The sequence below is a fragment of the Planctomycetota bacterium genome, assembly GCA_016207825.1.
Taxonomy (GTDB): domain Bacteria; phylum Planctomycetota; class MHYJ01; order JACQXL01; family JACQZI01; genus JACQZI01.
The window spans coordinates 173014-230684 of record JACQZI010000010.1 but is presented as its reverse complement, the minus strand read 5'-3'; the positions used below and the strand labels follow the sequence as shown (position 1 = coordinate 230684).

Here is a 57671-nt window from a genome sequence, read left to right as displayed (position 1 = left end):
GCTGATACAGAAATGCGCGATTCCATTGCTAAACCCAGAACGGATGCTGATAAAGACCATCCGAAACCTGGCAAATAAAATAGAGTAGCAATATGGACAGTGATTTAATACAACTTGCGGCGTATGTGGTGATTTTTATCGTTATTGGATTGGCCTCGGTAATAAAGAAAGCTTACGAGGCTAAGAAAAGACGGCAGGAGGAGGAGAAAAAATCCGGGCCGAGTATGGCCCAGCCGGAAAAATCACAGGGCTTGCGCATGGAGGAAGAAACCGAAACACAAGTTCCGGGGCCAACGGAATCTGAGACCCCTTCAGAAACAGAGCCACCCGTAATAAATTTGGAGGATGTGTTGAAGAAGGCTTTTGGCTTTCCGGGCACCACAGAAAGCAGGGAAAAACCTCCTCGAATAAAACCACAAAAGGTGTGGCAGGTTAAAGAGGGAATTAACCCCACGGCTGCTATGGAACCGGAACAGCCGGTTTTAGCCGATGGCGCGGAGGAAAATAAAAATATCTCGGTTACGACCATATGCGGCTGGGATGATTTTACACAGCATTTGAATGAAAACGGTTCTTCTGAATTGGCAAAGGCAATAATATTAACAGAAATCATCGCCCCTCCCATTGCTTTAAGAAGAACCAGAGGATTGTCTAAAAGAATAGCGTAAAAAAGCCGAAGTGGCGGAATTGGCAGACCTGCCTGCAGCAGGCAGGCGCGTTAGCCTTGTTGGATTTTATTTATGTATTATGTTTATGCGCTTAATAGTTTAACCCGTAAATATATTTACGTTGGGCTTACTAATAATTTGGACAGAAGAATAAATCAACATAATAAAGGTCAGGAAAGAACTACTCAGCCTTATCGCCCTTTATTCTCGCGCCTTTAAAACAAGAATGGAAGCACGGCAACACGAAAAGTACTTAAAATCAACAAGTGGTAAAAGGAAATTAAAAGCCGAAGTGGCGGAATTGGCAGACGCGTTAGACTCAAAATCTAATGTCCTTTACGGACATGAGGGTTCAACTCCCTCCTTCGGCATATAACGAATTATGACAACCACAAAACCAAAACCGATTCCTTTAGCGATGATTATTTGTGATTCTGTAATTGAAGACCGCATCACGGGCAAAAAAAGCCTTATCGGTATTTTTAATAATATCGCGGTTGCCCAATTTCCCTGTCAGCATCCTTCAATCAACGTTTTCTTTACACTTACCGAAGGAATCGGCGAGTACCAGGGATGCCTAAGATGCGTCAAGCTGGATACCAATGAAATCATCATAAACATAAACGGTCCTATTCCATTTCCGAACAGACTTGCTACCGTGGAGTTTAACTTCGAACTGAAAAACATAAGATTCCCCACCGAAGGGCAATATGTCTTTGAATTACTTTGCGATGACCAGCCTGTCATCAGCCGCAAGTTTAACGTTTCTAAAATTAAAACCCCGGAAAAAAAGCCTTAACTTTTTATAAGCCAAACATCTTTATCGCCAGCCCTGATACGGCAATGGAACCGCCTGCCAGAAAATGAACATAACGTTCTATCCATTTCGATGTTATAAGTTTTACTCCCTGGTAGCCTAACCAGGCGATTATGGTCATTGTTAATATAGTAGTGATCGAAAATATCAAGGCGACATTCAGTATGTTTACCCATCCGTAAGCCGCGGCTGGGAACATCAAAAGCGGGATTAATGGCTCGCAAGGGCCTAAAACAAATATGATAAAAACAGCCCAAAAAGTTGTTTGCTTTTCAACTGCGTGAGCATGTTCGTGGTTATGCAGATGTTCATGCTCGTTTTCCCCTGTAGGTATATGTCCATGCGAATGCGAATGGTAATGTCCTTGTAACCCGCGCAATAATCCCCAGATTGCGTAAACGACTCCGAATCCTATCAATAGATAGCTTGCGATTTCTCCTCTGATTGATTCCGAATGTTCAAGTTTGCTCACGCCTATGCCTGCTAGGATGCCGACTATTCCCAGTATAACAGATGATAGAACATGCCCGATTCCGCATAAGACAGCGACAAGGACAACCTTTTTACCCGGCCAATTGTTTGCCCTTCCCAGCATTATAAAAGGGAGATAATGATCTGGGCCTATTACCGTATGTATAAACGCGATGAAAAGCGCTGTTCCGTATAAAATCCATAGTGAATTATCCATATCATATCTCCTCTTTTCTTGTTAAAATATAAATAAAAAAAGCCACGAAAGCTATTCCGTTTCTCGCGGAATTGAAAGCCTTCGTGGCTTTGTTGTTTTTAGACTATTAGTCTTTTAGAGTTTTTCTATTATTATCTTATGGTCAACCAAGCTGATTTCCGCAATCTTCGCCTTCATTATTTTCTGTTCCCCAAAAATGCTTTTCATAAACAGCCCGTCTTCCTGCGGCCTGACAATATCAGCTTCCTTTAGGATAAGTTCTTCTTTCCCTTTTTCCCTTAAATAAACATTTGCTTCACACATCTTGGACCTATCCTATCATACAGATTTATGATTGTCAAATAATCTTTGCGACCTTATCTATTAATTTATCAATCAAATGGGGCAAAGGCTCACGGCTTACCCCGACCATCTCTGTCCTTTCCGAACTAAGCGGCAGTAAAAGCTTTTCCGCCGGAGACCCTTTAATTGCCTCAGCCATTTTGGGCGTAAGTTCTCCCATCAGGGCATTATCCGTAATAATTCCTATTGTGCCCATTATATAGTCTGTTTTATCCAGGCGAGAAACATTTACGACGATTGCGTTTTCACCTGACGCTCCTTTATTGGCGCCGGATTTCATCATTGCCGCTGTTGCCAGCGCATTTGTGCCCAAGGCGATTATTTCAATATTATCAGGAACCGCCTTTCTGAGTTTTTTTACGATGTGTGCTCCAATTCCTCCTCCCTGTCCGTCAATTACCACTATTTTCATAGCTAAAATTATATCAATTATTCCTAATCAGGTCAATATTGCACTAATGTCCCCTTACGGCGCGCATAAGAAAGCGATGCCTTAATTGCTATCGAGGCAATCGGAATCAATGCCAAAGATATGCATAACAATATCAAAACATCCTGCCATAATATTGCAAGCGCTGCCCCCTGATAAACTGCCTTTTCCAATGACCTAATCGAATAGGTAATCGGGAATATATAAGAAAAAATCCGTACCCATTCCGGGAGAACCGTAATCGGGAAGAATACGCCGCCCAAAACCTCCATCCCGATATTCATAAGGTAAGAAACCGGGTCGCCCCGTTTAAAGGCAATGATAAAACTTGCCGAAAGCATTCCCAATGCGTTAAACGATATTATGGAAATAAGCAGAATAACTGCGGTTGAAACCAGGTTAATATTGCCGAAATCCACTCCGAATATGAAAATGCCGGCAATGACGTAAATGAATATATTAAATATGGATAGGATAAAATTCCACGACATCATAGCAATCATGATTGTGTAGATGCCGGTTGGTGTGCTTATAAGCGCCTCAAAGGTGCCCATCATTTGTTCGTCATTCAGCTGGGCGGCAAGGGCGCTGATAGTCCCTCCTAAAAAACCGCCTGCCATAATGCCTACCAGGACGTAGGAAAAATAATTTATTCCAAATGGGGCCAGGTGCGGCGCTATTTGGGAACCGAAAAGCTTGTCTATGAAAAAGAATATGACGACTGAAATAATCGGTGCGAAAATGCTCAAGGCAAACGCAAAACGATAACTGACCAGGTTCAATGCTGATTTCTTTATGTATGCTCTTATCTTGCGCATAAGCTGTTTTTTTATGGTATAGGGCTATAGTCCTAACCACTGAAAATCGTATTAAAGTTTATAGCAGAGCGATTTTCTTATCTCATCCGGCTTGCCAATTGTCACAAGCTTGCCTTCTTTAATTACTCCGATTCTGTCGCAGATATCTTCAGCCTCTTTCAAATTATGCGTAACCATGAGAACGGTTTTGCCCTGCTTTTTAACCAGTTCTTTCCGGATAAAACTCCTGAGTTCTTCTGCTGAGTAATAATCAAGGCTTCTGGTCGGTTCATCCATCAGCAAGACCGGCGGATTATGTAACAATGCGCGGGCGAACTTAAGCCGTTGTTGCATCCCTGTGGAATACTCGCCGGCCCTTTTATTTAAATAGGAAAGATGCAACAAATCGGAAAGCTCATTGATACGTGGAACAAGCGACTTTTTATCCAATCCGTAAAATGTGCCGTAGAATACCAGGTTTTGTTGTCCGGTTAAGCGCCAGTAAAAACTACGCTCTCCTGCCAGGATTAAGCCGATAGACCTTTTTACATCTATTTGATTCTTTGAGGGGTCATAATTATTTATCAAGGCATTGCCCTTATCAGGCGATATTAAACCGGCAAGGATTTTGATTAGGGTGGTCTTGCCCGCGCCGTTGGGGCCGATAAGCCCAAATACCTCGCCTTTTTTAATATTCAAGTTTAATTCGTCTATTACGGTAAAGAAAGTCTTTTCCCTGAATATATTGTGGAAAGAAAGGGCGGGCGAAAAATACTTAGTTAAATCGGTTATTTCTATCATTGTTTCCCATTATAACTTTTTTCAACAAAGTATTCAAGGCAAAAGAACCTATACTTAAGTATACGGTTTAAGTGTGCTAATCCTATATTCTATTTTTTGCACTTGGTGTAGGGTAAGGCTATCAAGGTTGAGTAGTAAGGTTATCGAGGTGGAGTAGTATGGCTATGAAGGTGGAGCAGTATGGCTATCAAGTAAGAGTAGTAAGGTTATCAGGGTAGGGCGGTAAGGCTATCAGGGCGGAGCAGTAGAGCTATAAAGGGGGATGAGTAGAGCTATGGAGGTGGAGGGGTAGTCCCAGTAGTGTCCGCAAGATTTAATCATATAATTGTACAGTTAATCTTCTTTCCTGACAGGTATGGTAATAATTTAAAATTAGGCTGATTTAGAGATAAAGAATCTCATGGTATCATTATTTACCGTTTTGTTTAGGGGTGAGGTATTCGATAAACCGCTCTATTTCCAGTTTCTTTTCTGCAGGGGCGAGGAGTAATGCGTTTCGGGCTAATGTTATTGCTGTATCAACCTTGCCTTGTTTGCCCTGATACCGTGCCAGTCCGTAATAGCCCAAATAATATCCCGTGTCAAGGGCTATTGCTTGTTGATGGGAACGGACATAGAGGATATCCTGGTTTGGGTTTAGGAAAAACAAGTCTGAGGTCTGGTATTCTTCCACTGCCTCTTTATAATATTTGGTGGCCGTTTCTTTATTGCCCATTGTCAAATAGACATCACCCAGATGAGCAAGCGTTTCGGAAAAATGCCTGTCTATCTTGAGTGATTGTTCATAATAACTAATAGCCTTATTATAATCTTGGATTTCATTATAAAACTCGCCCACTTCATTAAAAAGCTGTGGGTTGGTCGGGCATAAATCAAGGCTGATTTTATAATAATTTTCTGCCTCAGTTATATAAGAGTGCCGTTCTTTGGGCTCTTGAGTAAAAGCTAATCTAAAACGATATAACCGCGCCAGGTTGGCATTGCGATACCAGCTTGATGGTTCATACTTGGCAGATTCCAAGGCGTTTTCCAGCGATTTATTAATATAGCCTGATCTTTTGGATACATCTTTTTCCGCTTCTGCCATCAAGCGGTAGGTTTCAGACAGGTCTGCATAGATAAAAGTGGGGTCTGGGGTCAGCCTTTTAGCTTCTTCGTAGCGGCGGATTGCCTCGTTCCAGTGTTCGGCTCCGGCATCGCGGAAGACACGGGCGCTGTTGGCAACATTATTAGACCGTATCAGGTTAATATCCATAAACCAGATAATTGATATTCCGATAATTACAAGAACCAGAGAGCCGATTAATCCGCTTATCCCTAAAAATCGAGCGCCAGATTCAGGATGGTAAATAGATAAAGCCAATAGGAACATTATAATAAACAGCCAGATATATAAATTAATGATAGCATTGATTATTCCGGATTGTAGGTATATGAAAAAGGAATGGCTGATTAAAAAGAGTGCGGTGGTTGAGACGATAATAATAAAATACCATTGTAAAATCCACCCCAAGCTTTTTTTGGATTCGCCCTGCTTTAGTAGCATGGAGAGAAATATTCCCAATCCTACCGTAAATAGGGCATACAATAATAGAAGCCATTTGTCGGGCGAGTCCAATAAGCGTGTATTAAAGGAATGTATGAATGAATCCAAGAGCGTATCGGCTGTTCTGGGGATTTTATCTGAATAGGGATGGATAAAATTAACCATGGTGAAGATAAGGACTATCAAAGCAGTGATAACCGTGAATGAATAGAAAAAGATATTAGGTTGTATTAGTTTTGCATCAGTTGCCGTTTCATTTGCCTCACCGGAATACGAAACATAAGCCGTAAACAAGCCTAAAAAGAGCCATCCGTAGAAAGCGGATGAATTAACATTAATCCCGAATTCTAATTCAGCAAAATGTGCGATTAATGCCGAACCGATGGCAATTAAGGTAAGTCTTGAGTTAAGATTCAAGCTGATATCTGGTGAAACTGTTTGGTTAGCCGTCTGGGTTTCATTTTCTTTCTTTTCCTCCCATGATACCAGATATATTAAGATATACACTATGCCTGAAGCAATAAGCCCGAAGGTAATACCAAGTCCTATATAAATAAGCGAATGGGTTATAAGGTAAGGCAGGAAAATACCGGTTAAAACGGAAATGCCGGTTATCCCGATAAATATATTCCGTTGCTTGGTGTTTTTGATAAGAGCCGTATATTTGAGAAGGGAAAATAGTATTAGGAAAATAATTGCCAGGTAGATAATTACCCCGATAAACCCGTTGGTGGCGAGTATATCATAAAAATCGCTGTGTGCACGGTCAGGGAAGGCCACGCGCCTTTCAAAGGTAACCAGTTCGTTGGGGGAGTGTTTGTAATACAAGACTTTCATCATTTCCGGTCCATAACCGATAGCCGCACGGGAAGGCTCGGCTTTGACCATGTTAAGCATGCCTTCCCAGATGAGCAATCTTACCTTGCCTGGGCCGCCTTCAGTCTCGAATATTTGTCCCAGCCTGCCGACATACGGGACTTTTTTAAGCTGCTCCAGAGGGCCGCCCGGAATGTTAAAGATAATGAGCACAATCAATCCGAATAGGGCAATTCCGTAAAGCGCGAGCGTTAATTTACGTTGGTGTTTTATAATAAACCAGAGAATAAGAAAAATGCCAAGCCCGACCCCTAATCCGACCAAAGGTCCGCGGCTTTGGGTGAAGATAAGGCAGAAGCCTTGGAATAATATCAGGAATCCGTAGCATATGATGAAAAACAGGCGGTATTTTTGCTCATAGTTGAATGATTGAATAAACCGTAAGAGGGTAAGCGGAATGACCATGACAAGATACGAGCCGAAGAATATCGGGTTGCCCAGAGTGGCATCAATACGGACGCTCCAGATAGGGCTGAATTGTAAGAGCTGGTATGAACCGTAGATGCAGACCGGGATACTGGTGATTATTATGCCGTTGATTATCCGTTCAATCTGTTCTTTCCTGCGGATGGTCAAAGTCATTATGATGAAGATGATAATATAAGCAAGTATGGTATAAGCGCCTTGGAACCGGGCGCCCAGATGCCCCCACCAGCTGGTATGCGGCGTGACGGAGAATACGGTGGAAATAATGTAACTTGCTAGCATTAATAAGACGGCAATGAATATGGGTTGCCGCGAGACTGAAGATTTAGATGCAGGTGATTCTTCCTTAGAGGATTTATTTTCCATCCTGTTGATGATAAAAGCAAGGAGTATAATAACTGCAATCGAACGAACGAGTGTGCCTTTGGGCATATCATATCCGTTTTCGCCGTAGCGGTTAATTAAAAGCGGCGAAACAACCAATGCGATGATAATACAGGCTTCTATGATGCTTTCGCAGAATAGGCCTAATTTGGTTCGGCTTCGTTCTTCTTGCATGGTTTTCTTCGGCTGTTCTATCCGGGTTTTATTCTTCATTGTTCTAATCTTTTAATAAGACCGTTTACTATTTCTTTATCAGATTGAGGTGCTAAGTTCAGGGCGACTTTTGCTTCACCCAACGCTTCTTTCTTTTTTTTCAGTGCTTCGTAGGCTTGTGCAGCATAAAAGTGATGCTGGTAATTTGCGGAATCCATATTAATCAAAATGGTGTTTAGCTTAAGGAATTCTTCGTATCTTTTATTGGTGAAATAATTGCCGCACAGTATTGCTGCCTGTCTTGTGTTCAAAGAGCCTCCTAACTGCCATGCTTTTTCATAATAAGAAACGGCATTATTTTCATCGTTAAAGGCGGTTTTATAAAGATCGCCCATTACCAAGTATTCCGATGGAGAAGAAGGAGATAAATCTATTGCCTTTTGGTATATTTTACGGGCTTCTTCATAATCTTGTTTGAACTTAAGCATGTCGCCCCATTCCCTGAAATAAACAGGGTTGGTAAGGCTATATTTAGTCGTAAGTAGTTGGTAATATTGTATCGCCTTTTTATACCGCTGGTCCTGGTCATGCCCTGCTGGTGTAGCAAAAAACCAGTTGCGGTAAAAGGTGGTTAATTTGCGCACGATCCGCGGATTATAGGAGCTCGTTTTACGGAGCGTTTCCAGGGTTTCTATGCTTTTGGCATAATTGCCCTTGGCAAAATAGGCATCGCTTAAATCTTCGTAATAATAGTCTGTCTGTGGCGACATCTGGATACTTTTCTGGTAATACTCAACGGATTTATCCATGTTAGATGCCTGGACAAGTTTTGCATATTTGTATTGTACTTCCGCATATAATTCCTTTAGATTTGTATTGTACATAAAAATAAAGGTGATTACGGTTATGACGACATAGACAATTATTTGGGGAATACTACCCGCCAATTTACGCGCCAGTCCGGATGGCATAAAGAAAATAATAATCAGCGCGTTTAAAATAATCCAGATGCATAATAACGTGATGTAATTCCCTAAATCGGAGCGTTCGGTTAGCATGGAATATTTTATCCCGACGAATAAGCCGCTCCACAAGGAGGACAAAATGATATATAAACCGTATGATAAGGTCATGTTAACTGTTTTTGAAGAAGCATTTATCCACGGCAGGACGATAATTCCTCCGAAAACCAATGTTATTATCCAGAATAAGCCCATATATGGTAAGAATGTAATATCAGTTGTGTTTGGGACGAGGCGGACTAAGGAAAATGCCATTACGGCAATAATCAATCCGCTGATAACGGACCAAAGTATAATTTTGTTGAATGGATTGGATGCAATTTCTTTTTCCTTCTTTTCAGGCTTAGATTCATTAGTAGGTACTTGCAAGCCCCCGACAATCAGTCCGATAAATCCCCATAAATATAGGCGTGTGGTGGTCAATCCCATGCCGAATTGTATCTCGATAAAATGCGCGATGATGCCGCATAATAAACCGATTAACAGTAACTCTGATGAAGTAAGTGATGTTCTTGTTTCTGCAGAAATACTGAATATATAAACCAATAAATATACTCCAAGCCCTAAAATCACGCCGCCGGGTATTCCTAATCCGAAAAGAATAATTCCTTCTGCCAGTATTTTAGTAAGCACGAGGGCAATAATTAACCCGCTGATAATACAGCCATAGAACTTAAGCTGGTGGCTCTTATTTGGAATCAAGCCCAGGTATTTGAAAACATAGTATGCAGCCAAGATAATGATTGTCATAAAAATCAATAAACCGCTAATGCCGCCCGTTACCAGGAGGTCAAAGGTGTCATTATGTGAATGGTCGGGTGCATTATCCGCCTGTTCGTACCGGGCAATATCCGGATTGTTGTACTTGAAATACAATGGATAAATGGATTCAAAGCCATAGCCGGTTAAAAGCCTAGTGGGTTGTGCTTTCAACGCCGTTTCGGCTGATTTCCAGATGGCAAACCGGACTTTGATGGTATTCGATGCTTCTTCCGACTGCAAGGCAAATCTTCCGAGATACGGTTTAAGGGAAGATAAAGGCGAACTGGGTATCAATAAAATAGTTAGAATTATCATTATCGCGATAATTGAGATGAACACCCATTTTATCCTGCGCCGTGCGGTGATTATCAGGATAAATAAGGTGATGGCGGCCACAAATCCCACAGCCGGACCACGGCTTTTGGTGAAATAGAGTGCCGATAGCTGTAACAATAAAATAACTCCATAGCAAATATTCAAAGGAATCCGCCGTATGTTTTCGATAAGCCTGGATAAAACCAGCGGGATAACCATGATTAAATACGCGCCCATAAAGATGGGTCCGCCGAAGGTTCCGGTTACACGGTCGCTGATTTTATCCTTCCAGATAGGGTCTATCCCGAAATGCTGTAATATTCCGTAAAATGTTATGGGGATGCTCGATAAAACCAAACCCGTGATTAATAAATCCAGCTGTTGCTGTTTTTTTGTGGTCTGTATTATCAGGAAGAAAATAATAATATAGGAGAAGAAGGTGTAAAAACCTTCATCGCGCAGATAAAATCCCTTTAATGTTACCGGGAAATAAGGAGAGATAAAGCTGTTTATAAAATAGAAAGTAGCCAGAATTGCCGTTAATATCGCCAGTGGGTGGTGATTTTTCCAGCTTTTAATACCTGATTTCCAATTGCCCGTTTCTAGTTTTTGTACCACCCACGCCAGTATCATTACAAGGGTTATTGAACGCAGTATAAAAACACGGCTGCCTTCAAAAGTCCTGCCCGGCTGTTCGGCATATGGATTAAATAAAAGCGGAATGATGATAAGGCTTAATAAACAGCCGGTTTCAATTACCTTATTACAGAAATTGCCTAAGCGTGTATTCATAGCCGAATAATATAACATTACCGTGAAATATGGTCAAGGCATTATTGACACTTAACTTTTTATTTGATAGTCTATATCTTAACTTATGATAGACATCATTTACGAAGACGATTACTTAATGGTAGTAAACAAACCGGCAAATATGTTGGTTATTTCAGCCCCTGGCAAACACGAACGCGTTTTAACTGATATCCTGAATGACTTACTTCGTAAAAGAGGCCTAGATGTCAAAGCGCACCCATGCCACCGGCTTGATTACGAAACATCAGGAGTAATCATCTATGCCAAAGGCAAAAAAATACAACAGGAAGTAATGAAGCAATTCCATAATCAAGCAATTAAGAAAAAGTATATTGCTTTTGTCCAGGGTGTTCTGAAACGGGATAGTGCGGAGCTTATGAACCAGATAGAAGGAAAACCGGCCGAGACGCGCTACCGGGTAATCGAACGCCACAGGGGTTTTACGGTGGTGGAAGCGGAGCCGGTCACCGGCAGGACCAACCAGATCAGAATCCAGTTTGTAAAGCTTGGGTATCCCTTGGTGGGGGAGCGCAGGTTTGCTTTTGCCAGGGATTATAAACTGAAGTTTAGGAGAACTGCTTTACATTCAAGTGAGATAAACTTTACGCATCCAGTCAGTCAAAAACCCCTCCATTTTTCTGTCCCGCTTCCTGATGATATGAATTCTTTGCTCAACAGGTTTCCCTTGGATTAATCTTATCGGTCAGCAGTTTGTCCAATATATTATAATGAGCTTGCTCTTCTTTAATAATCTTATCAATATCGTTTCCCCCCATATCAGAGCTGGTAAATTTTCTTAGCTGGGCATAGAAGGCAATAGATTCATTCTCTATCTTTAACGCGAAACGGATGGTTTCCTGATCGGTCTTTATTTTAGATGCGATTTCCTTGGCAGAAAGGTTTCTGGTAAATACATTGGCATCAGCCATTTTTTTAAGGTGTTTAGCATCATCTTCAGGAAATTCTTTTACAGATACCGAAGCTGGCTTTTTAGACATAGTTTTTTTAAGCATTTCCTCAAAAACCTTTTGGTGCTTTTTCTCATCATCCCGTAATCTGGCACATATTTTCTTTATGTCGTTATCTTTCGTTTCATCAATGAGCAAGCGATAAAACTGTTCTCCGTTTTTCTCGATAAGAATGGCTACTTCCATAATTTCTTCTGCATTGAAAAAATAGGGCATATTTGCTCCTTTCTAACTATTGGCTATACTGGTTAGTTTTTCCTGATATTTTCATCCACGCCGCGTTGCTGGCGGAGATTCTTTAACTCCTGCACGAGTTTTTCTTCTTTAATCGTAAGCTTTTCAGGGATAACTATTCTTATTTTAACAAACAAATCACCTCTTGTCTTACTGCCGGATTGTGGTAATCCCTGTCCGCGCAGGCGTAAAACTGTTCCTGATTGTGTTCCTGCCGGAATCTTTAAGTCGACTTTTCCTTCCAGGGTGGATATTTGAATCTTCGTTCCCGTAATTGCATCGTAATCAAGGACAGGAATTTCACAGCGTAGGTTATACCCGTCTAATTCAAACAAATGGTGCCGTAATATTTTTATGATAAGATATAAATCACCGGGGTTTCCGCCGGCAATGCCCGGTCCGCCTTGCCCGGCTAATCTTATTTTAGACCCTTCGGTTACGCCTTTAGGGATTTTTACCTCGATACGCTTTGAGCCTTGGCTGGTTTGTAGCTGCAAAAGTCGTTTGGTTCCATGGAATGCTTCTTCAAGGGTAATTTCCAGTTTTTCCTCTATATTCTGCCCCGATTGAGAAGCGTTATAGCCTCTGGGTTGGCGTGAACTCGTTCGGAATCTAGTACCACCCATGCCGCCAAGCGCGGAAAGTATGTCTTCTTCCCCGAAGAATGATGCGAAGAAATCGCTGAAATCGCCACCTCCGCCGAATTTGACTTCCTCCCATTGGGGGGAAGTCCGGGCGCGGCTGTAATACTGTCTGGCATAATCCTGGTCGCGTGAAACTCTTTCCCAATCAGATCCTAATTGGTTGTATTTATTCCGTTTTTCAGAATCTGATAATACTTCATTCGCCTCGTTTATTTCTTTAAAATGTCGTTCAGCTTCTTTATTACCCGGGTTTACATCGGGATGATACTTGCGGGCAAGTTTGCGATATGCAGATTTTATCTCATCCGTAGAAGCATTTTTGGATACGCCCAGGATTTTATAATAATCTTTGTATTCCATTAAAGGAAGATTATAACTATAGCTTAGGCTTTGGTCAAGAGTTATTTATATACGCTGAAATAAAAAGGGGCGGCTTTTAAGTCCGCCCCTTTAAAACAGGTCTATTTAACAGTTAGTCGTTAAAACCCTGGATTTTCTTTCCCAGCTCTTGCTGTAATGTGTTTTGCTTGTCCAGTGTTTCTTTCATCAAGCTTTTTAAGGTGTCAACACGTTCGACAGCCTTATCGAGTTTGTCAACCCACTTTTCCCTGAGTTCGCGTTCTTTGGGATTATTGATATTCAGGACATTTAAGTTTTGCCTGTATTCATTTTGTTCTCTTGACAAACGGTCAAGCTCGGTTTGATATTCGCTATAGACTCTTTTCTGCTCGGAAACCTGTCCCATTAAAACCGTCAACTCTTCCAAAAACTTCTTAGCGCTGGAAGAAAGCGGTGATTGGCTTAAATAGAACCTGATTTGGTCAGTGGAAATATTTTGCAGGTATATCTGCGATGCGGTTTCGGTTTGTTCGGTAACCGTGAAATCAATGCTCTTGCCGGCCGCCAAATCAAATTTGAAACGGTAGTAGCTTGGAATTTCCTCATCAGCTTTTTTGGGTTCAATCAAAGTATAACCGCCGGTGCGGGGATGATCTAAATAAACTACCTGATCGCGGCCTGTTTTATTAGCAAGCTTATAAGCCGTTTCGTTCATGGAATAACTGTTCATTACCAGCATCCCGTTGGTTATCTTGCATTTATGGACAGGCTTTGATGTATATTTATTGGTTACTTCAATCGTGCATCCGGTCTCTATAGCGTAAGGGAGTATTTCTTTCATCCCCGCCTGCAGAGATTCTTTTAATAAGCCTTCGCCGATGGATGTAGAGCCTTCAAATATGGTCATCGGTCCTGTTTCCAGTGTTAATTTAGTGGAATTGGTCATATAAAAGGCATTCATGAGTCTTGGAGAAACCTGCGCGCGGTAATAGAGAATCTTATTGCCTTCTACCGTATCGGTAATAATCGGGACCATCGCTGCCTGACGGCGGCTGATAGAGACGGGTGTCTTTGCGTTATAGGCAAAAAGTTCCCCTACCTGCATGCCGCTTGTCAGTGCGTTTACGGAATTCTGCAATAACATGGACATATTTGGGGCAGGTATCATCCCTGGTGCATTATTTGGTGCCTTTGATTTATTTGCATATCCTCCTCGCCCGCCACCATATTGCATTTTTTCTTCCAGCGCGTAATTTCCTTCATCATACATCTTATCAGCCGCATCAGAGTTTCCTTTAGCCAGCTCTATAGTATTAAATAATGCACCGACCAGTGGGATAATGCTTGCCAGGTTGATTTCCGGCCGCTGGGGATAATATGATGTATAAAGGTCCATGCTGAATGAAATCGGATTTCCTGCAATAAAAGACATTTGGACATCGGCCCAATCTTCATCAGTTGGGTTTTCTATAATTGCCCAGCCTTGCAGATACGGTTTTTCCTTTTCATCCAGTATCAGGCGGTAGGATGTTTTCCATATGGGCATTTCCAGTTGATAGCCCATCATGATATTCCTGTCGCCTTTGCCGTTGCAGATTACTTTAACCTGTTTGCGGTCCGTATATTTAGAATTAAGGTAAATATCCAGCACCCTTTTCAAATCTTTCTGAATCGGTTCATCCAGAAGTTTCAGTGAACTTATTTCCAGTAAGTTAACCGGTTTTATTTCTCCATCCGCTTTGAGTATCACTAATTTATAAGCGGTAACGGTCATATTATCCATCTTCTGGGAAATCGGTTCAATACCCATGATAGTTCCCTGAAAGATTTCATTTCCGATTTTAACCTCAATCTTTGCGCCTTTGAGTTGTGCCAGAAACTGGGTCAAAGCCGCGCCTTCGGGAACCCTGATTAAGATATTTTCCAGTTGCTTGTCAATCGGATCTTTTGAATCATAACCCACGGTTGTGATTTTTCCCCCGTTCTTATCAACCACGAAAAACGAAGTCAGGATATCTTTCATCTGGTTGGTTTTGAATCCGAGGGTGATGGTGGCATCGCCTTTTACGGCGCATTCCCTTTCAAAATAGCCCATGCCGTGTTTATAAAACACTACCTTGGTTATTTTAGTTTGGGTGGATTCTTCGTCGCCCTTATCCTGCGCCCACATCACGGGGTTGCCGGCTACCAGTATCAGCACTATCATGAGTGCCATCCAACGTTTCAGCATACGCACCTCCTTTTCATATTATTTTTTCTATTCTGCTGAAGTAATTTCATAAATCTTATCGCCGAAGCAAACTACAATCTTGTCGCCTAAGGCAAAGTATTTGCCTAATTCCGGATTATCTTTAATCAATCCAAAGTATTTATCGCCTAGGTATTCTATTTTAGTTGTTTTATCCTTGTCCTTTTCCGTATAGAGGCTATCGTACCAGATGCCGTCGCTTAAGTAGAATGTTTTATCGCCGACTTGTTTTACCTTTTCCTTAATCGTCCTGCCGAGATGTCCGGTCCCGGCCTCTTTTCCATCATAGTTCCCTTCTTGTAACTTATCCGCTTCTTTGCTTTTTTCTACTGCACCAGCACCGCTACTTTTTCGTACTGAAATACTTTCGTCCTTCAGTTCATTTTCCATTGAAGTTCCGCTAAAGCCTTGGCTTAAACCTGGCGGGGTAGGGGTGTTAGGCTCGTTTTTTATGTCCTCTAGTACCAGCCAGGAAGTATACTTGGTAAGAATGCCGTATTCAATCGCTAGTTTAGCAATTTCTTCCTTGACTTCTTTGGTTTCGCCATGAAGTCTGATTGCATCCATGAGGTAGCCAATTTTGCTGGTCGCCCAAAGCCTTGGGATGAAATCGGTTACTTCGTTCCTTTCGGCAAAGGTTGCTTCATATTCAAACTTGCGGGGTTCTCCGTTAACCGTTCCGGTGAGTGTAATCAGTTTTTGCCCACCGCCTTTATACCGTCCGAAAATAATCATCTGCGAACCGCGGAACATATCCGAAAGCTTTTGTGGATAACGGTCATAAATCTCTATATTAGCTGCTTCCAATTTTACATCCGAAAGGACCGGATAGGCAATTTTATCATAGAAGTTGGATACTTTGACCTCGATATTTTCATCCGGAGTGATATATTCACGCGCCCCTTGATTTTCTTCGGCAATCTTATCCAGAAGATGGGTGTTGACATCATACCCCACGCCGAAGGTGTAAATGCGGATATTCTTGGTATTTTTTGACGTAACATTCTTTACTATTTTATCCGGGGATGTTTCGCCGACAGTCGGCATACCGTCCGTAATGAATATTATCAGATACGGCCGTTTGCTCGATGTATCGGACATCTCAATCGCGGTTTGGAGTGCGCTGTCAATGTTTGTCCCTCCGCGTGCGTCTATTTCACTTACCCATTTAATCGCATCTTCTTTAGAGGTGGTGGTTACTTCTTGCAGGTTGCTTTTAAATGTCCTTACCTCGCTGCTGAAAGTAACCAGGTTAAAGCGATCTTCCTCGCGCAGGCTATGGATACAGAATTCCAGGGACTTCTTTGCCTGTTCTATTTTTTTATTATCAAGCATGGAACCGGATGTGTCCATGACGAACACGACGTCTTTCTTTACGACTTCAGAATCTTCCGTCTCATATTTGGGAGAAAGCATCATCATGAAAAAGCCATCCCCTGTTGATTTTTTATATGTGGTCAGGTTAACGCCGAATTGCTTTTCCGAGAGAGTGTAATAAAGAATGAAATCCTTATCCGGCTTCATGTTTTTCTGCTCAAAGCTGATGGATGTGTTGCTATCGCTTTTTCGGATGATATCAACTGCCGGATAAGTCGGCGAATAAATGCTTTTAATCGGGATGTTTGAATTAAGAGCCACGTTAATAACCGCTGAATCAATGGCTGCGCTGGAAAACTTATTCGTTCCCCATGGATGGCGGAAAACGCATATGCCGTTATCATTCGGCAAGCGGTATGTATATGTATACTTAATTCTTACGTTGCCCGGTCCCTGTCCCAAATCCTGGCTTGCTGCTGGAATGGGGAAAACGCGTAGTTTGAGTAAATCATGTCCAGCGTATTCCAGAAGCGCCGGGTCAACCATCTTGCGCACGGTTTCCTGGTAATACTGCAGGGCTTTATCGCGGTCCAAGAGTTCCCCTTTGGTTTCTTTACCGTTAATCCACAGGGATAAATCCTGTACCGTTGTTTCCGGGAGTATTGGCAGGATAAATATTCCCTCCGCCTGAAAGTTGTTGGAATTGTGGAATACCTCGTCAACGGTAACCATGGCCACCTGGTTTTCAATCTTGACATCGAGCGCGGTTTTCTGGACGGACATATTGGTGACCTGTGTATTGGGCGGTAAAATCCGGCGGTCTATATCAATAACACCGCACGCTTCGGATAGGGGACTAATCGCTATGATGAAACCTACTGTCAGTATTAGCAGTGCTATTATTCTTCTCATGTTTCTATCCTCCTTTCACCCCCGGCTTGCCGGGAGAGAATTTATTCCTCATCTAGAATAATGATTAACTCTATCAAGCCGAAATCAGATGCGCCTCTATCTTTTGACAATTCCTTGTTTTCGCCAGTTGAAAAACCTCTTGATTTGTCGCTTCCTTTTTCTTTTACTTGTTTCTGTGATTCCAAATCATGAAGTATGACCAAAGAATCGTCTATTTTCTTTAACTGCTCTGCATTGTCTTTTAATTCATTTACTTCATCAGATTTTTCCTCATTATCGGCATCCTCGAATTCCTGGTCGGTATTGTCAGGTAGTTTTTTTAGGTTACTTTCGGTTTCTTCAAAAAATGAATTGCCTTCCTGCGGTTGCGTGGGGGCGGTCGGCGCTGGCTGGGTTTTCATCGCACCGGCAAAATTTCCTCTATTGGATTTTTCTTGTTTATTCGGCCCTGTTTTATTATCTTCTTTAGCTAAACAACCGTATGAATCTTCGACATCAGTTTTTGTTTCCAGCATTTTATTGTTTAATTTATCTTCAACTTTGGTGACCAGTTCATCAGTTAATAATTCATGGACGGTAAGAGAGCCCGTTTGGGCTTTTTCCAAGTCAGCCACTTTAACATCGCCTATTTTCTGTATTTTAAGCTGCTCAATAAAAGCTTCTTTTTGGTTAAGTGGCAGGATTACTTTGACCTGATATGTTTTTAATTTGCTCTTTTGCCTTTCCGTATCCGATTTTCCTTTTGTTAAGATATTATTACTTGCTTTTTGTGTTTCACTCTTTTTTCCTGCCTTGCCATCAGCGATTTTACCTGAATAATGTGTAAGGATGGCCTTAATATCCTGTAAAGCTTTATCATTATTTTTAGAGGCAATATTGACTTTTTGTGAAAACACTACGGGTTTGTCAGTTTTGTCGTTGACGCTCCACGTAAACCCTTCTGGTTGTGCTTTTTCATATTCCGCAAGCGAATTGGCTGGCAAAAGTGTATGTTCGGGAACGGCATTGCCGGCCTGATTATCGGTTATCTCGGTCGTTTTAGACGGTTGCAGTATTAAGCCTACGTAAACGACCAGGAACGCTGCCGCGGCTGTCGCCAGGCTGGGTATTATCCATTGGTATCGTGTAAAAATATTTACGTGTTTAGGTTGGGAAATACCGTCTAACCCTTTATTTATCCTGTCAACAAGTTCGCCCGGTGCTTTTACCATAGGCAATTCTTTCATCATTTGCCGCACCTTGTTTAATTCAACGGCTTCCTCCTTGCAATCGAGGCAATCTTCCAGATGGTGCCTGACCATTGTTGACTCTTTTTCGGAAAGCTCGTCATCAATATAAGCGCTTAATAATTCTCTGATATTATCGCATTTCATAACCACTACCTCGCTTCCTTATCTTTTTGTTCCATCCGCTGGATGGTGTTATATAGCATTTTTAATTTATTTATTAATTCTATTTCTTCCTGGGATGGCCCGTTTTTGTTATCAAGCATATCGCTTGTTTTGTCGATTGATTTTTCTTTTTCAGCCAGCTTTGTTTCGATATCGCCTTTAACCGATTCGTCCTTAGGTTTTTTCTCTTCATCCGTTAGTTCTACAAAACCGCCTTCTGCGGATAATCCTTGAAGTTCAGGTTCTTCCATTGATTTTTCGGCAACGATGATATTATTTTCTTCAGGTTTGCTTATCTTAGGCGCTGCGGGGGCATTTGAAAGTTCCATGCTCTTATTGCCGTAGTCTCTCATATTCGTTTTATCAAGATGCTCGTTTTTGTTCTTTCCCAGATAAGCATTAAGCTGTTTAGCCTGGTCCAGTTGCGCCACCATTAACTTTGCCGTATCAGGCGAGCCGGGCAAGGAAATCCGGCTGGCCTGGACTAGGTATGGCTGTCCTTTTTCCTTTAAGGTGTCTATTACTTTTACAGTTAAATCATCAATGATTTTAAGCAGGTCTTTATTATAATTAGCCCCGTCTTTCCCACAATCGGCAATATGTATTAATCCGGGCTGGTTTTTGCCGTCATAGCGGTAAATGCTTGCGGTAACCCTGATTTTAGGCGGTTCGGGAATAAAAAACTTTCCTACTATTACCACGTCGGCTTTCAACCCGTTTAAAATAGACTTGGCTTCCGGGCTGAAAAGAGAATTACTGTCTATTATCTTTTTTGTCTGCTTTATCTTTTCCATAAGCGATGGGCGGGGGATGGTTTTAAGCGTTTGGCACTGGTTAAGATTGACAATAAGCATTTCCGGAATTGCTATTTCCAGCCATTTCGCATCGCTGTTATTACCGAGATTCTGGAAATCAAAGACAACTGTTTTAATATCTTCCGCTTCTTGTGCCGTATCAACCGTTTGCTGGCTGGCCGGAACATTTTTCCCATGATATGAATCAATTGTTTTATCTGGTTCGGAAGGTTTATTGCGGAAAGCAATAAATAACACCAGTAATATCCCGGCAGCGACCCCTATTAATGTATATAGCACGGGGAAGGGTGATTTGGTTATTACGATGATTCTTTTCCCGTGTTTCTTGACAGGAATAGCCGGAGTGGCTTTAGGGTCACCTGAATCATTTATCCTGATTACGTTTTTGGCTACCGGCAGCGCTTCGGTTTTGAGAATGCTGTCAATATCCTCAATAATATTTCTTGTAGACTGGTAACGCTTTTCCTTGTTTTTTTCCATCATTTTATTTACCAGGTTGGCTACGGAAGCGGGGACGTTGGAATTAATCATTTTAATCGGGATAGGCGGTTCTTCCACTATCTTTTTAAAGAGAGCCAGCGGTGTTTCGGCGACATGGGGGACTCTGCCCGAAAGCAATTCGTATAATACCACTCCCAGCGAATAGATATCGGCTCTTTCATCTACTACAGAGCTCTCGCATTGTTCCGGAGAGCTGTATTCAGGTGTCCCAAGGTAAAGCCCGGTATGGGTTATCTTGTTGCGCGCGACCATGGCGCGCGCCAGCCCGAAATCCATCACTTTGACTTGTCCCTTTTCATCTATCATGATATTGGATGGCTTGATATCCCTGTGGACGATTCCCATCCGGTGGGCGGTGAAAAGGGCGTCTGCCACCGCACGCGTAATAAGCAAAGCGTCCTTTATGGAAAACTTTGTTTTGGTTTTCTGGTAAGCTGAAAGGGGCTTGCCGTTGACAAGTTGCATTGCGATGTACCAGAGGTTTCCTGATTTGGCGGCCGAATAAATCTGGACGATATTCGGATGCTCGAGCTTCGCAGCGATTCTGGCTTCGCGGATAAATCTTTTAATGAACTCATTGTCTTCTGCCAGATGGAGGGGCAAGACCTTGACTGCCACCACGCGGTCAAGCGCGCGGTCGTAAGCCTTGTAAACAACGCCCATCCCTCCCTTGCCTAATTCTTCTGTGATGCGGAAATTACCGAGCGTTTCTCCAGTTAACTGGAGTTTAGACGTGCCCGTTTTTGCTTTCCCTTTTTGATTATCATCTGCCTGATTTTGATAAGCCGTCATTTCATTGCTCCTTTTATTCTAATATCCCCTTTAGCGGTTTCTCTTGTCTTTCCACTATATTAGACTGGGGCGGTTTTAAAACATGCTAAATAAAATTGTTTTTCTATAAATATTTTTTTAGGGCAGTTCGTAACTGTTGGCGTGCCTGGCAGAGCCGTGTGCGGACGATATGAACTGGTTTTTTGACCATTGCGGAAATTTCCGTATAGGATAAATCTTCCATGTCTTTTAATACAACAATTTTCCTCATTTCCGGCTCAAGCGAATTAAGGGCGTTCTGGACCGTTTCCTCCTGTTCTTTGGCTTGAACCGGCTGGGTTGGGTTTATTGAAGGGTTATTCATATCGGTCAGCCCGGATGAATATGCCTGGACGACTTGTTTTTTCTGGACTATCTGGTAATCAACCTTGCGTTCTTTCTCTTTTTTGGCCTTCTGGTGATGAGTGTAATACTGGTTGATTGCTATCTGGCAGAGCCATGTCAGGAACGATGAATTTCCCCTGAAACTTTTGATATTGACAAATGCCCGGATGAATGCCTCCTGGCAGATATCCAGTGCGTCATCCTCATTGCCTATCATCCGGTATAATGTATTATATAATACGTCCTGGTGTTTCAGCACCAGCTGGTTAAAAGCCTGGCGGTTATTCTGCTGGCTTTGCCTGATTAGGTCCATTTCTTCCATGACATAACAGGATATTATATAAAAGTTATTATGTCAACTCATTTTCTACTTGACTATTTAGTGAACAGATGTTATATATTATATAATATGTCAGAAGAAAAGCATATAGACGAAGACTGGAAAATGCGGGCCCGGGCTGAGAAGGAAAAATTTGCCCAAAGTTCTGCTTCAAAAGAACCCCCAGGTGAAGAAGCCGAAGGTCCCGAAGGGCCCAGTTTTATCCATTTCATTTCCACACTGGCCACACAGGCTTTAATGGCTTTGGGGCAGGTGCCGCACCCGGCAACCGGGCAGAAGGAAATGAATTTACCTGAGGCGAAATACCTTATCGATACTATCCAGATTTTGGAAGCCAAGACCAAAGGAAATCTCACGCCTGAAGAAGCCCAGGCAATGAAGGAAGTGCTTTATAACCTCCAGATGGCATTTGTCGCGATAAGTAAGAAAGCCAAGCCGTAAGCGGAGTTTCTTTCAGCTTCTCGCCGAATATTCCGGCTGACTATTCCTTAATTTAAAGCGCTGGATTTTTCCCGTGCTGGTCCTGGGGAGGGAATCGACAAACCGTATTTCCCACGGCCATTTGTATTTGGGAAGTTTTTCCTGCACTTCGGCAAGGAGTTTTTTGGAAAACTCCTCGGTTTTATCGTATCCCTGGTTTAAAACCGCGTAGGCAAAAGGTTTTACCAGTCCTTCCACTTTATGTCCGACAACCGCGCATTCATGCACCGCGGCATGAGAGGTAATTACATTTTCTATTTCCGCCGGTGAAACCCAAATGCCGCCGACCTTAAGCATATCATCACCGCGCCCCTGGCAGAAAAAGTAACCGTTTTCCTTACTATACATATCGCCGGTGTTGAACCATCCGTCTGCCATTATTTTCGCTTTATTTTCATCCGGCCGGTTCCAGTAAGAAGGGGTGATGCTTTGCCCGCGGATAACGAGATACCCCGTTTCTCCGTCGGCGAGCTCTTTGCCTTCAGTAGTTATAATTTTTGCCTCGTAACCAGGCACGGTTTTCCCTGTTGAATTTTCCTTTACGCCGTTCGGAAAATTAGAAATGAAAATATGTAAGGCCTCGGTTGAACCGATTCCGTCAAGCGCTTCCAGCCCCGTGACCTTTTCCCATTTCTTGTATATCTCCGGAGGCAGGGCTTCTCCGGCTGAGGCGCAGATACGGACAGAACTGAAAGGGTTACCCTTCATACGCTTTAGCATAGAGTTATAAAGGGTGGGCACCCCGAAAAATACTGTCGGCTTAAGCTTTTCTACAATATTCAGCACATTTTCCGGTGATGGTCCTTCGGAAAAGACGATTACCGATGCGCCTGCCCTTAAAGGGAAAGAAAGCGAATTGCCAAGCCCATACGCAAAAAATAACTTGCTGGCGGAAAAGATAATGTCTTTTTCAGATATCTTTAACACTTCTTTTGCGTAAGTATCGGCGGTGAAAAGGATGTCTCGGTGCCGGTGGAGGACTCCTTTTGGCTTTCCGGTGCTCCCGGAGCTGTATAGCCAGAAGGCGGTATCATCCTTTGATGTGTCAGCCGGCTTTAATTCCGGAGACGCCTTTGCCATAAGTCCGTCAAAGGGTTTATCGCAGAAAATAGTATGTTTTAATGAAGCTGATTTGGCTTGAGCCGCCTCGCTTTTTTCCCAGGTAATAATTGTGGTTGCTTGGCTGTCCTGAATGATAAATTCGTAATCGGCTTTTTTAAGGGTGGTATTTATCGGGACCGGAATGGTGCCGTATTTGATGCTCCCCAAAAAGGCGTAATAAAAATAAGGCGTATCTAAAAGGACCAGTAATATTCTTTCACCCGGTTTTATGCCCAGGCCTTTAAGGACGTTGCCGAAACGGTTTACGTCTTCCCCTAATTTCTTGTAGGTTATTTGTTGGTCGTTAAAATAAAGGGCTGTTTTATCAGCTCTTTTGGAAATGTTTTCAGACAGAAGCGCCTCGGTGACATTCAGCCTTTCCGGGTATAGAATATTCTTCATGTTGCTACTCCCCCAAAGTTGCATAATTAAGACTTTTTATTATAGCAAAAATTCCGGGAAAAATCCAGATTTTAATGCGTTGGTGAATACAGGCGCAAACACAGGTATTGCGAATTAAGGCGAATGTCCCGAATGTATTCAGGGCTCCAGCCAGCGCCAGACCGAGCGTTCGTATGTATTTAGCTTTTTGGCGATATCGCTAACCGGCCAGCCTTCAGCAGAATAGCAAACTGCCTGCCCTCGCGTTCTTATCCTTTTTTCATCAGGAGCCAAAGGCAGGCGCTTAATCTTTAAGAAATCATCTAATTCTTTAATCTGTTTCTTGGTTAGTTTAATATAATGCAACAAAAGAGTGGAATAATAACAGATATTAATTCTAATTCAGAGGACGTCATACCACCCATAAAAATAATTGACCTGCATATTCTCTATCTAACCCGATAATGGTTTCCGCCTGCCCTAAGTAGTGATTCCATCTTACCGGGGTAGTAGTTCCACCCTACCGGAGTCGTAGTTCCGCTTTACCGGAGTGCGGATTCCAATCTACCGGGATATGGGTTCCTGCCTACCGGAATACCTGCCCGTCCGGTCAGGCGGGCTGTTCCTGTCCTACCTAAGTACGGTTTCTGCCATACCTCTACATGGATTCTGTCATACCAGAGAACGGATTCCGCCTTACCTCAGTGCTGTTCCTATCTTAGGGGAGATGTTGCAGTAGGGCAGGGTAGTATAGGGGGTACCCTACCCCTACTTGCTCACTTCTGCTCACTTGTCCCAACAGTGTTATTTATAAGGAGTTAGGCATAGGGTTCCAATGTCCTCTCCGGAGGCAAGTCATCCTCAGGCGGCAAATATGGCTTTATTTAGAGATATTGCTTGCCCAATCTGCCAAAATCCAACATAAAGTTGCCCTGTAGTGCAACTTTAATGGAATTAAAGTTGCTGTCTGTTTTTTGAGAAGTCAAATAAAGTTGCTGTGGACTGCAACTTTGCGTGAGAAATTGGCGGTTTATGAGCTAACTTTTGACATCTTTCTTGCCCAGAACCCTTGGTGGGGATAATTGGATTCTTGGTATGTTTCGCATCTTGTGCGGGATATAGATATCCGTTTGAAATCAGCCTTGAAAGAATCTGGGCTGGTAATCCTATAGCGCATTTTATAACCTAACTAACTGCCCCATACCTTCGGTATGGGGCTCCCTACACCCATACCGGGACTCCCGATTATTCGGAGTGACCCCGAAGCGCAGCGGAGCGGGGTTAATCGGGTGTCCCGCCATGCCAGTCCGCCTGAGGCGGATTGGCGGAAAACGAAGTGGAGCGAGGTCATTCTGAGCCCTTCAACAGTTGTCATGCTGAGCGAAGCATCTCCAATGCTTCAGAGTAAACTCCGCGCCCGCCAAGCCCCGAATGTCTTCGGGGTCAGGCGGAAAGAATCTCATTATAAGCCAAACGAGACCCTCCGCTTTACTCAGGGTGACAAAGCCGGAGTGTTATGAAATACGCTCTTATCCGGCGCCCCACCTATAATCTACATCTCCCGCGCCAATAGTATACATCCCGATAGGTGGGTGGTGAAAATAGTAAATAATTGGGCCGCTCCGGATAAGTCCTGCTAATCTGTCCCGAACGATAATACGGAGAGATGGGGGCGGATAAGCATTTGGCTCAACGGGTGTGGAACCGCCTGCTCCATTTTCCTTGTCTTAGTATGTGGTTTGGAATAAAATTTTAATTTAGTATAATAAAATTATATGCTTATAAATATAACAGTTACACTACATTCCCTGTTAATAAAAATCCGGAGACACGATGAGCTTTTACCCACGCACCACATAAGGTGCGGGGTGAACATCATGCCCCCGGATTCAGTTCACTTAAGGTTGCGTTTAGATTCCTGGTTTATCCACGTTCTCCCGATGGCTATCGGGGACGGGTATCGCTCATGATATCCCTAGTTTAAAGGTCTGACGGCTTTACGGTTTTCCTCCTGTTTGCCTTTGCCCTGGTGACTGCCTTGACCAGGTGTTCTTCGATGGTTTTGCTGAGCATCTTTACCGCGTCAGCGCTGGTGTTGCAACCTTTTTTCTTGATGAATTCCTTTACCTTTGATTGGACAACATACAGGTCTCCCATGTTATCACCTCCTTTCATTTTTATAATGACATATTCAAACTATAATAAAAACCTGTATAATGCAAGAAAACTTTGTGATTTTTGCCACCAAGACTCTAAGGCACTAAGCCGGAAAATTACCAAGCTGTTTTTTAGTGTCTTGGCGTCTTTGAGGCTAATGCTTTTTTTATAAACTTTGTTTCCGCCGCCGGATTGGATTTTCCAAGAATAGCCGAAGAAACCGCCGCCTTCAGCGGATATTTAAACAGTTTTTTATGCTGTTTTAGTAACGAAGGTAAATTGGTTTTGTTTATCCCCCCGATGGCGACATAAGGAATCTTTATTTTCTGAGCGGTTTCCTTGATATATTTCAGCCCTTCCGCCTTTAGGTGCGGCTTGGTGGGGGATGGGAACATCGGCCCAACCGAGATATAATCCGCGCCTTCATTTTGCGCTTCCAGTGCTTCTTTAATATTATGGCTGGTTGCTCCGATAATTTTATCCGGCCCTAATATCTTCCTCGCCTGCCTAATCGGGATATCGCTATCGCCCAAATGCACTCCGTCCGCATTGGCCAGATGCGCGATATCCACCCGGTCATTCACGATAAATAATACCTTATGAGCCATAGTCAGTTTTCTTATATTAAGCGCCATATCGAGCAGTACATTATCCGGCATGGATTTTTCCCTTAGCTGTAGGGCGTCTGCTCCGCCGCGGATGACGTCCCTGGCAATTTCTATGATGGGCTTATGGATTAAATCGGTTGAGACCAGGACATACAACCGGACATTTTGGAATGCCTTATTCGGGAAGAGATGGAATGTAATTTGCTGTTCCAGTTCATAAGCATTAAACCGGAGTTTTTCTATCCCTATTGTAATCTGCCTCGTTCTAATTTGTTTCCCGATACAATCGGGATTGATAGGGAGTCCCTTTTGATAGAAATGAGATGGCTTAATGGTTTTAGTATATTCAGCCAGGCTTCTTAATGATTCCTGGAGTCTCTTAAAATTAGCAATTACGACTCCGGCTGTGGTAGAGGTATTTGAGATATTCTCGCGTCCGATATCGTCTTGGACATTACGTGCCGACGCCAGATTGCCGAGAGGTTTTAGGCATTCAGTCAGTTTATGCCGGATATCGCGTAGTTGGGTTGAAAACTGTTCGTTATCCAAGACAAATCTTGTATAATCCTCAAGTACGCGGGTTGCCTCACGGCACCTATTAGCATTCACGTCTATTATTCTGAGTAAACTGTGTTTATCTGTATTCATCTGTAGTTTTATACTTGTCGCACCCCGTTAGAGATAGGAAACGCTTCAGGCGATTTTTAAGATATCGTTTTCCCATCCCGCTTTTTAAGTATTTCTCACGAACTAAAGCATCATATTTGTTTACGCATGCTCATAATACATCAATTCAAAGGCCTCTCCCTTTTGTTGAAGCAGTCTAGTTATCATTATGTTCCTTGAAGCGTTTCCGTAAATCGTTAATATAGCCAGTATACCATTTGCCGTCTTTCTTGCTTAATAGCACATAAGTATAAAACATAGCTTAGTTAATCTCTAACGGGGCATTTTCGGAAAAAGCCTTCCCTGGTAAGAGCCGCGAGTATCCAGTTCCGCTTCTATCATCGAAAGTATTTTAGCTTTAGGGACGTTCCAGGCCGGCGCGATGGCATAGCTTTCCGAAAGTTCGCCGACCAGCCTTTGGATTACCATTCCTTCAGGCAGGTTTTCCAAGATATCACATACTAAAGGAATATATTCGCCCAATGTCAATAATTTTACCTTGCTTTCATTATGCCGGTTTTCCAATGCCGTATTCTTAGCGACATAAAGATGATGAATCTTAATGCCATCCAGTCCGAGCAATCCGACCTGTTGCGCGGTTTTTATCATATCGTTTTTGGTTTCTCCGGGCAGTCCCAGGATAATATGGGTGGCGATTTTTATACCTTTGCCCTTGGTTATATTTACCGCCTTGGCGAAATCATCGTAAGTATGCCCCCGGTTGATTAAATCAAGTGTTTTATTGTGTATTGACTGGATCCCGTATTCCATCCAGACCAGATATTTTTTAGTATATTTACTGATAAGAGAGATGGTTTCTTCAGAAACGCAATCCGGCCGTGTACCGATGGATAACCCTACTACATCCGGAAAACCTGTTGCTTCATCATATAATTGCCTTAGTTTTTCTATCGGTGCATAGGTGTTGCTGAAAGATTGGAAATAGACGATGAATTTATCTGCCTGGTGCCTGGTGCGATAGAATTTCATTCCTTCTTCAACCTGACTTTTTATGGATAATGGTTTGTTTTGTCTCGTATTAGGGCTGAAAGAGCGGTTATCGCAATAGATACAGCCTCCGGTCCCGGCCTTTCCGTCGCGGTTGGGACAGGTTAAGCCGGCATGGACCGGTATCTTGTAAATGCGGTGTCCCGGAAAGGTTTCTTTCAGGTATTGGTTAAAGGAATAATAACGCCTCATCAATTGCATTATATTAATTATAGCCGAGCAGGCAAGATATATTTTTCTTGATTTATTCTGTAAACAGGCTAAACTGATAAAACTGATTCGCCCATTTCGGGATTCCCAATAATCGGGTGTCCCCGTATCCCGCAAGGCGGGAGGAGTGGGATTAAATCCATGTAACAATAAGCGCGGGTGGTGGAATTGGCAAACACGTACGTTTGAGGGGCGTATGCCGCAAGGCTTGCGAGTTCAAATCTCGCCCCGCGCAATCCTTAAAGCCAGTGTTCTTTTAGCAATAAATTACGCGCGAATAGATGCGCTGCAAGCGGCTTGCGAGTTTCCCGCTGTAGCGGGATCCGGGAAATGACAAATCTCGCCCCGCGCATTTAGCCTGAGCTTGTCGAAGGGTTACCCTGCCGCCTTTGGCGAGCCTCGCCTCTGGCGGGAGCGTAGTCGAAGGGTTTATTCCTCTTTCCTATGTGGTACTTATATATACTGGAATGCTCAGATAAAACCTACTACACCGGCATCACCAAGGATATTGAGCATCGCCTTGCCATGCACAATTCCGGCAAAGGCGCGCGTTATACCAGGACAAGAACTCCGGCAATATTGGTCTACCGGGAGCGCTGCGGCGGCCAGGCAAAGGCGATGAAAAGGGAAATCCAGGTGAAAGGCTTCCCTAAAGCCAAGAAGAAAGAATTGATAGACAAACAGGCTAAACGGAATAAACGCATTGCCGTTAAAGCCGGTCGCAATCAGTAATTATTTCAAATCTGTGTAAGCAGCTGCCTCCCCACAAAAATAATAGGATTGGGCGTTCCCGAAGCATAGTCCAGCCCCGCTCCACTCTGTTTCGGGGACCCCGAATAAATAGGGAGTCCCATTTGTAGAATAGGGCAGGCATCCCGTGAGGGGAAGCGGAGTGGGATGGCTTAGAACAGTCCCAGCACCTTTCCTTCATCCGTGATATCATAATGCGCGCCGGCCGGATTGCTCGGCAAACCCGGCATGGTCATCATCTTCCCGCATAATGGATACAGGAACCCTGCTCCTATCGAAGCGCGGACGTCCCTTACCGGCAAAGTAAATCCCGAAGGCCTTCCTTTTAATTCAGGGTCGTGTGACAGGGAAAGATGCGTTTTTGCCATGCAAATCGGCAATTTGTCATAGCCGAGTTCCGTATACATTTTAATCTTTTCCTCTGCCAGGGGCTCGTAGTGAACGTCCTTGGCGCCGTAGATTTTGGTGGCGATAGTCTCAATCTTTTTCTTTATGGGCCATTCCGTTTCGTAGAGGAACCTGAATTTGGAAGGCTTGTCCGCGGCCTTGGCGACCGCCATGGCCAGGTCCGTTCCGCCCGCGCCGCCGTTCGCCCAGACATCGCAGGTGAGGGCGTCTTGGGCGCCGGCTTTCCGGGCGATTTCCCTGACCAGTTCGATTTCCTTTTCCGTATCCGTGGTGAATTTATTGATAGCCACCACCACCGGCACGCCGTGGAGCAGCATATTTTCTATGTGTTTCTCAAGGTTGGCGCAGCCTTTTTCCAAGGCGCCGAGGTTTTCTTTCTTCAGCTCTTCGGGCAGGGGCTTCCCGGCGACTATTTTGCCCAGGCCTCCGTGCATCTTGAGCGCGCGGATGGAAGCGACTATCACCGCGCAATCAGGTTTTAACCCACTCACCCGGCATTTGATATTGATGAATTTCTCCGCGCCGCAATCCGCCCCGAATCCGCTTTCCGTCACCACGTAATCGCTCAAGCGCAGCGCCATCCGGTCGGCAATGATGGAATTGTTCCCGTGCGCGATGTTCCCGAAAGGCCCCGCGTGCACGAAACAGGGCGTGTTTTCCAGGGTCTGCAGGAGATTCGGCTTAAGCGCGTCTTTCATCAGTATCGCCATGGAACCGGCGCATTTAAGGTCGTCCGCCGTTACCGGCTTTCCATTTTTATCCGTGGCGACCACGATTCTTCCCAGCCGTTTCCTTAAATCCTTCAGGTCCGCCGTCAGCGCGAGTATCGCCATTACTTCGGAGGCAACCGCGATATCAAACCCGGTTTCTCTCTGCAGTTTCTCGTCGTTAAGACCGGTGATTATATTCCTGAGCGCGCGGTCGCTGATATCGACCACCCGCCGCCAGAAGATATTTTTCGGGTCGATATCAAGCTTGTTACCGTGGTAGATGCTGTTATCAATGAATGCGGCCAAGAGATTGTGGGTGATGCTGACCGCGTGGACATCGCCGGTTAGGTGCAGGTTGAAATCCTCCATCGGGATGACTTGGGAATATCCGCCGCCGGCCGCGCCGCCTTTAATCCCGAAGACCGGACCGAGCGAGGGCTGGCGTATGCAGGTAACCGCGTTTTTACCGATGTGATTCAATGCCATGGAAAGCCCGATTGTTGTGACGGTCTTGCCTTCTCCCAGGGGTGTTGGGGTGATTGCCGTGACGACTATATATTTCCCGAGCGGCTTATTCTTAAGCGTATCCAGCAAATCAAGGCTGATTTTGGCTTTGTAATGCCCGTATGGCTCGATATAGCGTTCGTCAATGCCGAGAGTCTTGGCGATTTGGGTAATCGGTTTTATCTTTGCCGCTTGGGCGATTTCGATATCGGGTTTGACATCCTCGGGACGACGCTTCGCTCCGCTTTTGGATTTGGAGGTTGATTCTGCCATTGTTTTTCCCTTTCGCTTTAGGGCAGGGATGATGGCCTTTAGCGTGCCATCATCTGCTCGATATATTTCTTAAGCAGTTCCACCGATTTCGGGTGGTACATAATTAATATATCGGCACCGGCGAGCAGGAATCCGCAGGCAGTTATTGTTTCCCAGGAAATGGCCCTTTCGGTCAGTGCGCCCCAGCCGGGCATTTCGGATTCGGGCGCCTTGGCTTCCTTGGTCTTCCAGGCTTCGGAAGAGACGACTCCGATTATAGGGCAGGCCATGGCGCTGTCGCCGCCCAGGGCGGCCAGCCGGGTGCGTTCCATTATGGAATAAGCGTATTCAAATCCATAACCGATTGCCCCGGTCGTCGGGAAGATGACGATGCGTTCAAAGGGCATATCCATATCGGAAAGCAGGATATTGATCTGTTTGCAGATATTTATATCAAGCGGGCTTTCCGCGATGATGTTATGCCCATCCGCGATGCAGGTGGCGGCGAGCGTTTTGTAGTTATCCTGGGTAGCTGTCCCCAGAAGGGCTCTTTCGCCTTTCAATGCCTGGCTGATTGCCGGGAAAAGCTGGTTATCCTTTTCCGCGTTGCCGCATCCCCAGATAATGATGGGTAAACCGACGGCATCTTTGACGGCCTTGACGGTTTTGACAATATCTGCCGTGGAGGTATTATTATTTTCTGGATGGGCGCCCAGGAGTTTGAGGCAGATAAGGTCAGCTCCGTATTCATCCTGGCATTTCTTTGCCCATTTGGCGGGATTATTTAAGACGTCTTTAAAGGTTTCCTTGAGAACCGGGTGCCAGTCCGGCGGAACCCAGTCCAGGACTTCCATGGCAATAAGGGGCTTATTGGGCATCTTTCCATCTTCATGGAGGAAAGGCATGGCGGTTTCCCCGCCGACTTTTACGGATTTGGTTCTGGAGCCGCCTTCTGATTTGGTTGCGCCGATAGTGATTTCCTGGACTTGACCCGACCATTTTTCGAGCATTTTTGTTACCGGCATATTAGCTCTCCTTAAACCTATTGCGATAGGATAAATCTTATTAAATCAGTTGTCAAGTAAAACTATAACCGCAGATTAACGTGAGGTGTGCTGATAAATACTCCTGAAAAAGATTGAATAACGATAGAGGAAAAGGTATACTAAAAAACATATGCCCCTAACCAAAGAAACTGCCAAAGAAAATCTCGCCAAACTAATAGAGAAGTTTGAAAGCGAGAAATCCGCCGGCAAGATAGAAACTTATAACGAAGAAGCCACCAAAATGGCTTTTATCAATCCATTCCTAAAAGACGTCCTGGGCTGGGATATAACTAACCGCGATGAAGTCAGCCCTGAAGAATCAGTTTCACGGGGCAGGGTTGATTACGGGTTAAAAATAGACGGCAAGATAAAAATATTCGTTGAAGCCAAAACACCCAAAGACGGTCTTTCCGCCCATACCGAACAGGTTCTGAAATACGGCTATAATAAAAGAGGCGTCCCGTTTGTCCTCCTGACTAACTTTGAAGAAAGCTGGCTTTTTGATGTTACCGTCAAACCTGATTTAAGAAATACAATCAAAGGCCGTAAAATATACGGCAAGCTGAACTTTTATCTTGATTCCTTTGACGACGATATCTGGCCTCTTTCCAAGGAATCGGCGTTAAACGGCACTCTTGATAAACTTCTCTTAAAGAAATCCAATCTGGAAAAACTGCCTGTAGACAAGGCAATCCTTAAAGACCTCAAAGAATGGCGGGAGGCATTAGCCAAAGACATATACAAGAATAATCCTGCGCTCTTTGATTCCGGCGACAAGGAAAAGGACGCCCATTACCTAAAGGAAATTACCCAGAAACTCCTTGACCGGATTGTCTTTATGCGCTCCTGCGAAGACCGCGGGCTGGTACACCGTAAGAAACTATCCGAACTGTTTGGAGAACGGACAGAATCCATCGGCACCAATACCATGCTATTGCTCAAAGAAGAGTTTAAAAGCTACAACAACACTTTTGATAGCGACCTTTTCAGCCCCAAAGAATGGGAGGCAAATTTAGCTATTGACTTCCCGGTAATGGAACAAATCATCAAGGAAACCTATAACCCTTACCAATTCGATGTCATCCCGCTGGAAGTGCTGGGGAATATCTATGAAGAATACCTGGGTTATACTATCAAATTAACTGAGCAACAGGTCAAATACGAAATGAAGCCGGATGTCAGGAAAGCCGGGGGCGTTTATTACACGCCTCAATATATCGTTGACTATATCGTGCAAAATACTATCGGCAAGCTCTTAAAGGAATTGCCTCCCAAAAAGATTAAGGAATTAAAGATATTAGACCCGGCTTGCGGCTCAGGCAGTTTCCTTATCAGGGCTTATGAGGAAATGATAAATTACTACCGTAGGCAAAAGAAACTTAAATTGAAGCACTCTGCCGGGCAGAAGAAATTGCAACTCAAAGATGAAGAACAATTACCCCAGCTTGATATCTTCGAAAAGCGGAAGATTCTGCTTGACCATATCTTTGGCGTGGATTTAGATGAACAGGCAGTAGAGGTAACCAAACTATCCCTGATGTTAAAGATGCTTGACGGGGAGTCTTTCATCTCCGGGCAGGCGGTTCTCCCAATGTTAAACAGTAATATTAAATGCGGTAATTCGCTCGTCTCCGGTGATGCCATATCATTAAAGAAATATTTCGGCGATGACTGGTATAAGGTGAAACCATTCAACTGGGACAAACAGTTTGATAGGGTTATGAAAAAGGGCGGGTTTGACGTGGTCATTGGAAACCCACCGTATGGTGCTTTGTTGTCTTCAAATACAACAAAGTATTTATTGGCTAAATTTGAATCCCAAGATTATCAATTAGATTCTTATATATTATTCCTCGAAAAATCTCTTTCCTTGCTAAGGAAAAGTGGTTTATTTGGTATGATTATTCCAAATACTTGGCTTCTAAATATTCAGTCTAATAAAATCAGGCAATATGTTTTTAGCAAAACACAAGTTGAAAACATAGTTCATTACCGTCATCCAGTTTTCTTAGAAGCTACGGTAGATACGGAAATAGTTATTATCAGAAAAGTAATCTCAAAATCAGCCTCTAAAATCATGATTACAGTTGTCGAAAAAGACAATACGCAAAGCGAATACTTTATCCCACAACAAAGATGGCAAGATACTAATGGAAAACCCGTCAACATCCTTGAAAGACCAGAATTAACTGGCTTTGCCAATAAATTACGGAGATTTCCTGTTCTTGATAAAGTGTGTATTATTACGCAGGGCGCAAAGCCTTTTCAGGTAGGGAAAGGCAGCCCTCATCAGACACGCAAAATCGTGGATGAAAAACCATTTGTTTCAGAAAAGAAACTCAATTCAACATTTCGTCCTTTATTAAGAGGAAGCCTTATTCAAAAGTATCAAATTCTTTGGAACAATGCTTATTGGATTAGTTTTGGTGACTGGCTTGCGGAACCTCGATATTCTGCAGGTTATGATGCACCTGAAAAAATAGTTATACGACAAACCGGAGACTCTTTGGTTGCTGTAATAGACCAAGAGCAATTTATTGTTCGCGATAATTTATATACTATTTTGCCGAGTGAAAAAGATATAAGCTTGCATTACATATTAGGCCTTCTTAACTCGCGATTATTAAATTGGTTTTATCAAACAATTATAAATCCGGAAAAGGGTGAAGCCCTTGCCCAAGTAAAACGAGGGCATTTAGCGCAGTTACCTGTTCGCAAAATTAATTTATCGTCTTCTGTGGAAAAGAAACTCTACAGCAAGATGATAGCATTGGTTAATATAATGCTTGCCCTGAACAAGAAAATCCAAGCCGCCAAAGGCAACGAGAAAGACCAACTCCAGAACCAGATTACCGAAACCGACCGCGAGATTGATGAATTGGTTTATAAACTGTATGGTCTAACTCCAGCCGAAATCAAAATCGTGGAAGGAAACTTATAAGTAAATTATGTTACCACATATATCAGGTTTTAAGCTTAACTTTATCTTTGATACCAATGCGGTTCGTAAATTAGGTGTGCTGAACCAAAAAGAATGGGAAAGTTTAGATAGAGCCTGTAAACAAAGTGATTATAAAACAGGCTGGATTCCGCGAGTATTGCAAGAACTTCTTGGGTCAAACCTAAACAGAAAATCGCCCTTGACGGACGCGGATGTGGCGGAGATTCGCTGTGCCGTAAGCCGTTTTGGGCAACTTTCAGACGGACATATTCTTCCTGACACGGACGAACTTATCAAACGAACACTTTATGTGTTTGCAGACAAAACTATATCGCCCTCACAACGGACCGAATGGCGACAGGCTATTGACTTTTTCCTGCGAGAGGTTACAACAGCAGGGCAAATTGAATCATCTCGCGATGGTAATTCTTGGGTAACGATACTTAAGAATAAAGAGCTTTCAAGCGGCTGGGAAATTCCTATCCTTAGAGGTTTTAAAGACATTGCTAAACAAAATGCAGATATCATTGCGAAGATAAAAGCGCCTGATGCCCAAGGTGAAAAGGTTAGCTTCTTTGAAGAATGGTTTATTCGGGAATGCCGGAAACACCAATTTTCTAACCAAGAGATACAAAATATTCAGAGTACACCGTTCGAGAAATTACAGATTAGTTCACTCGTTCAGGGTATATTATTAGACCATTATTATATTAAAGGGACGGGGATTGTGGAGAACGACTATTTTGACATTGATATCGCTACGTACTTGGGAGGAGAAGCATCAATATTGGTTTCTGATGATAGTAACCTTGTAGGTTACTGTAAAGGTATCTTTGCAGATAATGGGCGTATTATGAAGTTTGACGAGTTTATGAAATCTCTTTAATGTAATAAATATGGATTTAAGTAATATGAAGTTAACTGATTGGGTAGGTGTTTGGGGTGGTATTTTAGCGACTATATTAGCTGTTTTAAAGATATTTGAATATCGTAGAGACAGAGCAAATATAAAAGTTAAAATTGGCGATAATTACACAAAAGTTCAGCCTAATGGTGCTGTTCTTACTTCTTTAATAATTACGGCAATAAATGTTGGACGAAGACCCGTAACACTTTCGAGAGCAGGTTTATTAATGCCACGCAATAGTAAGCAAAAGTATTTATTATGCGCTGATACCAATCCAAGAAGATTGGAGCTAACGGAAGGGAAAAGTCATGATTATTATTTAGATGCAGATAAATTGATACAGGAGAATGGGTTACCTGCTGATAAATATGCTGCCTGTGTAATAGACGAAACGGAAAGGTGGTATTGGTCTCATAATTGGCTAACAAGATTATTCAAACTTGGAAGAATAAAATAATTCATCCCGCTAACAACCCCCAGTGCCAGCGAAGGCTTGACGTCCAAAAGGCTTAAAAGCTTAATAGTTTAAAAGATTAATCGTTTCAGGTGGTCAAAGTCTTAATCCCGAACTCCCGTCCCGATAATCTCATTCCCGAAAACTTTTCCAATAATCTGTCAGCTAAGATGTTTAAGATATGCCGATGGCTATACAGGTATAGGGTATACGTTATGTTATGAGGGTAGAGCATATAGGCTATTAGGGTGTAGAATAATGGCTATGGAGGTGCATGGTAATGGCTATAGGGGTGCAGGATAATGGCTATAAGGGTGCAGGATAATGGCTATAAGGGTGCAGGATAATGGTTATAGGGGTGCAGGATAATGGTTATAGGGGTGCAGGATAATGGCTATAAGGGTGCAGGGTAATGGTTATAGGGGTGCAGGGTAATGGTTATGGAGGTGTAGGGGTAGGATACCCCCACCCCCATCTCCATGGTTGGGCGAATTAACCGGGTTTTTAGTGCCTAATACTCAATATAACAACGAATCAGGCGGTTTTAGCCGCCGAATATAAAAAGTGCGGAAATAAAACCCCCCTTTTATCTCCCGATAAGGGAGAATTAACCGACTTTTTTGGGGTAAAATACGACCACAGAGGGCACAGAGGGGTATAAAAAGAGATATTTCAATATAAAGCGAATAAGAAACTCGTTATATTGAAGATGGTTGTTGATTATATTGAGTTTTATAGGATAAACGGAAATATTGGGTTGACAAAATGGAAGAAAATGCTTGACAAAGTGGAAGAAATTAGTTGACAATATAGCCACGGAGACACAGAGAACACAGAGTTTAATATATTAATAATGAGATCATTAATCCATGAAATTTTTCCTGGTTTCTTGGACTCTTTATAAAAAATATTCTCCGTGAACTCTGTGATTCTGTGGCAAGGAGTTTTATGCCAAGAAGATGTATTTTCATCCAGCTGGATAAATCCGGGATTGCCTCGCTCCAGCATTTTATGTCCCGCATGGCAGGCGAAGGCAACTACCACGCACGGAAACGCGCCCAGGCAGTCTGGTTTTCCCACGAATTCCATACCGTGGAACGAATCGCCGAAGAATTGCAAACCTCTTCCCGCTCGGTTTACCAATGGCTCAAGCTATATAAAGAAAAAGGGCTTGCCGGATTCACTTATCCCGTCCGTTCCAGGAAATTAACCGCCCAACAGATTGACGAAATTATGTCCGTGAGCGGATGGTCGACATATATGATAAAAAGAAGGGCATCCACCGAAGGCTGGCCATCCCGTAAAATCGCCAAATGGATAAAAGATAACTGGAAAATAAATATATCGCATGAAAGGATAAGGCAGATTGTCAATAAGAAATTAAGAGGCGATTAATCCTGATGCTTTAGGATGGCGAACATATTTATCCATTGGCAACTCTTTATTATTGACAAATACGGCTCTAAGAATTAGCATAAGTTTTAAACACGAAAGAGGTTCGAAAGCACGAAATCAGTTTTCTTGTCTTCGAGTTCCCATTTTCGTGATTTCGTGTAATAAGGAGAAAATAAAACATGCCGACAGTCAATCTTACTTACAAAGAAGGAGTTCCTTCCTGGGAAATATCGCCGCCCGATCCCAATACTTTCAAGGGCGTCCGTAAATCAGTAATCTTCCGGATGTTTTATTTTCCCGAGGGGGCGCTTCTTGCCTCGTTCACCAAACTATATGATATGCCAGATCAGCCTTACCTTTTCCACCGCATTCTGGATATCAGCGATGCGCTCTGTAAAAAATATATTGAATCGCTTATTTCAAGCGGACAGGTGCTTTTGGTCTTTAAGGATGAGAAGCAGGAATATTTTACCGAACTTGTCTCCGTTCCCGCGGGTGAGATAAAAAGGCTTTTAAGCGAGGGCGAGTCATACAATAAAAAGTTAGGCGTTGTTTCCGGCAACGCGGCCTTGGATAAATTCGGCACAGCTTTTGGCCAGTATTTCCCCAAGCTCGGCGCCGAAGGCTCCTGGGATGCGGTGGAAAGACACTATCAGGCCAAGACCGTACCACCGCCCCAGGGTGAAGTGCAGGCGCAATTCCAAACCGAAGGGCTCCATGCGCCAGGCCTTGAGCCGGAAGTTCCTGCCGGTAATAAATCAATGGCTTTGTATTGGCTTATCGGGTATGCGGTAGTTGCCGCAGGCGCCTGGTTTATTGCCGGGAGAGGATTATGGCTTTGGACGACCATAATCAGCGGTATTTTAGTGCTTGGTTTCCTGTTTGGATTAAAAGATGCACTTTCCTCGTCTGCTAGTAAATTATCCGTGATAAAAACCTACCTTCTGGTAATCGGGTTATGGGTGCTATGGCTGGTCATCGGGATAAAATTCGCCATCGCTCCGGTATACATAGATAATTACAGCGGGTATAAAGTCCTTTTGAAGCTCGGCGGCAAAGACTGGTTTACGCTTGAGGATAGCAGTAATGCCGAAACGCGCCTGCGCAGGGGGGCTTATGAACTTGTTATTATTGACGCTTTGAATAACGGGGAAATAAAACGCATGACAATAAACGTGGAAAGCGGGGACCCGCATATCCTTAACGTGCTGGGGAAGATGTCTTATTACAAGGGGACGGCGGTCTATTCCACTTATTCATACGGGCTTACCGAACCGGCTGGTTCGACCATAACCAGCGAATGGTTTGAGGCTGATGTGGACTACCTTTTTGAAGAGCCACCCGGAAGTATGCAGATAAAACAAGGCACCACGGCATATAAAAGCTATTTAAGGCGTGAAGGTGCGGTTAGAGAAGCCGTCCCTTACGAAGAGGAAGAGAAAAAACCGGAAGATGAAACGCCGCCGCCGGATGAATTCCCGGAAGAAAACCCGGAAGATATGGCCAAATAGGCGTAGTTTGGAAGCTGTTATTACGCGTAAAAGAGATGCTGGATTAATATCTTCAGCCCGATTCCGATTAGGATTAATCCGCCGATGATTTCCATCCGGTTTCCTAAAAGCGCACCGAACTTATTCCCGGCGTAAACGCCCATAAAGGAAAGCCCGAAGGTGACGAGTCCGATAATCGCCACAGGCAATATCAGCACGACATTTAAAAATGCCAGCGTGAAGCCGACTGCCAGGGCGTCTATGCTCGTCGCCACGGATAAAATCAGGAGCATATAGGTGTTAAGCGATTCGTTTTTATCTTTGCCCGCGTCCAGTTTGAACGATTCGTAAATCATCTTGCCGCCGATTATCGCCAAAAGCCCGAAAGCAATCCAGTGGTCCATGCCGGAGATGAATCCCTTTAATCCCAATCCGGCAAGCCAGCCGACGACCGGCATAAAAGACTGGAATAAACCGAAGAACAGGGCAATCCTGAAGGCATGGATTATTTTGACATTCTTTATAATGATTCCGTTGGTGATGGAAACCGCCAGCGCGTCCATCGAAAGCCCGAGCGCAATTAAAAAGATGGTGATAAAATCCATATGGATAATATATACAAAAATAGCAGCGCGGTAAATAATATTCAATACCTTAAAGACGAAGGTAATTAAACGGTGATTGGATGGCAACCCTTGTTCCCATCGGGGAGGGACTTCGCTGCCGCTCCGTAATCCTCCTTACAAAGAGGGGACTGAGGGGTGTGTTAATTATTCTTATAGAGCCCGACCAGCGTGGATTGTTTGATAATATGGCCTTCCATGGCCTTCAGCAATTCCGCGGCTTTTATCCCGGCTTTTAATTCAAGTATCGTATCAAGCGCGTAAAGCGTAAAATAACATTCTTGGCTTCCCCGTCCGCTGGTGGCTATCAGGCCGGCGTATCCGGTGCTGCCGAGGTTATTAACGCCTTGTTTGGCGCCCTTGACTTCATTCGGTTCGGCGCCTTTCGAGATATTTTCCGGTAGCGCGTTTGTTTTTTCCGGGATGTTAAAAATCACCCAGGTTATCCAGGCGAGGTTATCGATTGTTTCGGAATTGGCGCAGATAATCGCGTAAGATTTGGCGCCTTCCGTTTCCGGCCAGGACATATTCGGCGAGGGGCTGTTTTCGCCTTTAAAATGCCTGTTGGGAATCATTTCCCCGTCCTCGAATGATGAGCTGTTGAGAGCGAAAACCTGCTCTGTTTTGGCCCTTTTTTCCTTTATCTGGTCATAGGCTTTTTTTGCTTCCTCCAGTGTCTTCTGGAGTGTTTTGCCGTTTTTTTGCCCGGATATCTTTTTCATCGGGTCTTTGCCTGATTCTTCAAAAGGGTTGAGGATGACAATATACGGGGCGGATGACGCCGACCATTTCTTCGCATCTTCAGATTCTTTGTCATGTGCTATTTTGACAAATACAAAATATTTCCGCAAGCGCATCAGTTCGCGGCTGTTCAGCGCTTGCAGGGTTTGCTGGGAGGGCTTTTTATCGTCGGCCATGAAAACCAGGACCGGCTTATCCCTCTTTTTCGCCTTGGCGATTCCCTTTTCGACGGAATCCAGCCAGCTTATTTCGGAATCATAAATCTTAAGTGCCTTGCTGATGATTGCCAGTGCCAGGTTTTCCGGGGCGTCGGGGTCGTATATCCTGCCCATGGCCAGTTCGTCGCCGAAGGGATCGACTATGACAATGCCGCATTTTTTCGTGTCAGGGGGAACCCTGAATTTCTCCGCGTCTTTTTCAGTGCCGTTGACTAAATGGAAACCTTGGGCGGCTTCGATGAATTTGTCGTTTGCCAGCACACGGCTGGCAGCTCCGGATTCCAGCCCTCAGGCCCCGCAGACAAAAAAGAGCAATACCGGATTATTCGTTTGCTGGGCGGCTTTCAGGGCGTCGTCCGATGTTTTTTCCCATTTAAGCTTAAGCTTTTGTTCGCCGGCTATTGTAAGCGGGATGAGCGCGATGCATAAGAGTAAAACCAGGAAGAACAGTTTCTTTTTCATATAAGGTCTCCTTGTTTTTGCTGAGAGCAAGTATTTTAGTAAATACCCATATTAAGCGCAAGAAAAATATGATGGGCGGGGCGGGTTTAAAATCGGCAGGCGTTTCTTTCAGCAACTGCCGGTTCATATTAGATTGACAGGGCTTAAAGCAAAAGTAAAATACCGTGATACTGATAAAAGGAGATAAATATGATATCAAGATGCACGGTTTCGTTCGGCCGGCACGATTTGCAGGCAAGCCGCCTGAAGAGCGGGCTTTGCCCGGTAAAGAATTGCGACGCGCTTTTGTCCAAAGCGCCTTTCCGGCGCGTCAAGGGCAGGATGCAGTTCCTTCCTTTTTGCCCGGTCCACGGAATCCGCGTCCATAAAAACACCTTTACATATTTTAACGGAATAAGCCAGACGGAAAAAGAACTGGCGCTTAAACGGAGCCTGCGGTTCAATAATGATTTTTACATCAATAGGATATTGAAGGGCAAGATAAAAGCGGACCCAATCAGTCCGGCTTATGAATCAAGCGGCGATGCGCTCACCTGGAATGTTTTCAGCTTGATTGCCGGAAATAAATACGCCTTGGCCGAGCTGGTCGCCCTGATTACCGGCAAGGTTTATACCCGCCCGGCGGATTTATATCTCTGGGACGGAAAGGTGGATTTGGTGCGCGGGACGTTCAGGCATTGCCAGCCTTTGTTAAAAGTCCGGAAGGCTTTAGAAAGCGATATCAGGGAGTCGCCGACCGAGCCGGATGTCATGCTCGTTATCCCCAGGAAACTGGTCATCGTGATAGAAGCCAAATTCGGGAGCGGAAATAAAATCGCCGGCGGCTCAAAGCGCCTGCCGGGCGAAAAGCCGTCAAAGGTGCCGGAGCTCATTAAGAAATATTACTTGGATAATGAATATCTCAGGAACGACCCTATCTTTGATGTTGCTAATCCGCCGACGCCTTTTTACGAGGAGCTCTTCCGTGATATTGCGTTTGCCGCATCCATGGCAAAGGTTTCCGGCGCGCGTGATTGGTTCGTGGTGAATCTGAGGAGTGCGCATGTCCTGAACCTTAAGCGGGGTAAGCCGGAAAGCCTGCCGGTGACAAAGAATATACGTTCATTTCTCATGCCTAAATACAAAAAGCAGTTTGTCCATATGCACTGGGAGGATATATTTAAGAAAGTGATAAAGGATAACCTGGAGCTGGTTGATTTGGCGTGGTATATGAAGAACAAAAGCATTTACGGAGTGAGGGCGTTTAATATTATTTGAAGATTTCCGGTTTAATCCCGTTGTTTGGAGGTGAAGAAAAATGAATGTTGCCTGCCCGATATCCGGGAAGCTGGGGAATGAAAGGGTCGCCCGGCTTAACGCCTTTATGGTTTTGGCCGCGCTGGCGGCGTTTATCTTTACAAAAGAGGAGATAATCGTTTATGCCGCCGCGGCGGATTTCCTTATCCGCGGTTTTATCAATCCGAAATACAGCCCGTTAAGCATCACCAGTTCTTTTATCCTGAAGCTTTTAAGAGTAAAGCCGCGGATGGAGGATATGGCGCGCAAGGTGTTCGCGGCAAAGATAGGCACCTTCTTTTGCGTTATCATGGCGGTTTTTTTGCTGGCGGATATGCAAACGGCTTCGTTTATAACGGCAGGCGCGGTGATGTTCTTCGCGGCGTTAGAGTCGTTTTTCGGATTCTGCGTCGCCTGCAAACTTTATCCTTTGATATGCCATACTTCAAATTAAAGCTAAACTCTTTTCCCCTGGCACTTAAATTGGAATGCATAAGGAAAATTAAGGAGTTATAAAAAAACATAATATTTTAAAATTAATGCTTGACAATATGAATTCTTTTCTTATAATGTGAAATTAAATACCGTTAGATATTGCATGATTTGAAAACACACCAAAACGGCAAAAAAGAGTTGGTACATAACTAAATGAATTCAGATACAGACAGTCTCTTTATAGGTTCTAACAGTATAGATATTTTAAACCATCTTGCCTATGGAGTTTATTGCACTGATATAAACCGTAAAATAACTTATTGGAGCAAGGGATTAGAGCGTTTGACCGGAGTCAAAAGTTCTGATACGGTCGGTAAATTCTGCAACACGGAGTTTTTTAAGATTTTTGATGATAATGATGATAATCCATGCCATAAAGGTAGATGCTTGTTAAACGAAGCGGTTAAGACTGGTTTAATCCATAAACGGGAATATATGTTGCAAAGCAAAAACGGTTATAAGTTCCCGATTACTTTAAGCGTTGCTCCCGTTAAGGATTTTAATCGGGAGGTGAAAAATCTTGTTGCGCTTATCAGGGTCAGCACTTCGCGCATGGCCGGATTAAAAAATGACAGAGAGTTAAAAAGAATGGCTTTTACCGATGGGCTTACCGGGATAGGTAACCGTCGTTTTACCGAAATGCAGTTGAGTAGCCGGCTGGATGATTTGAGAACTTATGACTGGCCATTTGGTATTCTTTTTATTGATATCGACCGTTTCAAAACGATTAATGATAAATACGGACACCATGTAGGGGATGAAGTGCTCAAAACAGTGGCCAATAAGATTTCGAGTAATTTGCGCCCGTATGATTTTTTAGGAAGATGGGGAGGCGAGGAGTTCATCGCCATAGTGAATAATTTTGCCAAGGATAGACTGTTTCATATCGCAGACAGGTTGCGTTTTGTGATCGAACGTTCTGATTTCTTTGTCGATTCGGAAACGATAAGTCTAACGGTCTCAATCGGAGCGACTTTTGGTAAGATAAATGATACTGTGGTCAGTTTGGTCTGCAGGGCTGATAAGCTCATGTATATGGGGAAGTTGCCGGACGAAATCAGGTTTCAATCAACGGTGATGTCGCTAGCGAAAGCACGCCAAATCTTTGCTTGTAATAATGGGTTCCCCTGCTGCAATTAAACGTTCTTGGTAGCCTGTCTATCCGTTACCTCTATCAAATTACGTAAAGCTCCTAAGCATCCCTCCGATATGCATCGTGCTCCATCAAATAAACGGAATATTGGAGTCATTCCGGGGATAGTATATGAAATGGGCAAAATATTTTTGGAATCCTTTTGCAGGCTCTGCGTAACTTATAAATTGTATTCCTGAAAGGCTGTATATCCGGATAAACAAAACTCAAGATAAAGAAGTCCCAGGCTTTGTATAAACCTTTTCTTTAAGCTCATTTAATGTAAGATTATCTTTCTCTACTTAATAAAATCATATTAGAGTTATTTATTTAATGATTTTCTTGCCAAAGCAAATAATACTATTTATACTTACCCTTAACTAAATACCGAAATGGAGGATATAATTAATGTATAAGAAATATCTGACTATATTGATTCTCGTTTCTTTAGTAATCCTGCCGATTTACGCGGAAGAAGTTACCCTTAAAAATGGGGAGAAGATGACAGGGAAGGTGGTTAAACAGAACGATAAATCGCTTTTCCTTGATGTCGGGTTTACCATTATTGATATTCCTTCTGACGAAGTTGCCAAAGTAGAAAAAACATCTACCGAAACACCGCCGTCCGACGATGCCAAGAGCGAACCGGCTGAATTCAAAGACCTGGTTAGTTATATTACCCAGCCCAGGCGGATAGTGAAAAGAGTTTACAGTGCCACGGAGGTTGCCAATAAACACAATGATTCAATCGTAGCGGTTAACGTGGGCGGAAGCCTGCGTGGTTCCGGTTTTGTCATCACCCCAAAGGGGCATATTATTACCAACCACCACGTTATTGCAGGCGAGACTAAAATCGGCATTACTATCTACCAGCAGAAAGGCAACACCGTAGATAAGAAGAAAATTGATGAAGTGACTATTCTCGGTTTCAACCGTTATTTTGATATCGCGCTTCTCCAGATTAAAGAGGCTGATTTAAAGGATTTGACCTTGATGCCGGTGATGATAGGTGATTTTAACCAGGTCAAAAAGGGTGATCCGACCTTTGCTTTCGGGAATCCTTTGGGTTTGGAGCGGACTATTTCTGAAGGGATTGTCAGCACCCGCGGCAGGGATATCCGCGGGTTGCCTTATATGCAGACAACCGCGCCGATTAATCCGGGCAACAGCGGGAGTCCTCTTCTTAATGCCCATGGAGAGGTAATCGGGCTGGTTACCTATGGTGTTTCTTATTATGAAGGGCTTGGTTTTGGTTTGCCCAGTAATTATATTCTTGAGTTTATCAAGAGCATAGAGGCTTATGCTTACGATAAGGATAACCCGAATTACGGTTACCGTTATTGCCCGGCTCCACGTAAGAAGTCTGCGTCAACTAATGATGCAGATAAGAAGAAAGATAAGAAGAAATAAAAAGTTGCCTTTTAGGCGACCTGCCCCAGATTTTGGGGAGAAGGAGAATGCATATGAAAAAACTGACCGTTTTAACGGCCCTGTGCATGGCAATAGTGCTGTGCCTTTTCTTAGGAGCACAGGCGCCGGAAATGAAGCCTAATTTTGACAGCTTTGTTCCGGAAAATGTCTATGTGTATTATTCAATTGATGATATGGCACGCGTAAGTGATGTTATAGAAAAATCTTTTATAAATAACTTGTGGAATGATCCAGAGGTCAAAAAGTTTACGGATAAGGCGATGGAGTTGATACAAAAAGAATTCGAAAAAGAGGTTACTGCAAAAACCCAGATTTCGCTGAAAGAAATCACTTCTGCGCTCGGAACGGTTTTCAGCGGTCAGGTTGCCTTTATCCTGGACACTATTGAATTAAAAACCGGCACAAAAAAAGTGACCAAGTATGAATGGGATGAGGAAGCGGATGATTATGTGAAGAAAGAAGTTGAGGTTGAAGATATTACTCCTGTCCCCCACGTGGTTTTTCTTGCCCGTGCGGGTTCCAATAAGGAGGCGCTAGACAACCTGATAGATAAAATTTGCACCCAGCTGACCGAAAAAGAGATTTATAAAAAAGCAGATGAATACAAAAAAGTTTCATATTTTACGTTCTATGAAAAGAAAGTATCTCTCAACGTTTCATACGGTTATATGGATGACATCTTTTTCCTGGCTTACGGGGAAAAGGGATTTAAGAAGGTGATTGACAATTATAAAGGCGAAGGGGCAAATAAGTCTTTGAATACGGTTGCTTCCTATAAGAAAATAGTTGCTGAAATAGGCGAAGAAAGGCTCCAGACGTTTTTTGTCAATGTCTCGCCGTTGGTTGTAATGCTTAAGCAATGGATTGTTAAAGAAAACATGAAATACGGTTCAACTTCACCGGAAGCGATAGATGAGTTAAACAAGACTGTGGAAAAGGTGATTGAACTTACCGGACTGGGTGATTTGAAGAGCTTAGCCGGTTCAAGCCGCTTTGAAGGAGATGGGATGGTTGGTTTTACTTATCTCGATATTCCAGGCGCCAAGCGTGGAATATGGAAAATACTTTCTTCTTCAGCTACCGCAGAATTCAATACCATGAAGGCTGTTCCCAAGGAAACGCTTCTTTATTTAGGCATGGCTGTTTCCCCTACGGAAATCTATGATGAAGTGATGGATGTGCTTTCCAAAGTGGTGCCCAAAGAGGAATTTGATATGATGATGAAAGAAATGCAGTCGGGCGAAGAAGAGATTGGGCTTAAGATTAAGGATGATATCATCGGAGCTTTCGGGAGCGAATTTGCGATATTGGAGGATTTACCGAATGCGGGCAAAGCCGATCCAATGGATTTAACGAGCTTTTTCCCGATGAAGATTGCAATTATCGGGAATATCAAACAGGCAGATAAGTTTAAAAAAGCTCATGACCAGGTTGTAAAAAAGATATTTGCCGAAGGCGGATTTGTCAGCTTGAAAGAGAAAGACTATAATGGGGTTACTTTGCACATAGTCGAATCTAATTTTGGCGGCGGTGGTATGGGGATGGAAGAAGACGAAGGCGAAGCGCCGGCAGGGAAGGAATTGGCCGGATATTTCTTTACCAATGATACCTTTGTGTTTGCTTTTCCAGCTGATTATCTTCGCACGGTTGCGGATGCGCTTGCCGGTAAAAACAAAGGCTCTTTGCTGGCTGATGCGGATTTCGCCAAAATACTGATCAAGAACAAAATTGATGCTAATAAAACTTTTGTGTCGTATATGGATTGGGTGAAATATGTTGAATTGATGGAGAATCTTTTCAATAAGGTTTCCGAGATGAATAAAAGATTCCAGAAACCGAAGGATCCCGGTCCGGAAGAAGAATTACTGAAGCTTATGCCTAAAATTGAAACGATTAAAAAACACCTTGCCGGATTGAAATCTTTCGGGCAGTTTTATCCCGTTAAAGATGGTTTTATGTCGAGGGATTATATCAGGTTGATTTCAGAATAATGGGGGGGAGAGGTGATAAATAAAAGAAACGTTCTTTTTGCCATATGCATCCTGTCTATAATGAGCATGGTTTTTGTGGCCGCATCCAGATTACTGGCGGTTGGGGAGGAAGCAACAGGGGAAACCAGGCTCAATCGGGATGAAATCAAGCGTGTTTCCGAAAAATACGGATTCCTGGGCCCTGAGACTATTAAAATCGGGGAAAACATGAATAACCTTCGTATACAGGATTTTGATGGAGATGGACGGTTTGATTTTCTGGTAGTTAACGGCACGGAAAAAAAGGTGTCCGTATTCTACCAGACAGATAAGTTAGATCCGAGGTTTATGCAGGAATCTTTCGTCATGGAAAAAGCTGCTTCAGGGATGACTACCGGAGAAGTCAACGGCGACGGGTTGGTTGATATTGTTTTCCTTGATAGCGATGGCAAGGTTAATATCCTTTTTCACGAGAAGGATAAAAGGGCGTTTTCTTCTCCAAAGGAAATAGAGTTGGATAACCGGGGCAGCCTTCTTAAGGTCGAGGATATCAATAACGATAAGAAAGATGAGATTATCGTTTTAAATAATGAGGATATTAATATTATTCTCCACGAAAAGGACCGGTCTTTCCGTAAGGCGGTGAAATATGAAAACACCATGAAGAAAGTGGCGGATTTTCACCTGGCGGATGCCGATGGAGACGGCTTAAAGGATTTGATATTCTTTGAGCCAAGTGGACAATTGCTGTCTTTTCGTAAACAGCTAACTAATTTTTGTTTTGCACCGGAAATAACCCAGAAAATAGAGGGTATCAGAATAGGTGATTTCGAGGATATTACCGGAGATAAGAGAAACGAGATGCTTGCAATGCATGCACAGACTAATGCCTTTAAAATCTATCGCTTTTCTAAACCAGATGAATTAAAACCTGACGAAAAGAAGAAATTCAATTTAAGCCGTAGCCGTGATTATTTCTTTAAGATCGGTATCGGTTCTTCTAAAGGTCTGGCAATAGGCGATGTTAACGCTGATAAGCTTTTCGATGTGGTTTATGTGGATAGCTCCCGGGCGGAAATCAGCCTGTATTTGCAGGATGAATCAGGCAATCTGGCTGAAAAAAAGGTTTATCCTTCGCTCATGGGTATGCAGAATGCCGCAATCGGCGATATTAATAACGACGGGAAAAACGAGGTGGTAATTATCAGCTCTAAAGAGAAGTGCATTAGTTTTGTGCAAATGACGCCCGAGGGAAGATTATCTTTCCCGAAACCGCTTTTCCTGCCGGAAGAAACGCCGACGGCATTTGTCATTGCTGATATGAATCAGGATAAAAAGCTCGACCTTGTTTATGGCGCGCGTAACGAAAAAGCGGAAAAAGGATTTATTTTTGTAATGGGCCTAAATGAAAAAGGAGAATGGTCCCAGACGCAGAAAATCGAACTCACCGCAAAGCAAGGGACTGTCGTGGATGAAATTAAAGCAATAGATGTTGATAATGATAAACAGCCTGATTTAATTTTGTTTTTCCAGATGAGTTCTCCGATCATATTCACACAACAAAAAGACGGCTCTTTCAAGGATATTACGACTGGCAATACAGCCTTGACAAGCTTGTTAAATAAGCTTAATCCGGTCGAGCTTACTTGGGGGGATGTTAACCGTGATGGTATAAACGAGATGCTTATTTCGCAGAATAATTTTGTACGCTCGCTTGACTGGAACGGCGGAAGCCCTCAGGTTATAGACCAGTATAACGGTAAGTCATCAGAATCGGTTGTCCAAACCGCTTTTACTTTTGATTTGGATAGCGATAAAATACCCGAAGTCATCCTTTACGATAGCCAGCTTAAGTTATTGACAATCCTTAAAAAGAATGTCCAGGGCGTTTATGAAATCTTAGAAAATATCGAGATAAGTTACCTGACGATCAAAAATATTTTTGCCGAAGATATGAATAACGATGGGAAAAAGGATATAATGTTGTTTGGGCAGGAGCGGTTCGGTATACTTTATTCCGATGTGACTGACCCGCAGTTTGAGCCTCTGGCTGATTATGCCACGCGGATTAAACGCGGGGTTTATACCAGGTACGCTATTGGCGATGTCAACGGCGACGGGAAAAAAGACGTGGTTTTGATAGAAGGCAAACGGCATAATATGGAGATACTTTCGATAGATGAAAAAAATAAATTAAACCAGGAGTTGACGTTCCAGGTTTTTGAAGACCCGGAAACAGATTTGTTGGATGAGGAAAGCGAGGATTATCGCTGGCGCAACCTGCCGGTTAACGAACCGCGCGATATAAAAATCATCGATATCAACAACGATAAAAAGGATGATATCATACTACTGGCGCACAGAAACCTGCTTATTTATTTGCAGGAGTAAGGTTTAAAGGGAGGGAGAAATATGTTTTACAAAAACACCTTTAGCCATGCTTTGGGCATTTTATTGTGCATAGTCGCCTGCTTAGCGGCGCCGGTTTTTGCCGAAGATGCGGATTCGTTCGCCAATATCAAGGTTAATGATCACATCAGGATTACCCCAAAAACGGGTTCACAGATTTCCGGCATTGTTAAGGTAATCACCAAGGAAAAAATCACGCTTGATGTTTCTTATGACGACCCGGATTTTGACGGCAATATCAGCGTTTATAAAAATAACATCCAGAAGATAGAGACACTCGATTCGTTGACCGATAAGGAAAAAGAGCAGATAGAAAAGGAAAAAACAGAAAGGCTGGAAAAAACCTGGCGGGAAGATGAACCGGTTGTTCAGCCTGTCCAATCCAAGGAAACTACAATCAAGGAAGGCACCCCTCCGGAGGTGCCGGAAAAGACGGAAGAAGAAAAAGAACGGGAAAAGCTGATGGCGATACTGAAAAAATTCAATCCTGATGAAGGTTGGAGTGAGGATAGGAAAACCGATATACTTGAAAAAATGGAAAGCTACCGTAGCGCTGACGAAAAGGAGTTCTTAAAAGTTTATGACGACTGGTTGAAATCACTGGAATTGAAAGCCGTGCTGGATCGCCGGGCACTGGTCGAGAAATTCCCTCCCGATAAATGGAATGAACAAAGATATGATGAAATCATAAGTCGTTTTATTCGTTTAAAAGTAGTGCCTTCCCAGGAGGAGCGGGAATTTGCCGATAAATTCAAAGAATGGGAAAAAGGAGTGGAAGAAAAGAAGAAGGAAGATGAAGAGGCGAAAAAAAAGGAAGAAGCGGAAAAATCCAAGAGAAAAACCGAACCCACACCAGCGCCCGCAGAAGAAAGCCAGAAAAAATAGATGGAATACCGAGGTCTTAAGTTAGACCCATTTCAGGAAAAAGCCATTGAAGCAATATCACGCAACCAGTCTGTGCTGGTGGCCGCTCCGACCGGTGCAGGAAAAACCCTTATCGCAGAATTCGCCCTGGAAAAAATCCTGAAGGAAGGTAAGCGTATCGTTTACACCGCTCCGATAAAAGCGCTCAGCAACCAGAAATTCCGCGATTTTAGCCGTGAGTACGGGAATGATATCGGTGTGGTTACCGGCGATGTAACAATTAATCCTGATGCCCGTGCGCTCATCATGACCACTGAAATATTCCGCAATAGCATCTTGGAAAATCCGGAAAGGCTGAAAGACGTTTCATACGTCATTTTCGACGAGGTCCATTACCTTGACGATGAGGAGCGCGGCACTGTCTGGGAAGAAAGCATTATTTTCGCGCCCAAAGAGATTAAAATCATAGCTCTTAGTGCCACTATACCCAATATCAATACGCTCGGCAGATGGATTAAAAATGTCCGTAATGATAATTTGGTGGTGATTGAGGAATTCCAGCGTCCGGTGCCTTTGCGTCATTTGTTGTTCCTAGAAAATATCGGGGTTGGCAACATAAAGACATTGAATAAGATAAAAAGCATGACCGAAGCAGTGTCTCCTGTCGAATTTAAATGGAATCGCACCGTGCGCGATTCGGTTGTTGATTATGTGGTGAAACAAAACCAGCTGCCATGTCTCTATTTCCTCTTTAACAGGAAAGATTGCGAGCGACGAGCGGAAACTAACCTAAAACGCGGTTTGTTGAATGATGAGGAAAAGCAAAAAGCCGAAGAGATTTTTTCCGAATTATGCCTGAAATACGGTTTGGAGTTTTCTAATGAATCGGTCGGTTTTATTTCATCGTTAATCTCTAACGGCGTGGCGTTTCACCATGCCGGGATGTTGCCGACCTTGAAGGAAATTGTGGAACAGCTTTTTACTAAGGGGTTGATAAAACTACTTTTTGCCACGGAAACTTTTGCGGTCGGTGTGAATATGCCCGCCCGCTCCGTAATATTCGATGATTTAATTAAATTTGACGGTGTCAGGCGGAATTTTATAAAAAGCAGGGATTACCATCAAATGGCCGGGCGTGCCGGCCGGCGCGGGGTTGATGAGGTCGGCTTTGTTTACAGCTACCTTAAACGTCCTTATATTCGCCCTCATTTTGTGGAACAGATAACCGCCGGACCGATTGAGCCGGTTAAAAGCCAATTCAACCTTTCTTATGCGTGCCTCTTGAATCTTTACCATAAGCTTAAGGAGAATATTTATGATGTCTGCGCCAAAAGCCTGAGTAATTTCCAGGCTAAACCTAAAATACGCGTCCATCGAAAAACGAAAGATAGGGGTTTTAAAAGAGGGGAAATCTGTTTTGCCGAAACGGTTGAGCAGGTCCGACGTAAATTAAGGCTGTTGGAACGGATGGGGTATATAAGGGGGCAGTCTCTGACCGGTTTGGGACATTTCGCCCGACAGATTTACGGGTATGAATTGATTATGGGAGAGCTTTTTGCAGGAAGGGTTCTGGAAAAACTTACCCCAGATGAATTGAATATCCTTTGTGTTGCTATTGTGTTTGAATCCAAGCGGCGCGAGATGTACCAGAGGATTCCCAAATATCAGCTCACCAATGTTTATAAACCGGTTATGGAAGTGAGTAACCGGATTGATCGTGAAGAAAGGAAAAATGGTATCACGGAACTTTCCAAACAACCTGATTTTAAATTGAGTGGCGCGGCGTATGCATGGTCTACCGGAACTCCATTTGAAGCTTTGAACGAATGGACCAGCGCGGCAGATGGCGACCTGGTCCGGACTTTTCGTTTGGCCATACAGGTTTTGCACCAGCTTGAACGGGCTTGCCGCGCGGCCGGGATAACCGATACCGTTGTTATTAAAGAGGCAATTTATAAATTAAAACGCGATGAAGTGGATGCGGAAAAATATTTACGCGCGTGAAACTCAATTTCAGCGTGCCTTCGGAGCCGGCGCGCTTAAAAAAATCTTTCTAGAAAACTAATTTTACTCTTTACATTTCCGGAAAATTTTGTATAGTATTGCTAGAGAGGTGGAATGAATTATGGGAGAAACAAACCCTGATGGCGAGTCAATGTCGGGCATGCCCGACTTGATGGACCACAGCGAACTGGATAAGCTTAACTTGAAGCTTTGGGAAAAGATTGATGATAAGATGCCATCGGAAGTTTCCGATGCGGATATACTGTCTCTCGTCCCGGGGATATTTTCTTCCGATCTTGAAATAAGAAATTCTACTATTGCCCGCCTGAACCGCCTGGGGACGGTTGCGGCACAAAAGCTGGTCGATATCCTTTTTAAAAATCCGACGGATTCTACTCTGGCGTTCCAGGTTTCCGCTGCCCTGGAAGAAATCGGCAAGCGGGCCGTGCCGCCTTTGATTGAAGCGCTTAAGAAAATAAATGATTTTAAAAAACCGACGGATTTGACCCTGTTGGAAAGCATTACGGAAACACTTATCAGGTTGAATGACAGAAGTGCCGTGCCGGTTTTAATCGGCTATATCAAGAATATTAATCAGGAACTGCAGAAAGCGTCTTCTAATGGGAACCAAGCGAACGGTTCTGCAGAAGCTACCGGGAAAAAACCGAGCGATTTTCACCAAACAGTGCGCTTGCGCATACATGATTTGCTGGGTGACCTTGGGACGCGCGATGGGCTTGATGATTTACTGCAGTTGCTGGCCGATGGAACCAAGCGTGTCCATGTTGATGTGATTGAAACGCTCAGGAAAGTGGGCGACCAGCGCGCTTTAGTCCCGCTTTTAAGGCTTTATCCTGTAGAATTAAATATTTCCGAACTGGGCGCGCGGTATATTAAGCTCACTTTCAGGGAAATCGTCCGGCGGGAAAAGATTGCCAAACAAAGCGCCGTGTTTAAAAACTTAACACCTGAAGAAAAGGAAACTTTGAGCAAAATCTCACCTAATTTAAGAAATAATGGATAAGATAAAGATAGTAAAAAGCGATATTACCGAGATGTCCGTGGATGCCATCGTCAATGCTGCTAATAACGATTTGATTCTCGGCGGAGGCGTTGCCGGTGCCATACGCCAAAAAGGAGGTCCGAAAATACAGGCTGAATGCAATACCAAGGCTCCTATCCAGATAGGCGAAGCAGCAATTACCACGGGCGGGACTCTTAAAGCCAAATATGTCATCCACGCCGCCAGTATGGCATTGGGCGGATGGGCTACGGCAGATTCCGTTAAAAGCTCGACTTATAACAGCTTCATGAGGGCTAAAGAAAATAATATCAAGTCAATCGCTTTCCCTGCGATTGGGACGGGCGTTGCCGGATTTCCCATTACCCGTTGTGCCCAAATTATGATAGATACTGCCGAATCCTTCGTTAAGCAGTATCCCCTCCTCGAAACAGTTTATTTCGTCCTCTATGATGATAAGGCATTTGAGGCTTTCAAGGAATATTACGATACCAAGTCATCCGGGCAAACGCCTGTGCAGGCAAAATAGTCTGGATTGACTTGACAAACTGGTTTTATTTTATAATATTTAGTTATTATGAAGCGTAAATTAATCGGCGAGATACTAAAGGAAAGAAAAGTAGTTACTGCGGAACAAGTCAAAGAGGCTTTAAAAATACAGCAGGAAATGTCCGAAAAAGCCGCTTCGGAAAAAGGCGATGCGAAAACACCGGTTAAGCGCATCGGCGAGATACTCATCGAAAAAGGCTGGGCTAACCAGAATCAGGTTACTTCCGCCTTGGCCGTTCAGCATAACCTTAGATTCGTCCGCCTGTCGACCGGTGGAATCAAGGAGGAAATCATCCAGACTGTTCCTAAGAATATTGCGATGGAACATAAGATTATTCCGGTGACCAAAAAAGATCGCACCCTGACGATTGCCTCGATAGAGCCGCTTGATGTTTTTGTCCTGGATAACCTCAGGTTTTTACTTAATGCGGACTTGGAATGCGTCCTGACTACCCCGGAAGAGTTTTTCGGGGCGGTGACCAAATATTACGGTTCGGTCGGCTCGGAATTGGACGGCATTATCGGAGGCGCCGATGAAGGCGATGTCTCTGTCAGGAAAACCGATGAGGATGAGGAGGCCGGCGATGACGCACCGATTATCAAGCTCGTCCAGATGATACTGGCTGACGCGGTGAAAAACAGGGTAAGCGATATTCATATCGAGCCGATGGAAAAAGAATTAAGGATTCGCTACCGCATTGACGGCATGTGCGTCCCGATAGAATCACCACCGAAGCGTTTGCAGGGTTCTTTGCTTTCGCGCGTTAAACTTATGTCCGGAATGGATATCGCGGAAAAAAGGAAGCCCCAGGACGGAAGGATTCCGCTGATTTTAAACGGCAAGAATTTTGATATCCGCGTTTCTGCCTTGCCCTCTTCCCACGGCGAAAGTATCGTCATGAGGCTCCTGGAAAAAGAGGCTCTGGTCACTTTGGAAGAATTGGGATTCCATTCGGAAGATTACCAGAAATTCCGGAGTATTATTAAAAAGCCCAATGGCATTTTCCTGGTGACCGGCCCTACAGGAAGCGGCAAGACCACCACTCTTTACGCCGCCCTTAAAGAGTTAAACAAACCCAATGTAAAAATAATCACCGCGGAAGATCCGGTGGAATACGTGCTTCCCGGAATCAACCAGTGCCGTGTAAAAACGGATATAGGTTTTACCTTTGCCTCTATTATCAGGGCGATGTTAAGGCAGGCGCCGAATATCATACTGGTCGGCGAAATCCGCGACCTAGAAACCGCGGAAATCGCCATACAGGCGGCCCTTACCGGCCATTTGGTGTTTTCCACCCTGCATACGAATGACGCACCTTCATCGCTTACCAGGCTTCTTGATATGGGTGTCAAGCCTTTCCTTGTTTCGACATCTATACAGGCGATATTGGCCCAGCGCCTGGTCAGGGTGCTTTGCCCTAAATGCAAACAGCCTTACCAGCCGACCCAGGAAGAATTGGCTGCTTTGGGGCTTTCGGAAAAAGATATCGCCGGCAAGACGATTTATCAGGCAATTGGCTGCAAGGAGTGCAAGGATTCCGGATACAAAGGGCGAAAGGGACTTTTTGAATTGATGGAAATGAACTCTACCATAAGGGAAATGACTTTCCAAAAAGAATCCACCCTGAAATTAAGGGAACAGGCGATTATGAACGGAATGGTCAACTTGCTCCATGACGGCGTCCGCAAGGTTTTGGATGGCATTACCACCGTGGAAGAAGTGCTTCTCATGACCAAACGCGAAGATATCGCGTATTGATGGCTTAACCGGTTAAACCCCATTGTTTGTGTTTTCTGTTCTTATATAAAGGGAAAATAAGATGGCAGTAGAACTTAATAAACTTCTGCAATTGGTCGTTGATAAAAACGCATCTGATTTGCATTTAACCGTAGGCAACCCTCCGATTATACGCCTGCACGGCAGTTTGCGCAAATTGAATATCCCGGAACTGACCAATGACGATACCACCGCTTATATGAAGGCGATAACCTCGGAAAGCAAGCAGCAGGAAGTGCAGTCAAAAGGCGGATGCGACCTCGGCTTCGCTTTCGAGAAAAAAGCCCGCTTCCGCGTGAGCGTTTTTAAGCAGAAAGGAAATATCGGAATCGTCTTAAGGCTCATTCCTTCCAAAATAAGGAGCCTGGATGAGGTCGGTTTGCCGGTGGATACGATTAAGGAATTGATGTCGCGTCCCAGGGGGCTTATCCTGGTGACCGGTCCGACAGGAAGCGGCAAGACCACTTCGCTTGCCGCCATGATAAACTATATTAATGTAGAATTCGATTGCCATATTGTGACGATTGAAGACCCGATAGAATATTACCACGAGCATAAAAAATCCATTATTACCCAGCGCGAAGTATACACGGATATCGGCTCTTTTGCTGAAGCCATCACTAAAGCGTTGCGCATGGACCCGGACGTTATACTGGTGGGGGAAATGAGGGATTTGGAAACAATCCAGACTGCCATTACCGCCGCGGAAACGGGACACTTGGTTTTCGGGACGCTGCACACTACCGGCGCGGCGCGGACTGTCAATCGTGTGATAGACGCCTTCCCGCAGGAACAGCAAGAGCAAATCCGAGCTCAGTTGGCTTCTTCTTTGATAGCGGTAATTTCGCAGGTTTTGTTGCCTAGGGCTGATGAGCCGGGCGTTATAGCCGCTTTTGAAATAATGTTATCCACTTCTGCGATAGAACATTTGATACGCGAAAACCAGACGCATAAAATCGTTTCCGCCATCCAGACCGGCAGAAACCAGGGAATGGTTCTGTTGGACGACTTCCTCTTTGACCTGTATAAAAAGAAGAAAATAACATACCAGGTGATGAAAGACGCCTCCCAGAATCCTGCTGATATAGAGGTGAAGATACAGGAATATTCCAAGCAACAGCAGGCATCTTTCAAGAAGTAAGCAGGTTTGTACCTGCGACGGACAAGTGACCTCGAGCCGAAGGACCACGAATGCAGGTGAAGTGAAGAAACCGCGAATCTGTGCTAGAATCAATATATTACAGATTGGGAAAGATCGTCTACGGCTATAAGGAGGATGGGACACAAATCTATATGGACGGTCCGGAATCCGGCACCACGGATAAGATAAAGTATACTTACGATAGGGCAAAGCGGCTGGGTGATGACATGGACTTCCCACTCTCACTTCGTTCAAGGACGTCGCCGAAGTCTCCGCCCCTTATAATCCGCTGTTTTCCTGATATTCAAGGCGCGTTTTTTCGAGTCTGCCCAATCATCAATTTACTAATAACCTAAAAAGCTCCTTGCATTTCGATCCTGATTTAAT

At 43.7% G+C, this 57671-nt stretch carries 47 protein-coding genes, 2 tRNA genes and 2 pseudogenes (1 of these 51 running past the window's edge); 26 read left to right on the top strand and 25 right to left on the bottom strand.

Features of this window, described 5'->3' with window-relative positions; genetic code table 11:
• The 5 genes and pseudogenes from floA to HY811_05830 all read left to right on the top strand — a co-directional run.
• Positions 1–78, top strand: partial view of a flotillin-like protein FloA gene (gene floA, locus HY811_05850; GenBank protein ID MBI4834320.1) — the 3' end only. It extends 930 nt beyond the left edge of the window; only the last 78 of its 1008 coding nucleotides appear in the window; its start codon lies off the left edge, out of view; it ends in the stop codon at positions 76–78.
• A gap of 14 nt (positions 79–92) precedes the next feature.
• The gene (locus tag HY811_05845) at positions 93–668 is read left to right on the top strand and encodes a hypothetical protein (GenBank protein ID MBI4834319.1); all 576 of its coding nucleotides are present in this window, start codon (positions 93–95) and stop codon (positions 666–668) included.
• 72 nt (positions 669–740) lie between these two features.
• Positions 741–954 (top strand): annotated as a pseudogene (locus HY811_05840) (GIY-YIG nuclease family protein).
• Positions 955–1039, top strand: a tRNA-Leu gene (locus HY811_05835).
• An 11-nt stretch (positions 1040–1050) separates the two neighbouring features.
• Positions 1051–1467: a hypothetical protein gene (locus HY811_05830; GenBank protein MBI4834318.1), complete on the top strand. Its 417-nt coding sequence runs from the start codon at positions 1051–1053 to the stop codon at positions 1465–1467.
• 4 nt (positions 1468–1471) lie between these two features.
• On the opposite strand, the gene HY811_05825 is transcribed toward HY811_05830, so the two are convergent.
• The 7 genes from HY811_05825 to HY811_05795 all read right to left on the bottom strand — a co-directional run bounded on the left by HY811_05825 (position 1472) and on the right by HY811_05795 (position 10819).
• The gene (locus HY811_05825; protein ID MBI4834317.1) at positions 1472–2173 is read right to left on the bottom strand and encodes a sulfite exporter TauE/SafE family protein; all 702 of its coding nucleotides are present in this window, start codon (positions 2171–2173) and stop codon (positions 1472–1474) included.
• A gap of 114 nt (positions 2174–2287) precedes the next feature.
• Positions 2288–2476, bottom strand: a complete 189-nt coding sequence (locus tag HY811_05820; protein MBI4834316.1) for a CooT family nickel-binding protein — start codon at positions 2474–2476, stop codon at positions 2288–2290.
• Positions 2477–2510: 34 nt separating this feature from the next.
• A complete protein-coding gene (locus HY811_05815; protein MBI4834315.1) occupies positions 2511–2927 on the bottom strand; it encodes a DUF3842 family protein in 417 nt (138 codons plus the stop codon).
• Positions 2928–2959: 32 nt separating this feature from the next.
• A complete protein-coding gene (locus HY811_05810) occupies positions 2960–3763 on the bottom strand; it encodes an ABC transporter permease (protein MBI4834314.1) in 804 nt (267 codons plus the stop codon).
• Positions 3764–3814: 51 nt separating this feature from the next.
• Entirely contained in the window at positions 3815–4543 is a 729-nt protein-coding gene (locus HY811_05805) for an ABC transporter ATP-binding protein (protein ID MBI4834313.1), read from the bottom strand.
• Between the two features lie 409 nt (positions 4544–4952).
• Positions 4953–7988, bottom strand: a complete 3036-nt coding sequence (locus HY811_05800; protein MBI4834312.1) for an O-antigen ligase family protein — start codon at positions 7986–7988, stop codon at positions 4953–4955.
• Positions 7985–10819 (bottom strand): O-antigen ligase family protein, encoded by a 2835-nt coding sequence (locus HY811_05795; GenBank protein MBI4834311.1) that lies wholly within the window; start codon positions 10817–10819, stop codon positions 7985–7987. Before HY811_05795 ends, HY811_05800 begins: the two co-directional genes overlap by 4 nt.
• An 85-nt stretch (positions 10820–10904) precedes the next feature.
• Here HY811_05795 and HY811_05790 point away from each other — a divergent pair, with 85 nt between their 5' ends.
• A complete protein-coding gene (locus HY811_05790; protein ID MBI4834310.1) occupies positions 10905–11534 on the top strand; it encodes an RluA family pseudouridine synthase in 630 nt (209 codons plus the stop codon).
• On the opposite strand, the gene HY811_05785 is transcribed toward HY811_05790, so the two are convergent.
• The 7 genes from HY811_05785 to HY811_05755 all read right to left on the bottom strand — a co-directional run bounded on the left by HY811_05785 (position 11512) and on the right by HY811_05755 (position 21686).
• Positions 11512–12024 (bottom strand): ferritin family protein, encoded by a 513-nt coding sequence (locus tag HY811_05785; protein MBI4834309.1) that lies wholly within the window; start codon positions 12022–12024, stop codon positions 11512–11514. The two genes, HY811_05790 and HY811_05785, sit on opposite strands and share 23 nt — an antisense overlap.
• Before the next feature lie 32 nt (positions 12025–12056).
• On the bottom strand, positions 12057–13046 hold the full coding sequence (locus tag HY811_05780) for a J domain-containing protein (GenBank protein ID MBI4834308.1): 990 nt from the start codon (positions 13044–13046) through the stop codon (positions 12057–12059).
• Between the two features lie 112 nt (positions 13047–13158).
• Positions 13159–15255: a DUF4139 domain-containing protein gene (locus HY811_05775; protein ID MBI4834307.1), complete on the bottom strand. Its 2097-nt coding sequence runs from the start codon at positions 15253–15255 to the stop codon at positions 13159–13161.
• Between the two features lie 27 nt (positions 15256–15282).
• Positions 15283–17502, bottom strand: a complete 2220-nt coding sequence (locus HY811_05770; protein MBI4834306.1) for a VWA domain-containing protein — start codon at positions 17500–17502, stop codon at positions 15283–15285.
• 41 nt (positions 17503–17543) lie between these two features.
• Positions 17544–18875, bottom strand: a complete 1332-nt coding sequence (locus HY811_05765; GenBank protein MBI4834305.1) for a zf-HC2 domain-containing protein — start codon at positions 18873–18875, stop codon at positions 17544–17546.
• A 5-nt stretch (positions 18876–18880) separates the two neighbouring features.
• Positions 18881–21001: a serine/threonine protein kinase gene (locus HY811_05760; GenBank protein MBI4834304.1), complete on the bottom strand. Its 2121-nt coding sequence runs from the start codon at positions 20999–21001 to the stop codon at positions 18881–18883.
• A 103-nt stretch (positions 21002–21104) separates the two neighbouring features.
• Positions 21105–21686, bottom strand: coding sequence for a sigma-70 family RNA polymerase sigma factor (locus HY811_05755; GenBank protein ID MBI4834303.1), 582 nt, complete (start codon positions 21684–21686; stop codon positions 21105–21107).
• An 87-nt stretch (positions 21687–21773) separates the two neighbouring features.
• On the opposite strand from HY811_05755, the gene HY811_05750 reads away from it, so the two are divergent.
• Complete coding sequence (locus tag HY811_05750; GenBank protein ID MBI4834302.1) at positions 21774–22145, top strand: DUF1844 domain-containing protein; 372 nt, start codon at positions 21774–21776, stop codon at positions 22143–22145.
• 12 nt (positions 22146–22157) lie between these two features.
• Here HY811_05750 and HY811_05745 read toward each other — a convergent pair whose 3' ends face one another.
• From HY811_05745 to HY811_05720, 6 genes and pseudogenes are all read right to left on the bottom strand, one after another.
• Positions 22158–23687 carry a benzoate-CoA ligase family protein gene (locus tag HY811_05745; GenBank protein MBI4834301.1) on the bottom strand — a complete coding sequence of 510 codons (1530 nt, stop codon included), beginning with the start codon at positions 23685–23687 and terminating at the stop codon, positions 22158–22160.
• Between the two features lie 138 nt (positions 23688–23825).
• The gene (locus HY811_05740) at positions 23826–24035 is read right to left on the bottom strand and encodes a helix-turn-helix domain-containing protein (GenBank protein ID MBI4834300.1); all 210 of its coding nucleotides are present in this window, start codon (positions 24033–24035) and stop codon (positions 23826–23828) included.
• Between the two features lie 1611 nt (positions 24036–25646).
• Positions 25647–25823 carry a hypothetical protein gene (locus HY811_05735; GenBank protein MBI4834299.1) on the bottom strand — a complete coding sequence of 59 codons (177 nt, stop codon included), beginning with the start codon at positions 25821–25823 and terminating at the stop codon, positions 25647–25649.
• 131 nt (positions 25824–25954) lie between these two features.
• The gene (thiE, locus tag HY811_05730) at positions 25955–27079 is read right to left on the bottom strand and encodes a thiamine phosphate synthase (GenBank protein ID MBI4834298.1); all 1125 of its coding nucleotides are present in this window, start codon (positions 27077–27079) and stop codon (positions 25955–25957) included.
• Positions 27066–27356: pseudogene (locus HY811_05725) on the bottom strand (GIY-YIG nuclease family protein). The gene thiE and the pseudogene HY811_05725 overlap by 14 nt, the downstream one beginning before the upstream one ends.
• Before the next feature lie 14 nt (positions 27357–27370).
• Positions 27371–28297 carry a TIGR01212 family radical SAM protein gene (locus HY811_05720; protein MBI4834297.1) on the bottom strand — a complete coding sequence of 309 codons (927 nt, stop codon included), beginning with the start codon at positions 28295–28297 and terminating at the stop codon, positions 27371–27373.
• Between the two features lie 171 nt (positions 28298–28468).
• Here HY811_05720 and HY811_05715 point away from each other — a divergent pair.
• Both HY811_05715 and HY811_05710 read left to right on the top strand, forming a co-directional pair.
• Positions 28469–28550: transfer RNA gene (locus HY811_05715), tRNA-Leu, on the top strand.
• Positions 28551–28759: 209 nt separating this feature from the next.
• The gene (locus HY811_05710) at positions 28760–29047 is read left to right on the top strand and encodes a GIY-YIG nuclease family protein (GenBank protein MBI4834296.1); all 288 of its coding nucleotides are present in this window, start codon (positions 28760–28762) and stop codon (positions 29045–29047) included.
• 170 nt (positions 29048–29217) lie between these two features.
• Here HY811_05710 and HY811_05705 read toward each other — a convergent pair whose 3' ends face one another.
• Positions 29218–30960: a formate--tetrahydrofolate ligase gene (locus tag HY811_05705; protein MBI4834295.1), complete on the bottom strand. Its 1743-nt coding sequence runs from the start codon at positions 30958–30960 to the stop codon at positions 29218–29220.
• 38 nt (positions 30961–30998) lie between these two features.
• A complete protein-coding gene (locus HY811_05700) occupies positions 30999–31964 on the bottom strand; it encodes an acetyl-CoA decarbonylase/synthase complex subunit delta (GenBank protein MBI4834294.1) in 966 nt (321 codons plus the stop codon).
• A gap of 151 nt (positions 31965–32115) precedes the next feature.
• Between HY811_05700 and HY811_05695 the strand changes: the two genes are divergently transcribed.
• The 5 genes from HY811_05695 (at position 32116) to HY811_05675 (ending at position 39193) form a co-directional block, all read left to right on the top strand.
• Positions 32116–34926: an N-6 DNA methylase gene (locus tag HY811_05695; protein MBI4834293.1), complete on the top strand. Its 2811-nt coding sequence runs from the start codon at positions 32116–32118 to the stop codon at positions 34924–34926.
• 7 nt (positions 34927–34933) lie between these two features.
• Positions 34934–35812 carry a hypothetical protein gene (locus HY811_05690; protein ID MBI4834292.1) on the top strand — a complete coding sequence of 293 codons (879 nt, stop codon included), beginning with the start codon at positions 34934–34936 and terminating at the stop codon, positions 35810–35812.
• A gap of 25 nt (positions 35813–35837) precedes the next feature.
• Positions 35838–36290 (top strand): hypothetical protein, encoded by a 453-nt coding sequence (locus HY811_05685; protein ID MBI4834291.1) that lies wholly within the window; start codon positions 35838–35840, stop codon positions 36288–36290.
• Between the two features lie 945 nt (positions 36291–37235).
• Positions 37236–37682 (top strand): helix-turn-helix domain-containing protein, encoded by a 447-nt coding sequence (locus HY811_05680; GenBank protein ID MBI4834290.1) that lies wholly within the window; start codon positions 37236–37238, stop codon positions 37680–37682.
• Positions 37683–37861: 179 nt separating this feature from the next.
• Positions 37862–39193 (top strand): hypothetical protein, encoded by a 1332-nt coding sequence (locus tag HY811_05675; protein ID MBI4834289.1) that lies wholly within the window; start codon positions 37862–37864, stop codon positions 39191–39193.
• 20 nt (positions 39194–39213) lie between these two features.
• Here the strand turns inward: HY811_05675 and HY811_05670 are convergent, their stop codons facing one another.
• From HY811_05670 to HY811_05660, 3 genes are all read right to left on the bottom strand, one after another.
• A complete protein-coding gene (locus HY811_05670; protein MBI4834288.1) occupies positions 39214–39777 on the bottom strand; it encodes a manganese efflux pump in 564 nt (187 codons plus the stop codon).
• Between the two features lie 161 nt (positions 39778–39938).
• Complete coding sequence (locus HY811_05665) at positions 39939–41015, bottom strand: YbhB/YbcL family Raf kinase inhibitor-like protein (GenBank protein ID MBI4834287.1); 1077 nt, start codon at positions 41013–41015, stop codon at positions 39939–39941.
• 27 nt (positions 41016–41042) lie between these two features.
• Positions 41043–41216, bottom strand: coding sequence for a hypothetical protein (locus HY811_05660; GenBank protein MBI4834286.1), 174 nt, complete (start codon positions 41214–41216; stop codon positions 41043–41045).
• 189 nt (positions 41217–41405) lie between these two features.
• On the opposite strand from HY811_05660, the gene HY811_05655 reads away from it, so the two are divergent.
• The 12 genes from HY811_05655 to HY811_05600 all read left to right on the top strand — a co-directional run bounded on the left by HY811_05655 (position 41406) and on the right by HY811_05600 (position 57284).
• Positions 41406–42473, top strand: coding sequence for a hypothetical protein (locus HY811_05655; GenBank protein ID MBI4834285.1), 1068 nt, complete (start codon positions 41406–41408; stop codon positions 42471–42473).
• Positions 42474–42513: 40 nt separating this feature from the next.
• On the top strand, positions 42514–42945 hold the full coding sequence (locus HY811_05650) for a DUF4395 domain-containing protein (protein MBI4834284.1): 432 nt from the start codon (positions 42514–42516) through the stop codon (positions 42943–42945).
• A gap of 194 nt (positions 42946–43139) precedes the next feature.
• A complete protein-coding gene (locus HY811_05645; GenBank protein MBI4834283.1) occupies positions 43140–44126 on the top strand; it encodes a diguanylate cyclase in 987 nt (328 codons plus the stop codon).
• Between the two features lie 400 nt (positions 44127–44526).
• The gene (locus tag HY811_05640) at positions 44527–45528 is read left to right on the top strand and encodes a trypsin-like peptidase domain-containing protein (protein MBI4834282.1); all 1002 of its coding nucleotides are present in this window, start codon (positions 44527–44529) and stop codon (positions 45526–45528) included.
• A gap of 53 nt (positions 45529–45581) precedes the next feature.
• Entirely contained in the window at positions 45582–47540 is a 1959-nt protein-coding gene (locus tag HY811_05635; GenBank protein MBI4834281.1) for a hypothetical protein, read from the top strand.
• 12 nt (positions 47541–47552) lie between these two features.
• Positions 47553–49910 carry a VCBS repeat-containing protein gene (locus HY811_05630; protein ID MBI4834280.1) on the top strand — a complete coding sequence of 786 codons (2358 nt, stop codon included), beginning with the start codon at positions 47553–47555 and terminating at the stop codon, positions 49908–49910.
• A 21-nt stretch (positions 49911–49931) separates the two neighbouring features.
• A complete protein-coding gene (locus HY811_05625) occupies positions 49932–50813 on the top strand; it encodes a hypothetical protein (GenBank protein MBI4834279.1) in 882 nt (293 codons plus the stop codon).
• The gene (locus HY811_05620) at positions 50814–52796 is read left to right on the top strand and encodes a DEAD/DEAH box helicase (GenBank protein MBI4834278.1); all 1983 of its coding nucleotides are present in this window, start codon (positions 50814–50816) and stop codon (positions 52794–52796) included.
• Positions 52797–52917: 121 nt separating this feature from the next.
• Positions 52918–53820, top strand: coding sequence for a hypothetical protein (locus HY811_05615; protein MBI4834277.1), 903 nt, complete (start codon positions 52918–52920; stop codon positions 53818–53820).
• On the top strand, positions 53813–54346 hold the full coding sequence (locus HY811_05610) for a macro domain-containing protein (protein ID MBI4834276.1): 534 nt from the start codon (positions 53813–53815) through the stop codon (positions 54344–54346). The genes HY811_05615 and HY811_05610 overlap by 8 nt, the downstream gene beginning before the upstream one ends.
• Positions 54347–54394: 48 nt before the next feature.
• Positions 54395–56125: a Flp pilus assembly complex ATPase component TadA gene (tadA, locus tag HY811_05605; protein MBI4834275.1), complete on the top strand. Its 1731-nt coding sequence runs from the start codon at positions 54395–54397 to the stop codon at positions 56123–56125.
• A 61-nt stretch (positions 56126–56186) separates the two neighbouring features.
• A complete protein-coding gene (locus HY811_05600) occupies positions 56187–57284 on the top strand; it encodes a type IV pilus twitching motility protein PilT (protein ID MBI4834274.1) in 1098 nt (365 codons plus the stop codon).
• The last annotated feature ends 387 nt before the right edge of the window (positions 57285–57671 follow it).

Coding starts and splice junctions, on each gene's coding strand:
- HY811_05760 (MBI4834304.1), bottom strand. CDS start 21,001: ATGACGGCTTATCAAAATCAGGCAGATGATAATCAAAAAGGGAAAGCA.
- HY811_05685 (MBI4834291.1), top strand. CDS start 35,838: ATGAAGTTAACTGATTGGGTAGGTGTTTGGGGTGGTATTTTAGCGACT.
- HY811_05610 (MBI4834276.1), top strand. CDS start 53,813: ATGGATAAGATAAAGATAGTAAAAAGCGATATTACCGAGATGTCCGTG.
- HY811_05770 (MBI4834306.1), bottom strand. CDS start 17,502: ATGAGAAGAATAATAGCACTGCTAATACTGACAGTAGGTTTCATCATA.
- HY811_05805 (MBI4834313.1), bottom strand. CDS start 4,543: ATGATAGAAATAACCGATTTAACTAAGTATTTTTCGCCCGCCCTTTCT.
- HY811_05785 (MBI4834309.1), bottom strand. CDS start 12,024: ATGCCCTATTTTTTCAATGCAGAAGAAATTATGGAAGTAGCCATTCTT.
- HY811_05625 (MBI4834279.1), top strand. CDS start 49,932: ATGTTTTACAAAAACACCTTTAGCCATGCTTTGGGCATTTTATTGTGC.
- HY811_05720 (MBI4834297.1), bottom strand. CDS start 28,297: ATGAGGCGTTATTATTCCTTTAACCAATACCTGAAAGAAACCTTTCCG.
- HY811_05845 (MBI4834319.1), top strand. CDS start 93: ATGGACAGTGATTTAATACAACTTGCGGCGTATGTGGTGATTTTTATC.
- HY811_05620 (MBI4834278.1), top strand. CDS start 50,814: ATGGAATACCGAGGTCTTAAGTTAGACCCATTTCAGGAAAAAGCCATT.
- HY811_05825 (MBI4834317.1), bottom strand. CDS start 2,173: ATGGATAATTCACTATGGATTTTATACGGAACAGCGCTTTTCATCGCG.
- HY811_05695 (MBI4834293.1), top strand. CDS start 32,116: ATGCCCCTAACCAAAGAAACTGCCAAAGAAAATCTCGCCAAACTAATA.
- HY811_05700 (MBI4834294.1), bottom strand. CDS start 31,964: ATGCCGGTAACAAAAATGCTCGAAAAATGGTCGGGTCAAGTCCAGGAA.
- HY811_05815 (MBI4834315.1), bottom strand. CDS start 2,927: ATGAAAATAGTGGTAATTGACGGACAGGGAGGAGGAATTGGAGCACAC.
- HY811_05765 (MBI4834305.1), bottom strand. CDS start 18,875: ATGAAATGCGATAATATCAGAGAATTATTAAGCGCTTATATTGATGAC.
- HY811_05705 (MBI4834295.1), bottom strand. CDS start 30,960: ATGGCAGAATCAACCTCCAAATCCAAAAGCGGAGCGAAGCGTCGTCCC.
- HY811_05800 (MBI4834312.1), bottom strand. CDS start 7,988: ATGAAGAATAAAACCCGGATAGAACAGCCGAAGAAAACCATGCAAGAA.
- HY811_05655 (MBI4834285.1), top strand. CDS start 41,406: ATGATATCAAGATGCACGGTTTCGTTCGGCCGGCACGATTTGCAGGCA.
- HY811_05615 (MBI4834277.1), top strand. CDS start 52,918: ATGGGAGAAACAAACCCTGATGGCGAGTCAATGTCGGGCATGCCCGAC.
- HY811_05660 (MBI4834286.1), bottom strand. CDS start 41,216: ATGAAAAAGAAACTGTTCTTCCTGGTTTTACTCTTATGCATCGCGCTC.
- HY811_05830 (MBI4834318.1), top strand. CDS start 1,051: ATGACAACCACAAAACCAAAACCGATTCCTTTAGCGATGATTATTTGT.
- HY811_05645 (MBI4834283.1), top strand. CDS start 43,140: ATGAATTCAGATACAGACAGTCTCTTTATAGGTTCTAACAGTATAGAT.
- HY811_05795 (MBI4834311.1), bottom strand. CDS start 10,819: ATGAATACACGCTTAGGCAATTTCTGTAATAAGGTAATTGAAACCGGC.
- HY811_05735 (MBI4834299.1), bottom strand. CDS start 25,823: ATGGGAGACCTGTATGTTGTCCAATCAAAGGTAAAGGAATTCATCAAG.
- HY811_05635 (MBI4834281.1), top strand. CDS start 45,582: ATGAAAAAACTGACCGTTTTAACGGCCCTGTGCATGGCAATAGTGCTG.
- HY811_05780 (MBI4834308.1), bottom strand. CDS start 13,046: ATGGAATACAAAGATTATTATAAAATCCTGGGCGTATCCAAAAATGCT.
- HY811_05710 (MBI4834296.1), top strand. CDS start 28,760: ATGTGGTACTTATATATACTGGAATGCTCAGATAAAACCTACTACACC.
- HY811_05755 (MBI4834303.1), bottom strand. CDS start 21,686: ATGGAAGAAATGGACCTAATCAGGCAAAGCCAGCAGAATAACCGCCAG.
- HY811_05775 (MBI4834307.1), bottom strand. CDS start 15,255: ATGCTGAAACGTTGGATGGCACTCATGATAGTGCTGATACTGGTAGCC.
- tadA (MBI4834275.1), top strand. CDS start 54,395: ATGAAGCGTAAATTAATCGGCGAGATACTAAAGGAAAGAAAAGTAGTT.
- HY811_05690 (MBI4834292.1), top strand. CDS start 34,934: ATGTTACCACATATATCAGGTTTTAAGCTTAACTTTATCTTTGATACC.
- HY811_05750 (MBI4834302.1), top strand. CDS start 21,774: ATGTCAGAAGAAAAGCATATAGACGAAGACTGGAAAATGCGGGCCCGG.
- HY811_05790 (MBI4834310.1), top strand. CDS start 10,905: ATGATAGACATCATTTACGAAGACGATTACTTAATGGTAGTAAACAAA.
- HY811_05675 (MBI4834289.1), top strand. CDS start 37,862: ATGCCGACAGTCAATCTTACTTACAAAGAAGGAGTTCCTTCCTGGGAA.
- HY811_05745 (MBI4834301.1), bottom strand. CDS start 23,687: ATGAAGAATATTCTATACCCGGAAAGGCTGAATGTCACCGAGGCGCTT.
- HY811_05680 (MBI4834290.1), top strand. CDS start 37,236: ATGCCAAGAAGATGTATTTTCATCCAGCTGGATAAATCCGGGATTGCC.
- thiE (MBI4834298.1), bottom strand. CDS start 27,079: ATGAATACAGATAAACACAGTTTACTCAGAATAATAGACGTGAATGCT.
- HY811_05810 (MBI4834314.1), bottom strand. CDS start 3,763: ATGCGCAAGATAAGAGCATACATAAAGAAATCAGCATTGAACCTGGTC.
- HY811_05600 (MBI4834274.1), top strand. CDS start 56,187: ATGGCAGTAGAACTTAATAAACTTCTGCAATTGGTCGTTGATAAAAAC.
- HY811_05820 (MBI4834316.1), bottom strand. CDS start 2,476: ATGTGTGAAGCAAATGTTTATTTAAGGGAAAAAGGGAAAGAAGAACTT.
- HY811_05650 (MBI4834284.1), top strand. CDS start 42,514: ATGAATGTTGCCTGCCCGATATCCGGGAAGCTGGGGAATGAAAGGGTC.
- HY811_05640 (MBI4834282.1), top strand. CDS start 44,527: ATGTATAAGAAATATCTGACTATATTGATTCTCGTTTCTTTAGTAATC.
- HY811_05670 (MBI4834288.1), bottom strand. CDS start 39,777: ATGGATTTTATCACCATCTTTTTAATTGCGCTCGGGCTTTCGATGGAC.